The organism is Planococcus sp. TJ-201, from assembly GCF_058268495.1.
This window is the reverse complement of the sequence record NZ_JBZDOG010000002.1, coordinates 285,578-343,248: the sequence shown is the minus strand read 5'-3', so window position 1 is coordinate 343,248 and position 57,671 is coordinate 285,578. Positions and strand designations below refer to the sequence as shown.

Below are 57,671 nucleotides of genomic sequence, written 5' to 3'. Positions count from 1 at the left end.
TTGCTGTTTGGCGCGGATGCCGTTGCCAATGCATTCGGTGTGAAAAAATTTGGTGGTTCGAGAGCGGGTTTGTGGGGCAGTACAATTGGGTTGATCATTGGCCCCTTTGTAATTCCGATTATCGGTATTTTAATTGGGCCTTTTCTTGGCGCGATCATTGCAGAGATTTTAGTGAATAAATCGTCTTTGAAAAAGTCGTTTATGTCCGGGATCGGTTCGGTGGTCGGGTTTATCACTTCTGTCTTCACGAAAGGCATTATTCAAACAGTCATGGTTGCCATATTCTTCTTCACGATTTAGACCTCCTCAATTGCAGAGTTCCACGTGCTGTTAAATCAGGATAAATCAGTCAAAGGTCTGAATAACTGGAATTACCGTGCATTATGTTTGTGTAGGTCTGAAAATTTTGATAGGCTATGAAGGTAGACCAATAGACTCAAGGAGGAATTTAATCATGGCATATGAATTACCAGAATTACCTTACGCGTATGACGCACTTGAACCACACATCGACAAAGAAACGATGAACATTCACCACACTAAACACCACAATACGTATATCACAAACGTAAACGCGGCATTAGAAGGCCACGATGATTTGTCTTCAAAATCAATCGAAGAATTGATTTCTAATTTGGACGCAGTTCCTGAAGCTGCCCGCACTGCAGTACGCAACAACGGCGGCGGACATGCTAACCACTCATTATTCTGGAAGCTTTTATCTCCAAGCGGCGGCGGAAACCCGACAGGCGCTTTAGGTGAAGCAATCAACAGCAAGTTTGGAAGCTATGACGAATTTAAAGAAAAATTCGCGGCTGCCGGCAAAACTCGTTTTGGTTCAGGCTGGGCTTGGCTAGTTCTTTCAAACGGAGAACTGGAAATCACATCAACTCCTAACCAAGACTCTCCATTAATGGAAGGCAAAACACCATTACTTGGACTTGATGTATGGGAGCATGCATACTACTTGAAATACCAAAACAAACGTCCAGATTACATCAATGCTTTCTGGAACGTTGTAAACTGGGAAGAAGTTTCAAGCCGCTACGAAAACGCAAAATAATTGTCAATAATTGAAACTTTACACACACTTTTTCGTCTGAAAAAGTGTGTGTTTTTTATATGTGATGATATACTGATAAGTGGATATTTTTTTGCGAAAGGAGCAAATCCCCCATGAAACCACCTCAAAAAAGACGTGTTTCGCTTGCGCGAGTGAAACTGCAGTCTAACACTGTCTTTCGGATGAATATCCTCTTTTTCACGATTTTCCTCTTATTCTCTGTTCTGATTTTGCGTTTAGGTTTTCTCCAAATTGTTAAAGGTGAAGACTATGCGCGTGCGATAGCGAGAACAGAAGAAGTTCCTGTCAACACTAGCGTGCCCAGAGGGCGCATTTTTGACAGTGAAGGACGGATTCAGGTCGACAACACGCCGGTAAATGCCATTACGTATACCGCAATGCAAACGACCAAAAGAGAAGAAATGTTGAAAGTGGCTACAGAATTGGCCAGTTTGATCGAAAAAGACACTGACAAAGTGACGCTTAGGGACAAACAGGATTTTTATATACAATTAAATGGTGAAAGTGCCAGCGAAAAAGTGACAGATGAAGAAAAAGCTGCAATCGCTGCAGAAGATACAACTGAGACGGAAAAGCAGCGAAAGCTGGATGCATTGGTTCGAGACAAGATTACCGATGAAGAATTGGCCAGTTTAAGTGCGGAAGATCTGGAAATTTTAGCGATCTACCGTGAAATGACATCCGGTTATGCCTTAGCCCCTCAGATGATTAAGAATGATGGCGTGACAGATGAAGAGTTTGCACGTGTTTCAGAGCGGTTAACGGATCCCAATCTGAAAGGCGTTAATACGGTAACCGATTGGAAACGGGTCAAATCGAGCGATTTGACGATACTGGGAAGCACCACAACCCCGGAAACGGGAATCCCGGCGAACAGGCTTGATTACTATTTAGCACGGGATTATTCACGCAATGATCGTGTTGGCACGAGTTTCTTGGAACAGCAATATGAAGAAGTGCTGCAAGGCCAAAAATCAGTCGTCAAAAATATTACAGACGGCAGAGGAAGTGTTATTGAAACGCTTCCTGTAGACGAAGGAGAAGCTGGAAAAGATCTGGTTCTTTCTATTGACAGCGAATTGCAGAGCGAGCTGGAAAAAATTGTTGAAAATAAGTTGCTGGAGTTAAAAGCTGGCCCAAGTTCGAGATTAGTAAAAGATGCTTACCTAGTCATGATGGATCCGCAAACTGGAGAAGTTCTTTCTATGGTAGGAAAACGGCTTGGTGAAGATGAAGACGGCAAGAGAGTGATCAACGATTATGCATTCGGCACATTTACAGCGTCTCACGAAATGGGCTCTACTGTTAAAGGTGCAACCTTGTTGACTGGCTACGCTGAGGATGCCGTCGAGTTGAATGAAGTTCAAATAGACGAGCCCTTAAAATTTGCCGGTACTGCGCAAAAAAATTCAATTTTCAATACGCAATTATTCAACCGAATTCCAATGTCCGATACGATGGCAATTGAGCGATCTTCCAACGTTTATATGTTTAAAATTGCGATGAAAATTGCAGGTGCAGAATATCAGTACAATCGGGGCTTGTATGTAGCGCCAGAAAGCTTTGATGTGATGCGGAATTCATTTGCGCAATTTGGCCTTGGCGTTCAAACGGGCATCGATTTGCCCAATGAGGCGACAGGCTATCTGGGCGGCACCGTTCCGGGTTCCATGCTGCTCGATTTGGCTATCGGCCAGTTTGACACGTATACACCGCTTCAACTAGCGCAGTATATTTCTACGATTGCCAACGATGGATACCGCATGGAGCCGCATGTAGTCAAGGAAATTCGTGCTGCTTCCAGAGACGGAGAATCGCTTGGACCGATTGAAACGATTGTAGAGCCGAAGATTCTGAATCGCATTAACAATACACAAGAAGAAATTGATCAAGTTCAGACTGGGATGCGCAATGTGTATATCGGAAGTTCTGGATCCGCACGTGCGCAATTCAGCGATGCCCCATACACAGCTGCCGGGAAGACCGGTACTGCCGAAGTGTATTTCTTTGAAAAAGACCATGAAATGAATGGCCAATACGCCATTAACATCGCACATGTTGGCTACGCCCCTTATGACAATCCGGAAATCGCATATGCTGTGGTGATTCCGTATGTCACAACGGATCCAGAGAATGTTCCACGAGCCAATAACGAGATTGCCCGTGCAGCAGCTGATAAATACTTTGAATTGAAAAATAAAGAAGCAGACTCAGCTTCCAACTTAATAAAAGAGCCATATAGCGACTCTGTTGTAGTCGAAGGCGAGTAAACCCTGGCCCCAAAACAAAGTTCTCAGCATGAGAACCTTGTTCTGGGGCTTTTTGTATGCAAGAAAAATCCGTTTACAATTTCTTAACATTGCCTTTATATGTCCTCAACAAATACCGTTTATAGTAGGGAATGTAAACAAAACAAACATAAATTCTAGGGGGAAATAACGTAATGAGAAATTGGAAATTTGCAATGGCGTCTACAATTCTTGGTTCGGCTTTAATTCTTGGTGCATGTGGCGGCACAGATGACACCGGTACTGAATCAGAAGAAACAGGTTCAGGCACTGCTGGAGATGAAGCAGCAGCAGTTGAAGGTTCTGTAATTGGTGATGGATCTTCTACCGTAGCACCAATTCTTGAAGGAATCGTTGAAGAATATGCTGGAGCTCAGCCAGATGTTCAAGTTACAGTAGGTGTTTCCGGTACAGGCGGAGGCTTCGAAAAATTTGTAGCTGGTGAAACTGATTTCTCAAATGCTTCTCGTCCTATAGAGGAAGAAGAAATTGCAGCACTTGAAGAAGCAGGAATCGAATATACAGAATTCCTTTTGGCTTATGACGGTTTGTCAGTTGTCGTCAATCAGGAAAATGACTTTGTTGACAACCTGACAGTTGATCAATTGAAGCAGCTTTGGGTAGAAGATGGCACGACGAAAATGTGGTCTGACATCGATCCAGAATGGCCGGAAGAAGAAATTGTCTTCTACGCACCAGGAACAGCTTCAGGTACTTATGATTACTTTAACGAAGTCATTCTAGAAGATGAAGACATTGTCAGCTCAGCTACACTTTCAGAAGATGACAACACGTTAGTTCAAGGACTTCAGGGAGATGCTAACGCAATCGGATTCTTCGGTTATGCTTACTATATTGCTAACCAGGATACGTTGAAATTGGTATCAATCGATGGAATTGAGCCAAATGATGAAACAATCGAGTCTGGCGAGTATGCACCATTATCACGTCCACTGTTCGTTTATGGCAAAAACTCATCAATTGCTGAAAATGAAGCAGTATATGATTTCATGCAATACACAATTGAAAATTCAGGTGAAATGGCAGAAGCAGTGGGCTATGTAGCTTTGAATGAAGAAGATTATGATGCTGGTTTAGCAGATCTTGAAGCGTTAAAAGAATAAAAATAACGAACAGTTTAGTCCAGTCTAAGGGTGAGCAGCCACTGCTCACCTTTTGCGGTTGAAAGGGGATTCTATATGCGGCAATCTGTGCAGGAAATGATCGCGCAGTCGAAGGGCAGGAAGAACAAAAAAATAATCGAAAAAATTATTCCAATTATTTTATTTTTGATTGCTTCTGTTTCGGTTTTGACATCTATCGGGATTGTTTTAACATTAATATTTGAAACTATCACATTCTTTACACGTGTACCGTTCTTTGACTTTATTACAGGAACCACTTGGTTGCCATTCTCTACTAATGAAGCTCAGTTTGGTATTTGGCCATTAATCATTGGTACGCTGAAAATAACGGCAATTGCAGTCGTCGTAGCTGTTCCAATCGGTATTTCAGCTGCAATTTACTTGAGTGAATATGCAAGCGAGAATGTTCGGCGTGTTATAAAGCCAATTCTTGAAATATTGGCAGGTGTACCAACAATTGTTTATGGGTTCTTTGCTTTAACGTTTGTTACGCCGGTTCTTCAAGCAATTTATCCGGATATTAAAATTTTCAATGCAATTTCTCCTGGTATTGTTGTTGGTATCATGATCATTCCGATGATTGCTTCGTTATCTGAAGACGCCATGTCTTCTGTGCCAAAAAGCATTCGTGAAGGTGCTTTGGCAATGGGGTCGACTAAGTTTGAAGTGGCTTGGAAAATTACGATACCTGCTGCACTTTCAGGAATTGTAGCATCAGTCGTTTTGGCGGTATCAAGAGCAATTGGTGAAACTATGATCGTATCACTTGCTGCAGGATCAACGCCAAGGTTCGACGGAGATTTTACCGGTTCAATTCAGACAATGACAGCTTATATTGTTCAGGTATCAAAAGGGGATGCTGGATATGGCACAACAATTTACTACTCCATATACGCGGTAGGATTTACGCTTTTCCTCTTTACCATGGCTATGAACATCCTTGCCGGCTACGTATCCAAACGTTTCAGGGAGGAATACTAATATGAGATATATTGAACAACAAACAGTGGTTAAACGGATGAATGGCAGGTTGATTGCCAACGCCATTTTCAAATACATCTTTCTTGCTGCTACTTTACTGGCTCTATTGGCATTGGTCGTTTTACTTTTCCGGATTGTATCGCAAGGAGCAGGAAATTTATCTTTTGAATTCCTAAATAGCTTTGCTTCACGTTTCCCGGACCAGGCAGGCATTAAAGCGGCCCTAGTTGGTTCGCTTTGGCTGATGATGGTCGTCGCGCCAACATCGATCATCCTGGGTGTCGGATCAGCAATTTATTTGGAAGAATACGCAAAACAAAATCGCATCACTAACTTTATTCGCATGAACATCTCGAACTTAGCGGGCGTTCCATCTGTTGTATTCGGATTGCTTGGATTAACCATTTTCGTTCGTGCGATGGCATTAGGCAACAGTATTTTAGCAGCAGGATTTACAATGAGCTTGTTGATCTTGCCAGTTATTATCGTTGCCGCACAGGAAGCGATTCGTGCAGTTCCAGGTGAACTTCGCGATGCTTCTTACGGGATGGGTGCCACTAAATGGCAAACCATTGTCAACATCATATTGCCGGCAGCGATTCCAGGAATCTTGACGGGAAGCATTTTGGCTCTGTCACGTGCTATCGGGGAAACAGCACCATTGATCGTTATTGGTGTACCCGTCATCATTCAGTTTTTGCCAGCAGGCGTTATGGATACATTCACTGCTTTGCCAATGCAAATCTACGATTGGTCAAGCCGTCCACAGCAAGAGTTCCAAGCTGTGGCCGCAGCCGGAATTATCGTTTTGATGGCAGTTTTGCTGTTCATGAATTCGATTGCCGTTATCATCCGCAACAAGTTCGATAAACGCTACTAAACGCAAATTATGTGGAAGGGGTTCTACAAATGACAACTATTATTACAAATAAATCCGAGTCTGGCACAACGCCAGACCAAACAGCAAAAAAGGCAGTTTATGAGACCAAGCAGCTTAACCTCTGGTATGGCAGCAACCATGCCTTGAAAAATATTGATCTGGAAATTATGGAAAACGAAGTTACGGCAATTATCGGACCTTCAGGATGTGGTAAATCAACGTACATCAAAACATTGAACCGTATGGTTGAGTTGGTAACTTCCGTTAAGACGTCCGGAGAAATCCTTTATCGTGGACGCAATATCTTCGATCAGGATTACGGAGTAGAAGAACTTCGTACGCGTGTCGGCATGGTTTTTCAAAAGCCAAATCCGTTCCCGAAATCCATTTATGACAACGTAGCATATGGCCCGCGTATTCACGGCATCAAAAACAAGAAAATTCTTGATGAAATTGTAGAGAAAAGTTTGCGTGGAGCAGCTATTTGGGATGAAGTAAAAGATCGACTTAACGAAAATGCCTACAGCATTTCCGGCGGACAGCAGCAGCGTATTTGTATCGCGCGCGCACTGGCGATTGAGCCGGACGTCATCTTAATGGATGAACCGACATCGGCATTGGATCCTATTTCAACATTAAAAGTGGAAGAATTGGTCCAGGAACTGAAAAAAGATTACAGCATTATCATCGTTACGCACAACATGCAACAAGCAGCACGGATTTCAGATAAAACCGCGTTCTTCTTGAATGGAGAAGTGGTGGAGTTTGACCATACCGATACCATTTTTTCAAACCCTTCCGACAAACGGACGGAAGATTACATTTCTGGCCGATTCGGTTAAGGGAAAAGGAGGCGGAATTTTTGTCTGTACGCGAGAAATTTGAAATCGAACTAAATTCTGTGCAAGAACAATTAATTGAATTAAGCACAATGGCAGTCACTGCCTTGAATAAATCAATGGAAGCTCTAGTGAATCAGGATGTGGATGAAGCGCTTGAAGTCATTGAAGACGATAAAGACATCAATCAGCTGGAAGAATTCCTTAACGACCGAGTGATTTTATTGATCGCTAAGCAGTCTCCGGTTGCCACGGATTTACGGCGCCTGATTGTCACCATTAAAGTGGCATCGGATATGGAACGTGTAGGCGACTATGCGGTTAATATCGCTAAGGAAACTATCCGCATCGGCAACCAGGAGTTGTTGCCGCAGATCATGCAAATTCAACAGATGCAAAAGCTGGCGGTTGCCATGCTTAGTCAAGTTATTGATGCATTTGTTGAAGAAGATGTAGTTAAAGCCAAAGAAATTGCCGAGCTGGATGACCAAGTGGACGAATTGTATGGCGATGTAATCCGCAAGCTGATGTTTGCAGGCGGAGAAAATCCAGACCGTCTCAGCCAGATTACGCAATTGGCGTTTATTAGCCGCTATATGGAGCGTTCTGCAGATCATGCGACCAATATCGCGGAACAATTGTTTTACTTGGTGCGCGGCCAGCATTACGACTTAAATAAGTAAGCAAGAATCTCTATTTGCAGGATTTGCATTTCTCCCGCTTTTAGAGTGAATGAGAAATGCCGGGAGTGAAAACTCTTGGCATTTTTTTAAATTAAGAAAGGTTCAATTAATTGGATTTTTACAGTAGACTTTATGACAGAATATGCTATAATAATTAAGTCGTATAGATCACGCTTATTTACAAACGATCTTTGAAAGAATTAGGAGGGATACCGATGCGTGTTAACATCACTTTAGCTTGTACAGAATGTAGCGAACGTAACTACAGCACTGTTAAAAATAAGCGCAACAACCCTGAGCGTCTTGAAATGAAAAAATATTGCTCACGTGAAAAGAAAATGACAGTACACCGTGAAACGAAGTAATTCCTTGATTGCCAAAACCTCCTGAGGTTTTGGCTTTTTTCTTTGCAAAGGAGCAGGTGCTAATATGGATAAAATAATGCAGCGTAAGCGAATACTCAGTTTGCTCAACAAGATGACTTTAGAAGAATACAGAACCAAGTCCGACAGAATCGTTGAGTTGCTAATGGAAGATCCAGTTTTTTTGAAAGCGGATACTATTGGGATCACCCTGTCTGCGTTCCCGGAAGTAGATACGTTTGGATTGCTTGAGGCGTGTTGGGCAGCAGGAAAGAAAGTCGCTGTTCCAAAATGTGATCCTTCAACTCGGGGCATGGATTTTCGGTTGATCGACAGCGTGGACCAGTTGGAAGTCGTATATATGAAACTGCAAGAACCGATTGTTTCCGAAACGCTATACATACAACCAAGCGCCATCGATTTATTGATTGTGCCGGGTGTGGTATTTTCTAAGCAAGGCTATCGAATTGGCTTTGGTGGAGGCTATTACGATCGCTTTTTGGCGAACTACAAAGGCATTACAAGATCCTTGGCTTTTGAATGCCAAATTGTAAAAGAAGTTCCAGTAGAAGCACATGACTTGCCTGTCCAAGGCATTTATACAGAATCCGGTTTTATCAAAACAGGGGTGGTGGGCAAATGAAAACATTATACGATGTCATGCAATTGCTGAAGCGCTATGGCACAATTATTTACACGGCAGACTTTAATGCAGACTTGGATTTGATGGAAGACGAAGTAAAAGAACTGTATCGGCTGCAATTTATTTCTCCCAAAGAATACGCAACAGCACTGCTTATTCTCCGCCAAAAAAAATCAGAATATCATAAAAAATAAATTAGGTTAGCGAAACTTATTTTGTTTTTGTTCGTCAAAAATGAGGGTAAACACTTTGTATACGAATAAAATACTTTTATACTAGGTTGTTCTGGCGTGCCTCGGTACAAAAGAATAATAGCACAGGCTTTTTCTTTTAAAACAGGGAAGTAGTGCTTGTAACGAACTTGCTGTTAACATAAAATATTATAGAATAAATTAGATTAGTGAATAAGGAGGGGGCCGGATATGCTGAAAAAAGAATGGCCAACATACACAATCTTAGCAATTGCTATCATCGCCACATGGCTGAAAACATACATTGTTTACAAAACCAGTTTTTCAATCACAATCGACAACTTACTGCAGGAATTTATTTTGTTCATCAACCCGCTGAGCATGTTGTTATTTATCTATGGGATTTCGCTGTTTCTTAAGAGCGAGAAAGCAAAGAATCGCTATTTAATTGGAGTAGCAGTTGTCACATCAATTGTGCTATATGGAAATGTAGCATTTTATCGCTTTTTCAGTGATTTTATTACATTGCCGGTCCTTTTCCAAACCGAAAATTTCGGTGATTTGGGTTCAAGTGCAGCAGCCAGTATTTTCTGGACAGATTTGCTGTATTTTTCAGACGTAGTGATTATTTTAGTGGCGATCAAATTTATCAAGGTAAAATCGGTCGCCGCTGTTTCTTCCTCGGTACAACGCAAGGCTTACTATATTCTGGCACTCGCCGTCTTGTTCTTTAACTTGGGGCTGGCAGAAGCAGAACGGCCGCAGCTTTTGACGCGAAGCTTTGACCGTGAAATGCTGGTGAAAAACTTGGGGATGTACAATTATCATCTTTACGATGTTTATATTCAATCTAAATCACAAGCACAGCGTGCATTGGCTGATGGTTCGGAATTGGTTGAAGCCAATAACTACGTTCGTGCCAATCAGATTGAACCTTCAGAAGATATGAAGGGAATCGCAGAAGGCCGCAACTTGATTGTCGTCACGTTGGAATCGCTGCAAAGTTTTACAATCAATGGCGAAATGAATGGGCAAACGATTACGCCATTCCTGAACTCCTTGACTGAAGACGAAGACACCATCTATTTTGAAAATTTCTATCACCAAACCGGATTAGGCAAAACATCGGATTCAGAGTTCCTCCTTGAAAATTCTCTTTATCCTTTGAGCGGTGGAGCGGTATTCTTTACGCATAGCGGGAATACTTATAATTCGATGGCAGAAAGCCTTGGCAACAGTGGCTACACGACAAACGTTCAGCATGCCAATACAAAGAGCTTCTGGAATCGTGACATCATGTACGAGTCAATGAATATTGACGAATTTTATGATATCGAAAGTTTTGAAATCGGTGAAGGCGAAACAGTCAACTGGGGGATGAAGGATATTCCGTTTCTGGAGCAATCTGTGGACCATATGACGGAAATGGAGCAGCCTTTTTACAGCCGTTTGCTGACGCTGACCAATCATCATCCATTCACACTGGATGAAGAAGACAAATCGATTCCTGAATTCGATTCAACTTCAGGAACCTTGAACCGGTATTTCCAAACATCGCGCTATTTGGATGAATCACTTGAAGTCTTTTTTGACGAGTTAAAAGCAAAAGGACTGTATGAAAATTCAATTATCGTCATGTACGGTGACCATTACGGAATTTCAGAAAACCATAACGAAGCCATGTCACAGTATTTGGGTGAAGAAGTAACTGACTTTACCTCTGCTGAACTGCAGAAAGTTCCGTTCTTTGTCCACATTCCTGGCTATGGCGAAGGGCACGTCAACGATGAAGTCGGTGGACAAATTGATATGCGTCCGACCATTATGAACTTGATGGGCATCGATACGTCAAAAGACATTGGCTTTGGCGGCGATTTATTCTCAGAGGAACATGAGGAATTTGTGGCTTTTCGCGATGGGCGTTTTGTAACTGATGAAGTGGTTTACGCAGGAAATGTTTGCTATGATAAGGAAACCGGCGAACCGACTGAGGAAGAGTTGTGTGTGCCTTATATCGAACAGGCATTTACCGAACTAGAATACTCCGAGTCGATCATCAACGGCGACTTGCTGCGCTTTTACAATGAAGAAGATGGCCAATTGACGACGATTCCTGAAGCCGAATTAGAACAATGAGGAGAGCGCGCACAGAGCGCCCTCTCTTTTTTTATGGCATAAAAAAAGCTGATGCAATTAACTGCATCAGCTTTTTCCGAATTAATGTAAGCCCGGTGGATAACCGTGTGTAATAATAGTTGCAACAGTGAAGGCGCCGAAAATTACAAACGTTCCAAAGTTAAAAAGAAAGCCGAGGACTTCTTTATTCTTTAGCGTTTGAACAGTGCCGATTGCCGCAAGAACTGCAGTAAGTCCAAAAATAACCATTAACATCCAACTCATCGAATGACACTCCCTTCAACTTAAACAGCCAGTGCCGCTTTGTTCTCTTTATATTGTAAAGAAATTCCTCACTTTTGTCGAGGACAAAAAGTGTCAGTCTGTTGACAGTCCTGAAAAGCGCGGCATGATATAATCGTATGGAGGTGAATAGGATGCTGAAAATCGATCAACTGGAGCTGGGACCTGTCCAGACCAACTGTTACATTATTTCGGACGATCAAAAAGAGTGCTTAATTTTCGATCCGGGGGAAGAAAGCAGCAAAATCCATGCGCTGCTGAAAAAGAAAAACTTAAAGCCAATCGCGATTCTTTTAACACATGCTCATTTTGACCACATTGGCGCAGTAGACGATGTCCGGGAACGCTATTCGATTCCCGTTTATCTGCACCACTTGGAGAAAGATTGGCTAAGCAAGCCGAATTTGAACGGCTCAGGAAAGTATGCAGATTTGCCGGATTACCGGGTTAGAGATGCGGACGTGTTGTTAACGGATGAAAAGAGTTTGAAGATCGGCTCTTTCCAGATGGACATTTTGCACACGCCAGGACATTCTCCGGGGAGTATCAGTTTTTCATTTGGCAACGAAGGCTTCGCGATTGTTGGGGATACACTGTTCCGCGGCAGCATTGGCCGTACAGACCTGATTGACGGTTCTGAGAAGAAGCTGTTGCAGTCCATCCACGACTCGCTGCTGACGCTTCCTGAACATATGATTCTTTACCCGGGACATGGTCCAGAAACGACCCCTGAGCAAGAGAAAAACAGCAATCCGTTCCTTAACGGATTTTAAAAATGGGTAGAACCGAAAACAAAAGGCGCACGGGAAAAATCCCATGCACCTTTTGTTTTTTATTTGTATTGATTAGTGTCCCGCACCAGGAACGTGGATAAATGTAGTGTAATAAGTGAAGCCTACGAAGAACACTGTCAGATAGGCGCCAAAAATATACATATACATGCGTTCAGAAACATTTAAGAATCCAAGAAGAACAAAAAATCCGGTGTTAGCGACCATTAATAATGATACTTCAACCATATCGCCTACATAAAAGAGAACTGCAAATATACCAGTCCACCATCCCATTAACTTGAACATATTATTCATGGGTAATCCCTCCTTTGCCACAACACAATAATCTCTTATTTATTATATAGGAAATAGAGTGAATGTGTAAACAGCGAGTTCATCTTTCTTTGTGACAAACAGGTGTACGGTTATTTGTTGATGCAAAAATCCCGAGTCACGGATAAAGTAAAAGCTTATCAAAAATAGAATTTGGCAGCTATAGGCGTTTCAAAATTTTATTTTGGCAAAAAATATTCCTTTCTGAAAAAGAGCCGGTTATACTATGTGTGAACAGAGTTGCAGCCTCTGTTTACAGCAAAACAGGAGGTGGATATGCAATCGATTATTGAGCGCCGCTGTGTTGACCTTCTGCACGACGCGGCAAAAAATGGCACGACAGACATCCACATCAAACCCGAACCATCCTGCTACACCGTTTCGTACCGCTCGTTTCAAAACTTGCGGCAAGTAACCCAACTCCCCTTGGATCTGGGTGATCGCATGATCGCCTACTTCAAATACCTATCCCTTTTAGACATGAGTGAAAAGAGAAAACCCCAAACCGGTTCATTTCAGCTTCCCATTAACGAACGATCCCATTACTTTCGAATTTCGACTCTGCCATCTGTCTTAACAAAGGAAAGCATTGTTATTCGAATTATGCCGGACAATACCGCAGAGTCCTTGCACCAGCTGGCTGCTTTTCGTGACTCAGCCCGGCTGTTAGAGAAACTATCCGAAGCCTCTCAGGGCCTTATTCTTTTAACAGGACCGACAGGCTGCGGCAAATCGACGACACTTTATTCGCTGCTGAAACATTGTGCGGAAAAACTGAACCGCAATATTATCACCCTCGAAGATCCTGTCGAACGGAAAAACCAGTCGATTCTGCAAATCCAGGTTAATGAAAAGGCAGGACTCAGTTACGCCAGTGGTTTAAAAGCGATTCTCCGGCACGATCCGGATATTATTATGATCGGAGAAATCCGAGATTCGGAAACCGCCCAAATTGCTGTGCGGGCAGCCTTGACCGGGCATCTGGTTTTTTCAACGATCCATGCCAGGCATTCTGTCGGCTGCCTGCACCGGCTGCATGATTTAGGCGTTTCCTTTGAAGATATGTCGCAAACACTTATTGCGGTTTCAGCCCAGCGGATCATTCCGATGTTTTCTGATATCAGCCAGTCTGAATCCTGTTATCGTGCGCTCTTTGAAATTCTGGACGGCGAACGACTGGAAAATGCTCTTCAGTCGGCAAGTTTGAAAAAACCTTATACGCTGCCAGAAGAGCTGTCATTTTCCGGACAGGTCCGGGAAGGAGTGAAGATTGGTGCGATTCAAGCTTCCTATGCGCTCAGCCAACATCCATCTTCGTGACCGTGAACAATTTCTGACGCGTCTGGCCGTTTTGATGAAAGAAGGGTATCTGCTGCCGGTTGCCTTAAATTTATTGCTGCCTATGCATACTTCCAGGTTGAAAGAAGCAACGAACGGCATCACGGTCATTTTAAAGAGCGGCGGAAATGCTGCTGAAATTCTGAAGTATTTAGGATTTAAAGACCATGTGCTGTTTCCAGTGGAAATTGCGGAATATCATGGGCGGCTGCCGGAATCGATTGACAGCATTGCTAAAAGTTTTGCACGGACCGAACAAGTTCAGAAAAAGCTGAAAAATATTTTGATCTATCCTGTATCCTTGTTGATTTTCACTTCTATTCTTTTTTTGTTTTTCCGCACCAGCTATGTGCCGAGCTTAACAGAAATGATGGAGACGCTTCAGCCTGGCGAAGAAGGCAGTGGGATTCCGGCTTATTTACTCAGTCTGCCAGACTTCTTTATCGCATTTTTTATCCTTTTTGCGGTATCGGCATATGTTTTCAGGATTTTGCTGAAAAAACAGGCGATTCAGCAGCAAATCAATTGGCTGCTGGCCGTTCCGGTTCTGCGCGGCTTTATGAAGCTGTACTGGTCGCATTTGTTGGCACGTGAACTCGGCACCTTGCTGCATAGTGGAATATCCATGCAGGAGTCGCTCGATCTGTTGCAGCGCCAAAATTATCACAAAGTGATTCAGTTCATGACTCGTCAGTCTCATGAAGAATTGATGCTGGGCCAATCATTTTCTGCATCTCTCGAACGTTTTTCATTTGTTTCGAGGGACATGCCGGCTTTTGTCCATCACGGAGAAGTGACCGGATATCTCGGGAAAGAATTGATTCTTTACAGCGAAGTGCTGATGGAGCGAATTGAACAGCAGACTCAGCAATTGCTGAGGATCATTCAACCTAGTTTTTTTATTATGATCGCCGTTTGCATCGTCGGTGCATATCTCGCCATTTTGCTGCCGATGTATAACTTAGTCCATACCATTTGAGGAGGAAAACGATGCGCTTTTTAAAAAGTCAAAAAGGATTTACATTGATTGAAATGTTGATTGTTATGCTTATCATCACCGTACTGATTGCCATTGCCATTCCGAATGTCACGAAACAGTCATCAGCTGTTGATGAAAAAGGCTGTAAAGCATTTGTGCACATGGTACAAGGCCAAGTTGAATCTTATCGGATGGATTTGAAAGCTGTGCCAACCTTGGCTGATTTAGTGACCGAAGGGTATCTGAAAACTGGAGAAACAGAATGTCCAAATGGCGATGTGGTGAATATTTCGGTTGATGGAGTAGTAACATCCACAAAATCGTCGTAAAAGAGTGGGGGTTTACGCTGCTAGAAATGCTGTTGGTACTCGTTGTGCTGATGACCATCATCGCTATAGCAATCCCGAGTTACCAGACCTTTGCCAGCGCAAAAGAAGAACAGCGTTTTTTCGAACTTCTCAAGCAAGATATCTATTTTGCACAAAGCCAAAGCTATTCTTTACAGAAAACCGCAAAAGTTGTTTTTCGGGAAACCAAAGGTACTTATGAAGTTTTTACTGATTTGCAATCTGTGGTATTGTCACGTGAACTTCCGAAAACGGTGTCACTGAAAAAAACCAGCAACTTAAACGAGGTGTATTTCAATTCAAACGGCTCGGTCGTTGAGTCTGGTACGTTCCGTTTTGCGACCAGCAGTGGAGAAAAAACATTGGTCGTCCATTTAGGGGGAGGGAGGGTGGTGTTTTCTGAATGAGAGAGGAGTGTCTTGGGCGGAAACAATGGTAAGCCTGTTCATGGTCTTCGTCATTTTCGGCAGTCTGCTGCCGGTCATGCTCAGTGTGCAGCAAAGCCTTCATGCAAAGAAAGAGCGCGTCAGTGCTTATGAAACCTTGCACGAAGCCGCACGTCAAATCAGTTCAACAGAAACTGCCAGTGGGCATCGCACAGTTAATGGCACTGTCTACAATTGGCAATTGGCCGATCAATTATGTGTTGAATATGCAGACTACCAAGGAGACCGTGTGCGGGTATGCGCCAATTAGTCCGCGATGAAAAAGGTTTTTCGTTTTTGACAGCCATCTTCGATTTGCTGGTGTTGATGACGCTGTTGCCGCTGATTATATTGTTTTTCGGTTTTGCTGCAAGCTTTACAGAAGACTTGGATCCACAAAAAGCGGAATGGCAACTGTTTACTGTGGACTTGCAAAGCTATTTGACCAATAGCGACTCGCTTGAAATCATAAATGGAGGCACTGGAATCCGCGTTGTTCAGATGGGAGTGGAATACGATATTGAACTGTATACGGATATGATTCGCAAACAAAAAGGCAGTAGAGGCCATGAGGTGATGTTGACTCGGGTAAAGTTATGTAGCTTTTCACTCGTTGGCAATACGCTGAGGGTCCGTACTGAATTCACTACCGGCAGTTTGGAAGAGGCAGAATATGCTTTTACGCAGCCTTAAGAATGAAAAAGGTGCAATTTATCCTGTTGCGATCGTCTTTTTCTTGTCCGCTTTAATGCTGTTCTCTCACATGCTGGCGCATTATGCAATCCAATATAAAACATATGATGGTTTGGAAAATATGCACAGACATGCTACGATACAACTACTGAAGGATATTGAGCAAAAAAAAAATACCTGAGTAGGGGTAAGTATCGGGTGGGTAGGATGAACAGAATATATTTGATTGGATTCATGGGCTGCGGCAAAAGCGCAGTCGGCAGAAGGTTGAGCTTTCTGCTAAAACTACCCTTCTATGACATGGACAAAGAGATTGTCCGGCAGACAGGGAAAACGATTCCTGAAATTTTCGAGCAGCATGGCGAAGCATATTTTCGGGACTTGGAAACACAGTTTTTGCAAAATTTTAAAAACGATCACTGCATTATTTCAACTGGTGGCGGTGTTACCATGCGAAAAGCAAACCAGCGGATTATGAGGAACACGGGACTGGTACTGTTTTTGGATGCACCTTTCCGTGAAATCTGGCGACGGATTCACCGTGATCCGAATCGGCCAATCGTCCGCAAATCCAGTCGTGAGGAAATTGAAGCGCTGCACAAATCCCGCTACCGGGACTATAAACAAACTGCACATATTACCATCCGTACGGAATTTCGGACATTGCGGCAAATTACCCAATATGCAGCTTTTCAAGTGAATCGACTAAAAGGCGAATGAAATGATTTTAATTAATCATTTTGTTCGTCTTTTGTCCTTTTAAAGAAAAAAGATTGCGCTTCCTCTTGAACAATGTTAGGATATATTCAAAGTTATACTATTCTGTATAACGGTTTGGACCAATCATTTTTGATTTGGGCGGATGATTGTACGGGGAGAGAACGCAAATGCGTCGCCGAAGGAGCAAATGACAAAAGTCATGAATCTCTCAGGCAAAAAGACTCGTATAGGACGCATCTCTGGAGAATGCTGCATGGCAGCTACCAAAGAGGAAAGCCATTATGGTAAACTTTCAGGTTCCAGGACAGAGATTTCCCTTTTAAGGGAAGTCTCTGTCCTTTTTTCGTGTCTCAGTACATTGTGCTGGCCGGAAGGAGTTTGATGAATGAGGAGGAAAATCATTGGCACAGTTAAAGCGTACACCTCTTTTTGAAACGTATTCACAGTATGGCGGCAAAACCATCGATTTTGGTGGATGGGAACTGCCGGTTCAATTTTCAAGTATTAAAGAAGAGCATGAAGCAGTCAGAACAAAAGCGGGGCTTTTTGATGTTTCTCATATGGGTGAAATTTTTGTCACAGGAGCGGGCAGTTTAGACTACCTTCAGCATCTCCTAACAAATGATGTGTCCAAAATTCAAGATGGCCAAGCGCAGTATACAGCCATGTGCTACGAAGACGGCGGCACAGTGGATGACCTATTGGTCTATAAACTAGCAGACGAGCATTATTTACTGGTCGTCAACGCTTCCAATATTGAAAAAGACTTTAAATGGATGGAACGCGCCAAAAAAGACGATGTGACATTGGACAACGCTTCTGACCGCTATGGTTTATTGGCATTGCAAGGTCCTTTGTCTGAAACGGTGCTTCAGCGACTGACAGCTGAAGATCTTTCAAGCATCAAGCCTTTCCGTTTTAAGCACGATGTTCAAGTGGCTGGCCAAACCGTTATCCTGTCCCGGACGGGCTATACAGGAGAGAACGGGTTCGAACTATATGCAGCGCCTGAAGCACTAACAATACTTTGGGACAAAATTTTAGCCGAAGGCAAACCGGAAGGTGTCGTGCCTGTAGGTCTCGGCGCGCGTGATACCTTGCGTTTTGAAGCTTGCCTTGCTTTGTACGGCCAGGAGCTGTCAAAAGACATTACACCTTTGGAAGCCGGCATCAATTTTGTCGTTAAACTGAAAAAAGAACAGAGTTTCTTTGGCAAACAAGCCTTAATTGACCAAAAAGAAGCAGGAGTTCCACGGAAACTGGTGGGCATTGAAATGATCGATAAAGGCATTCCGCGCCATGGCTATCCGGTATACGTCGGAGATCAAAAAGTTGGAGAAGTGACAACAGGCACACAATCGCCAACCTTGAAGAAAAATATTGGGCTGGCTTTGGTTTCAAGTGAATTTGCAGAAATGGGTATTGAATTGGAAGTTGAAATTCGCAGCAAACGATTAAAAGCGAAAACAGTAGAAACGCCATTTTACAAGCGATCCAACTAAATTTAACTTGAAAAGGGGACAGCACTCCATGAAGCATCGCTATTTACCAATGACGTCACAAGACGAAAAAGAAATGCTGGAAACGATCGGCATCAACTCAATCGATGAGTTGTTTTCGGATATTCCGGAAAAAGTCCGTTTTAAAGGCGAATACAACATCAAACCTGCCAAATCCGAGTCTTCATTGACAAAAGAATTGGCGCAGCTTGCAGCCCTAAATGCCGACACCAACCGTTATGCATCATTCCTTGGAGCGGGTGTCTACGACCATTACAAGCCAATTATCGTGGATCACGTGATTTCGCGTTCTGAGTTTTATACGGCTTATACCCCATATCAACCGGAAATCTCTCAAGGTGAATTGCAGGCTATTTTTGAATTCCAAACGATGATCAGTGAATTGACGGGCATGGATATTGCCAACTCTTCTATGTATGACGGCGGCACGGCGCTTGCCGAAGCCGGAATGCTTGCAGCTGGCCACACAAAACGCAAAAAAATTCTAGTATCGCGTGCCGTTCACCCGGAATCCCGTGATGTCGTCCGCACGTATGCCCTTGGACAATCTATTGAAGTCATTGAAATCCCATTGAAAGACGGCCATACAGATTTGGACGCTCTAAAAGGCATGATGGATGAAAACGTCGCGACTGTTATGATCCAGTATCCGAACTTCTTTGGACAGGTGGAAAACTTGAAAGAAATCGAGCCGATCGTCCACGAAGCCGGTGCGTTATTGTCTGTTTCTTCCAACCCGTTGGCACTTGGTGCATTGACGTCTCCAGGCCAGCTTGGAGCCGATATCACAGTAGGCGATGCCCAGCCATTCGGTATTCCGGAAGCATACGGCGGACCTCATTGCGGATATTTTGCCGTAACGAAAAAACTGATGCGCAAAGTACCAGGCCGCTTAGTCGGCGAAACGACGGATGAAGAAGGCCGCCGCGGATTTGTATTGACGTTGCAGGCGCGCGAACAGCACATTCGCCGCGACAAAGCGACTTCCAATATTTGCTCGAACCAAGCCTTAAATGCGCTGGCGGCATCAGTTGCCATGACGGCACTCGGCAAAGTCGGCACGCAGGAAATTGCCAAACAAAATATCGTCAAAACACATTATATGAAACAGCAGCTAAAAGGTGCTGGCCTTGAAATTGCATTCGAAGGCGCCCATTTCAATGAAATCGTTGTGAAAACAGAAGAACCGGTCAAGCAATTAAATGATCGTTTGTTTGAACATAACATCATTGGCGGCTATGACCTGGGGTTGAGCTATGACGAGTTCGCTGGCCATATGCTGATCGCGGTCACAGAACAGCGGACCAAAGAAGAAATCGATGCATTTGTGCAGGAAATGGCTGCAACAGTAAAGGAAGCGGGTGCTACTCATGCATAAAGACAACCAAGCGCTAATTTTTGAATTGACGAAAGAAGGCCGCGTTGGCTACAGCCTGCCGACTCTTGACGTGCCGAAAGTTGATTTGAGCGAGCTATTGCCGAATGATTTAATCCGTACAGAAGCAGCTGAACTGCCTGAAGTATCGGAACTTGATATTATGCGCCATTACACGGCCTTATCCAACCGCAACCATGGTGTGGATTCCGGATTCTATCCGCTCGGTTCATGTACGATGAAATACAATCCGAAAATCAATGAAACCGTTGCGCGGTACCCGGGATTTGCAAATATTCATCCGCTGCAGGATGAAAAAACCGTTCAGGGAGCTCTTGCGCTGTTATTTGACCTGCAGGAACACCTGAAAGAAATTACCGGCATGGATGAAGTCACATTGCAGCCTGCTGCAGGTGCACATGGGGAATGGACGGGATTGATGATGATCCGCGCCTACCACGAAGCACGTGGCGATATGAAGCGTACGAAAGTCATTGTTCCAGATTCGGCGCACGGCACCAACCCGGCGTCAGCAACAGTTGCCGGCTTTGAAACCGTAACGGTAAAATCAAGCGATCAGGGACTTGTCGATTTGGAAGACTTGAAGCGAGTTGTGGGAGACGATACTGCAGCGTTGATGCTGACAAATCCAAATACGTTGGGCTTGTTTGAAGAACAGATTCTGGAAATGGCAGCCATCATTCATGAAGTTGGCGGCAAGTTGTATTATGACGGCGCGAACTTGAACGCAGTGATGTCTAAAGCGCGTCCAGGAGACATGGGCTTTGACGTGGTTCACTTGAACTTGCACAAAACTTTCACGGGACCTCACGGCGGCGGCGGACCTGGATCTGGTCCAGTCGGCGTGAAAAATGATCTTCTGCCTTATTTGCCGAAACCGGTATTGGTAAAAAATGAAGACGTTTATACGTTTGACTATGATCGTCCAGAATCAATCGGCCGTGTGAAGCCTTTCTACGGCAACTTTGGCATTAACGTTCGCGCCTATACGTATATCCGTTCCATGGGGCCGGATGGTCTAAAAGCGGTAACCGAATATGCAGTACTAAACGCCAATTACATGATGCGCAGACTGCAGCCGCATTTTGATTTGCCGTATGACCGCCATTGCAAGCATGAGTTTGTTTTGAGCGGCCGCCGTCAGAAAAAATTGGGTGTCCGTACATTGGATATGGCGAAACGCCTGCTCGACTTTGGCTATCACCCGCCAACGATTTACTTCCCGTTGAATGTGGAAGAAGGCATGATGATCGAGCCGACCGAAACAGAATCCAAAGAAACCTTGGATGCGTTCATTGATGCAATGATTCAGATTGCCAAAGAAGTGGAAGAAAATCCAGAAATCGTTCAAAATGCACCACATACCACAGTGATCAGCCGTTTAGATGAAACAAAAGCGGCACGTAAACCGGTACTTCGCTATTACAAAGGCGAATAACCTAAAAGGGCGCGGAAGCCATTCGGCTTCCCCGCCCTCAGAGTGTAGACAAGGCTTACCAAAATGAATAGCCGTGCATAACCCCAACCGGTCCGGCCACTTCGCTTTCCGTGGGCTCAGCTTCAGCCTCATCGTCACTTTCGTTCCTGCGGGGTCTTCAGCTTTCGCTGTCCCACAGGAGTCTGCGTGGCCAGCCCGTTTGGGAGCGTGTGGTTCCAATCAAAGAGAGAAGCCTGTTCCTCACTTCATGCAAGAATTCAGAGCGCAAGGCGGCGACTCCTGCTGGAGCAGTGAAGCGACATGAAGGAGACCCCGCAGGAGCTTGCGACGAGGAGGCTCAGCGCTTCGTCCACGGCAGCCGGCACCGCGACGTCCTGTCGCGCCTGCTGCATGACCCACATCCTGTGGGCCCGAAAGCGTCCGCCTGAAGCGCAGGATTCCGTATAAAACCCGACCAAACGAGATTTTATTCATTTGGTCGGGTAACTATTCTTTTGTCTACAAGCTCAGGGCGCGGAAGCTATTTGGCTTCCACGCCCTTTTTGTCGTTCAGTAAAACCCGATCGACAGTTCTGGATCTTCCCAATCGTTTTTCTCTGCCCGTTTGTTTTGCTTCTGCAATTCCGTGATGCGTTTGGCATAGCCGGAATCTCCTTCATAATGCCAATTCAAGGCCGAAGACATGTACAGTTCGTTCAGCTGTGAAATCGACAGCCCTTTTGTCAGCTTGGCCATGTTGGCAAGTTCTGCATCTGAAAAAATGTGTTTGATATCAAGTTTCCGCAAATACTTCTCGCGCAGCGATTTGGACGGCGCCGGAATTTCATAAGCGCGGTCAAAGCGGCCGGCGCGGTTGATCAAGGCCGGATCGATTTTCTCAGGGTAATTGGTGGTGCCGATGACAAACAGCCCTTCACGTGATTGTGTGCCGTCCAGCGTGTTCAAGAAAACGGAGCGGGTAAAGTCCGGCATCGAGTCAATGTCCTCGATTACCAGAATGGCTGGAGCGAGCCTCGAGACAATGCCGAAGACCTCCTGAATGGTGTAGCTGTTAGTGAACTCAGTGATCTGCCAATAGACGACAGGGGCTTCTGTAGAACCGGTGATGGACTTCACCAATGTGGTCTTGCCATTGCCTGGCGAACCATACAGTAGGATGCCGCGTTTGTAAGGAACGCCGTAATCTCGAAAAAACTGGCCATCCGCTTTGAAAAATTCATCAATCGAGCGGAAGATGTCTTGTTTGACGGAATCTGAGAGCATGACATCCTTCCGGTCGACGATGGCGTGTTCCCCGAAGTTGCGACGATGCACACCGTCTTCTGTGTCGACAAGATACGTAATATTGTTCATCAGCACCTGGCGCAATAATGCATTCATGGCTGTCAGGAAGGCAAAAGCCGAATCGACTGTTTTGGCAAAACAATGAAACTCCGGCCAGCTGTTGTCGGAAGCTGTGTAGAAAGGCACTTGGGCAATAGCAACATCGTGCTCTGGGAAATAAATCAGTTTGTTCTCAAAGCTTTCCTGGATTTTCAAATTGCCGCTGTACAAGTCGTCGGGTGCGTTGGCGATTTTTCCGAACGGACGGGCTTCATAAATAAAAGACAGCACTTCGTAAGAGAGCAATCGCTTTTCCATCATGTCGATCAGATGGCTGTTTAATTGCTCAATGGGTTCTGTTATATCAATGTGCATCCAGGAGCCAGCAGAACGGCCATCAAGCATGTTCAGGATGCTTTGGGAGACAATGGCAAGATCCGAATAATGCGGGAGCGTTTCCCGGATGTTCGCTTGATGTGGAAAAAGTAGGTCAGGTTTCATTGAGCTTCCTCTTTTCAAATGGAATAGGATGAAAAACGCCCTTCCAAAATGTGGAAGGGCGTTTAGTGTTCAGGCTTTCGATTTTATTTTTCCGGTCCATTGCTTGAACCCGCCTTGCAGCTGGAACAATTGATCGTAGCCTTTTTTCTGTAGGAAAATGGCGACGCGTCCACTGCGTGCACCGTTCTGGTCATACAAGTAAACGGGTTTGTCCGAACGAATTTCCTTATAGCGTTGGCGCAATTGTGATTGTGGAATATTGCGTGCTCCTAAAATATGGCCGGCCGCAAAATCTTTTGGCTCGCGTACATCAATCAATTGAGCTCTGCGGTAACCTTCGATAAATTGTTCCTGCGTCAAGTTAGTGACCGCTTTCTTCATGCGGAAATACATAATCACCGCGTAAATGATGATTGCCACAACAATGGCAATCGTGATGTATAAAAATTCCAATGTTCTTGCCCCTTTCTAATCTTCTTTTATTATAAGAGAAGAGATGACGGATATTCAATGCCAATGTTACACTAATTAGCGGAAATAGGAGGCGATCTTGTGAAATATCCAAAATGGAATTTTGTAAATTCAGGTGCGAACAGCCCTTCTTTCAATATGGCCCTCGATGAAGCCTTGCTGACATGGCATAGCGAGGGGCTTATTCCGCCGGTTATCCGTTTTTATAGCTGGCAGCCGGCTGCGCTGTCGATCGGTTATTTTCAAAAAGTGGAAAAAGAAATTGATATGGAAGCCGTCAACCGGCTTGGCCTGGGATTTGTCCGAAGGCCAACAGGAGGCAGAGGCGTTCTCCATGAACATGAACTTACATACAGCATTATTGTTAGTGAAGACCATCCGGATATGCCAGAAAAGGTCACGGCAGCGTACCGGGTATTAAGCGAGGGCTTATTGGAAGGCTTTAAAAACCTCGGACTGGATGCTTATTTTTCTGTTCCAGATACAGATGCCAAGCGTGCTGATTTGAAAAATCCCAAATCAGCCGTTTGTTTTGATGCACCGAGCTGGTATGAAATGGTTGTTGAAGGAAAAAAAGTAGCGGGCAGTGCACAAACGCGCCAAAAAGGCGTGATTTTGCAGCATGGTGCAATTCTACTTGATTTGGATGTTGAGAAGCTGTTGTCTGTTTTCAAATTTTCGAGCGAAGAGGCGAAAGAGCGGATGCGCAGCAAAATTCCCGAAAAAGCGGTCTCGATCAATTCAATTCGCAAGGAGCCGGCCACTATAGAAGAATGCATTCGTGCATTTAAAGAAGGATTTGAACAGGCATTGTCCATCGAGTTGGAACCGTATACGCTGTCAGAACAACAGTTCGCAGATGTCAAGGCTTTAGAAGAAAAAAAATACGCCAATGCCGAATGGAATTTCCGTGTTTGAGTGTCTTTTGGCTCATTTTATTGATTTCCAAAGCCGGAAACCTTGCCATATATAGCTTTTAAAAGTGGCGAAGTTTTGAAGCAGAAAATTGTTATTGAAAAGGCGTTTCAACATATAGTATGATGGGAATTAAATTAGTACTACATATAGTATTTATGTACGTATATAACACAAAGGAGGAATTGTCAATGGTTTCCGCCACACAATCCCAGTACTCATTAAATTCAAAAGCATTAAACGAAGATATTAAAACGTTTCCGCAAGTGCACGCCGTTACTCCGGATATGAACTTGACGCATAAAGGGGTATCTCGCCTTGTTATGATTGACCGGTATTCATTCAAGGATACAGAGAAAAAAACCTTGAAAGCTGGCGATTTTGTTGTATTGACTGTCAAAGAAGATCCGAAATTCCCAGCCCGCGGTCTTGGCTACATTGTTTCCATCGATCAGCAAACCAATAAAGCACAAGTTTGGATCGAGGAAGATTACAGAAGTGCAATCGACAACCCGAAGGAACAGGAAGCAGGCATTGTCAATCGCCCGATCGACGTGATTGAAAAGCCGCTTGAAGTGTTCTACGAGCAGATTGCCAAACGCAATGCAACAGGCCTTGCTTCTGTAGAAAAAACTTCTGAAAAACGCCAGGAATGGTTTGAAAAATTTTATCAGCAATTGGTCGGATTAAAATTCATTCCGGCCGGCCGTGTGCTTTACGGAGCGGGCGCTGACACGGATGTCACGTATTTCAATTGCTACGTAATGCCGTTTGTTGCAGACTCACGCGAAGGCATTTCCGATCACCGCAAGCAGGTCATGGAAATCATGAGCCGCGGAGGCGGAGTTGGCACCAACGGTTCAACTCTTCGTCCGCGCAACACATTGGCTCGTGGAGTCAACGGCAAATCGTCAGGATCGGTATCTTGGCTGGATGACATTGCCAAGTTGACTCATCTTGTCGAACAAGGCGGTTCACGCCGCGGTGCGCAAATGATCATGCTGGCAGACTGGCATCCGGATATTGCCGAATTTATCATCTCCAAAATGCAGAATCCACGCATCCTGCGCTATTTGATTGAAAACACACAAGACGAAACGATCAAGAAATTAGCTCATGACAAATTAAAATTCAAACCGTTAACAGAACAGGAAGATGCCATGTATCAAGGCATCCTAAACTACCGTGCAATTCCTGGAATGGGCGGATTCAACGAAAAAATTATGCGTGACGCTGAAGCAAAACTTCGAGATGGCGGAACTTATTCGGTTCATAACGAAGAATTTTTGACAGGTGCCAACATTTCAGTCACGTTGACGAGCGATTTCATGACGGCGGTTGAAAACGACGAAGATTTCGATTTGCGCTTCCCAGCAGTGGAATCTTATTCGAAAGAAGAAATGGCCATCTACAATGAACAATGGCAGGAAGTCGGCGATGTTCGTGAGTGGGAACGCATGGGTCATGGTGTGCGCGTCTACCGGACAATGAAAGCCCGCGAATTATGGAACTTGGTCAATATTTGTGCGACTTATTCAGCTGAACCCGGCATCTTCTTTATCGATAATGCCAATGAAAAAACAAATGCGGCTGCATATGGCCAAAAAGTTGTTGCGACGAACCCTTGCGGCGAACAGCCATTGGCACCTTACTCCGTCTGCAACTTGGCTGCGGTCAACTTGGCACAGTTCGCAGATCCGAAAACAAAGGCAGTGGACTTTGAAGCATTGAAAGAAACGGTTCGCGTCGGTGTCCGCATGCAGGACAATGTGATTGATGCAACTCCATACTTCCTGGAAGATAACAAAGTGCAAGCACTTGGCGAGCGCCGCGTCGGTCTTGGCGTCATGGGACTTGCTGATTTGTTGATTTACTGCGATAAAGAATACGGTTCACCGGAAGGCAATGAGTTAGTTGATGAGATCTTCAAGACAATCGCTACTGCGGCCTATGAAGTTTCAACTGAGTTGGCTGCAGAGCGCGGCAGCTTCCCGTTCCTAGTTGGCAAAACCGACGATGAAACGGCAGCACTGCGCAAAGCCTTTACGGAAACTGGGTTTATGCAGGACATGCCAGCACATGTCCGCGAAGCGGTCCTTGAAAAAGGCATCCGGAATTCGCACCTGTTGACGGTAGCACCAACAGGATCCACAGGTACAATGGTCGGCGTTTCAACGGGTCTTGAACCTTATTATTCATTCACATACTACCGCAGCGGCCGCCTCGGCAAATTTATCGAGGTTAAAGCGGACATCGTCAGCGAATACTTGAAGAACAATCCGGAAGCGGATGAAGAAAACTTGCCGAAAGCATTTGTGACATCGATGGACTTGGCGCCGGAAGCACACGCGGATGTTCAATGCATCATCCAGCGCTGGATCGATTCATCGATCTCGAAAACAGTCAATGCGCCACGCGGCTATACGGTTGAACAAGTAGAAGGCGTATATGAGCGACTCTACAAAGGCGGGGCAAAAGGCGGTACGGTTTACGTCGATGGCAGCCGCGACTCACAAGTTCTAACTCTGAAAGCTGAAGACAATACGTTTGAAGAAGAGCACCAGCCGGAAGAAACGGGCAAGCGCCCGATCGTTCTAGTTGATACCATACAGGATATCCGTTCTACCAATGTCAGCATCGGTTCAGAAGTGGGCGACACATGCCCAGTCTGCCGCCAAGGGACAGTAGAAGAAATGGGCGGCTGCAACACTTGCACCAACTGCAACGCTCAGCTGAAATGCGGATTATAAAATAACCAGCGCGATGGCCAACCAGCCATCGCGTTTTTCTTTTGGCTGCTTCCGCATTTCTATTTGATCCAGCTTCAGCGCCTAGAATCTCGGGGTCTTAAGTCCGCTTGCCTGTGCGGCAAAGAACGACACTTCGCCGATCTGTCTTATGCCCGTCGAATCTGAACGGCTGCTTCCGCATTTCTAAAAAGTTGCTGGATTGTTCCGATATGTTAAAATAATGAAGAATGTGTTGAGGGAGGGAGAAGGTCGAATGCGCGTGCTGGTTCTGAACGGCCCGAACTTAAATCGCTTGGGCAAGCGGGAGAAAGAAGCATACGGGACGTTTACGCTGGAAGAGTTGGAGAAAGAGCTCGTTGAGTTTTCTTATCATCATGGCATTGAGTTGATTTGCCGACAGTCAAACCATGAAGGGGAATTGATTGACTGGATTCACGGAGCTGGCGATGAAGCGCTTTCTGGCATTGTCTTAAATGCAGGAGCCTATACGCATACGAGCATCGCGATACGTGATGCCATCGCTGCAATCCAAGTTCCCGTAATTGAAGTACATATATCGAATGTTCACAAGCGTGAGGAATTCCGCCACCATTCCTATATTTCCCCAGTTACGATTGGGCAGATTGTCGGATTTGGGCAGGACGTCTATAAATTGGCGCTGCAAGCGCTGATTTTAAAACAGGAGAGAGGATGAACACAGTGAAACTACAAAAACTGCGCACAGAAATGAAGCATCGAAATATCGAGGCCGTACTTGTCACCAGTTCATACAATCTGCGTTATATTACCGAATTTACCGGAACTGCCGGTCTGGCAATCGTGACACAAGACAAAGCGGTATTTATCACAGATTTTCGTTATACGGAACAAGCCAATGAGCAAATAAAAGAATTTGAAGTGGTGCAGGCAGAAAAAAACCTGATGGATCAAGCCGTTCAAACTGTTTCCTCGATGGGCATACAGAAACTGGCTTTTGAGCAGGATTACATGACTTATTCAACAGCTGTGCAATACAAGGAAAAGATGGATGTGGAGCTAGAGCCAATCAGCAACTTGATCGAAAAAATCCGGATGGTCAAGACGCCAGAGGAAGTCTCTGTCTTGAAAGCTGCAGCCAAGATTGCAGACGATGCATTTGAGCACATTTGCGGATTTATTCGCCCGGGGCTGAAAGAAGTGGAAGTTTCCAATGAACTGGAATTTTTCATGAGAAAACAAGGTGCGACTTCATCTAGCTTTGACATCATTGTGGCTTCAGGGCTTCGCTCAGCATTGCCACATGGCGTGGCAACAGACAAAGTCATTGAAAAAGGCGACATGATTACCTTGGATTTCGGAGCTCTCTACAACGGATACATATCCGACATCACCCGTACGGTAGCTGTTGGTGAACCTTCAGCCCAGATGAAAGAAATATATGATATTGTATTGAAGGCGCAGGAATTAGGCGTGGAGAAAATCGGACCGGGCATGAGCGGCATCGAGGCAGATGCACTGGCGCGAGATTTTATTAAGTCTAAAGGGTACGGAGAAGCGTTTGGCCATTCGACTGGCCATGGCATTGGCTTGGAAGTGCATGAGAGCCCAGGTTTGTCATTCAGATCGGAAACGGTTTTGGAGCCAGGCATGGCTGTAACCGTGGAACCGGGAATTTATCTGCCAGGAGTTGGCGGAGTCCGCATTGAAGATGATATACTGATAACCGAGTCAGGAAATGAACGGTTGACTAACTCCACAAAAGAGCTTCGCATTTTATAACAAACGGAGGAACTATAATGATTTCAGTAAACGATTTTAAAACAGGTGTGACAATTGAAGTGGACGGCGGAATTTGGCGCGTCATGGAATTTCAGCACGTAAAACCAGGTAAGGGTGCTGCATTTGTACGGACAAAGCTCCGCAATCTGCGTTCAGGAAGCGTTACAGAAAAAACATTCCGTGCGGGCGAAAAAGTAGCCAAAGCACAAATCGACAACAGCAAAATGCAGTATTTGTATGCTAATGGCGACATGCACGCATTCATGGATACTGAGACGTACGACCAAATCGAATTGCCTGAAAAAAACATTGAGTATGAATTGAAGTTTCTTCAGGAAAACATGGAAGTCCAGGTTATCCAGTTCCAAGGGGAAGTGCTTGGCGTTGAATTGCCGAACACAGTAGTCTTAGAAGTGGTTCAAACAGATCCAGGCATCAAAGGCGACACAGCAAGCGGCGGATCAAAGCCTGCGGTCCTGTCAACGGGCTTGTCAGTTCAAGTGCCGTTCTTCATCAACGAAGGCGATCACCTAATCATCAACACAACGGACTCTTCATACGTGTCACGAGCTCAATAGCAACCAAAAGGCCTCTATATTTAGGGGCCTTTTTTTAAAAAGTCGGCTCAGCTATTTCAAAACATGATGAAAAAGTCTAAAATGAAATAGAAATCAGTTTAATACATATTAGGGGAGTAGGATGAATATGAAAATTCAAGAAATCCGTGAAATTATCAAATTGGTAGATGGATCGTCTATTGAGGAATTCTCTTACGAATTTGAAGGCGTCAAAGTTAAAATGAAGAAAAGCGGATCTGGCAACGTCCAGCAAGCTGCAAACACTGTTCAAACACCACAAGCGCCTAGTGTTGCAGAAACTCCAGCCGCCGCAGCACCAGCAAAAGAACCGAAAGCTGAAGAACTGGTATCGCAGGAAGCACCGGAGATTCCGGTTAACGATGATTCTGAGTACCATAAAATTCTTTCGCCAATGGTTGGCACATTTTACGAGTCTCCATCTCCAGACGAGGCACCTTACGTACAAACGGGAACAAAAGTAACTGCCGATCAGGTGGTCTGCATCGTAGAAGCCATGAAACTATTCAATGAAATCGAAGCAGAAGTAGATGGGGAAATTGCTGAAATTCTTGTAAAAGATGGTCAGCTTGTTGAATATGGCCAGCCTTTGTTCCTCGTGAAAGCAAACTGAGGAAAGGGGAGATGGCGATGAAGAAGGTATTGATTGCAAACCGTGGAGAAATTGCGGTCCGGATTATCCGGGCTTGTAAAGAGATGGGGATCGAAACGGTCGCTGTATATTCAGAAGCCGATAAAGAAGCACTTCATGTCGAGCTCGCAGATGAAGCATACTGCATCGGTCCAAAACTATCAAAAGACAGTTACTTGAACTTTTCCAATATCATGTCGGTAGCCAAGTTGACCAATTGTGATGGCATCCACCCAGGATACGGTTTCCTGGCTGAAAATGCGAGTTTTGCGGAACTTTGCGAAGCATGCGACATCATGTTTATTGGTCCGACAGCAGACGCAATTTCGCGCATGGGCACGAAAGATGTGGCGCGTGAAACTATGCGAAAAGCAGGGGTGCCTGTCGTGCCGGGTTCAACCGGCATCGTAGCTAATGAAGAAGAAGGGCTGCGCATTGCCGATGAACTCGGATTTCCGGTTATCATCAAAGCAACTGCAGGCGGCGGCGGAAAAGGGATCCGGGTGGCACATACGCGCGAAGATTTCATCAAAGGCTTAAACATGACGCAAAAAGAAGCGGCCGCGGCTTTTGGCAACCCAGGAGTTTATATTGAGAAATTCATTGAGGATTTCCGCCATATTGAAATTCAAGTACTGGCGGATTCGCATGGCAACGCCATTCATTTGGGCGAACGAGACTGTTCGATCCAGCGCCGGATGCAAAAGCTGGTTGAAGAAGCGCCATCACCGGCCCTGTCGCCGGAGCTGCGCGCCGAAATGGGAGATGCTGCAGTAAAAGCGGCTTTGGCCGTCAATTACCGCGGGGCTGGAACGGTGGAATTTATCTTTGATGCCGTCAACCAAAAATTCTACTTTATGGAAATGAACACACGCATTCAAGTAGAGCATCCGGTTACGGAAATGATTACGGGAATTGACTTGATCCAACAGCAGTTAAAAGTTGCTTCGGGTCAGACACTTGCATACAAACAGGAAGACGTGACGTTCAAGGGCTGGTCGATTGAATGCCGCATCAATGCAGAAAATCCGGCGAAAAACTTTATGCCTTCAGCTGGCAAAGTTGATATGTACCTGCCACCGGGCGGCATGGGCGTCAGAATTGATTCCGCGATGTATTCAGGGTATACGATCCCGCCTTATTACGATTCCATGGTGGCCAAACTGATTACGTTCGCAGACACACGTGAAGAAGCAGTTGCGAAAATGAAGCGCGCGTTGGATGAATTTGTCATCGAAGGCGTATTTACGACGATTCCGTTCCATTTGAAATTAATGGATCACGACGTATTCAAATCAGGCAATTTCAATACGAAATTCCTTGAAAAATACGATGTACTGGGATCATAAGGAGGAGCTTGGCAAATGGCAGAAAAAACAGCACCTTACGTACGCATGAAATCGCATGGAGCTCAAGATTTAGGCAATATCGAGGTGGCTCCGGAAGTATTGGAGATCATCGCCAGCATTGCAGCAACAGATATTGAAGGCGTCGCCAGCATGCGCGGCAATTTTGCCTCTGGTGTGGTTGAACGGTTGGGGAAAAAAGTTCATGGCAAAGGCATCAAAACCGATCTTTCGGAAGAAGGACTGGCAATTGATGTTTATTGTGTCATCAATTACGGCGTCTCCATTCCAAAGACCGCTTTAAAAATACAAGAACAAGTTCGGCAAACGCTTGAGAATATGACATCGCTTCAAACGCAGGAAGTGAATGTCCATATCACCGGCGTCAATTTCGAGCCCCAAGCAACAGAATAAGCAGCGAGGCTGTCCTGAAAACCAGAAGTGGTTTTGGGGCAGCCTTCTCTTTGTTTTGTTCGGATAATCCCAATATATTCCTGAAAGAAAACAAGTTTCACAGAGGCAACGTCCTATTGACCGAACATTTCAAACATGGAAGTTCAGCCGGAATACCTGTATAATGGGGAAATAATTAGCTGTGAAAAGGAGATCGGATATATTATGAAACGACACGAAGCACGCGAAAAAGCGCTTCAGACCTTATTTCAATTAGAGGGAACTGAATTGACCATCGACGAAGCCATGGACCATGTAATGGCTGGCGAAAATGATAATTTTTATAGTTTATTGGTGCAAGGCACTCATGCTAATATGGCGGAGATCGATGAAAAACTGGTTGGCCACTTGGAAAATTGGTCATTGGAACGTCTTCCCAAAATCGAACGGACAATTCTTCGCATGGCCATCTTTGAACTGGGCTATATGGAAGATGCACCGGCGCGCGTCGTCATGAACGAAGCGATTGAACTGAGCAAAACTTTCGGAGATGATAAATCCAGCCGCTTTGTTAATGGAGTCCTTTCGAAGTTCACAGACGAATCAGCAAGTTAAATTGGAGGAGTTTACATGACTGCAAAATTGATTGATGGAAAAGCGGTAAGCCAGAAAATTAAAGTTCAGGTAAAAGAGCGAGTAGAGAACCTTGTGCAGCAGGGAATTACCCCGGGACTGGCTGTTGTGCTGGTTGGGGAAAATTCCGCCTCCCTTACATATGTAAAAAACAAGAAGAAGACATGCGAAGCACTTGGCATGCGCTCAGACCTGCATCAGTTTCCAGATACGTTGACTGAACAGGAACTGTTGGCGAAAATAGACCAATTAAACCAGGATCCGGAAATTCACGGCATCCTTGTGCAATTGCCGTTGCCAGCTCAAATCGATGAATTCAAAGTCATCTCAGCTATCAGTCCAGAAAAAGATGTGGATGGATTCCATCCGATTTCTGTCGGCAATATGATGATCGGCAAAGAGGCCTTCCTGCCTTGCACGCCGCACGGCATTATGGAGCTCCTGTCCCATTACGGCATTGATCCCGCGGGCAAACATGCCGTCGTCATCGGCCGTAGCAATATAGTCGGCAAGCCAATTGGCCAGCTGCTGCTTCAAAAGGATGCAACGGTGACGTATTGCCATTCCAAAACGAAAGATTTGGCAAGCATCACAGCGCAAGCCGATATTTTGATTGCTGCGATTGGCAGAGCCAAGTTTATTGACCATACGTTTATTAAACCGGGTGCTGTGATCATTGATGTCGGCATGAACCGGGACGAAAATGGCAAACTGTGCGGAGATGTCGATTTTGAGGATGTTCAAGAAACAGCTAGTTTTGTGACTCCAGTTCCAGGCGGTGTTGGGCCCATGACCATTGCAATGCTGATGGGAAATACACTGGAATCGGCAGAAAAAGGATTATCAAAGACAAAATAGGCAGAAGCATGTAAAATAAAGAGCAATAGGGCTGTTTTTCGAAAGAAAGACAGCTTTTTAAATTCACAGACAGGGGTTGAACGTGTGTCAAACGACCCGTATTTAAGTGTCAAAGCCTTAACCAAATACATAAAAAAGAAATTTGATGCCGATCCTCACCTTCGCGACGTTTACGTCAAAGGAGAACTGTCGAATGTCAAAATCCATACGAGCGGACATATTTACTTTACCTTAAAAGACAATGCCGCACGATTGCCGGGCGTCATGTTTTCAGCAAGCGCGAAATCCGTCAAATTCAAGCCGGAAAGCGGGATGACGGTGTTGATCCGCGGAGATGTTTCAGTCTATGAAGCTTCCGGACAATACCAATTATATGCGCAATCTATGCAAGCTGACGGCATTGGCGACTATTACTTGGCATTTGAACAATTAAAAGAAAAATTAGCCAAAGAAGGATTATTCGATGCAAGCCACAAAAAGCCTTTGCCGCGTTTTCCAAAAAGAATTGCCGTAGTCACTGCGCAGACAGGTGCTGCCGTACGCGACATCATCATCACTTTGCACCGGCGCTATCCGTTGGCAAACGTTGTGCTGTATCCGACGCTTGTGCAAGGGGCCGGAGCGACGCAATCGATCGTCCAATCCATCCAAGCAGCAAATAAAGGTGATTTTGATGTGCTGATTGTCGGGCGGGGCGGTGGATCCATTGAAGATTTATGGGCCTTTAATGAAGAAGCAGTGGCACGGGTTATCTTTGATTCGCACATACCGGTCATTTCCGCGATCGGCCATGAAACGGATACCACCATTGCTGACTTTGTTTCGGACCTGCGGGCACCCACGCCGACAGCAGCTGCAGAATTGGCTGTACCAAGCCAGGCCGAACTGCTCGAGCGCGTATCCAGCTCCCGCAGCCGCATGTACCGGACCGTTTCCGGTACTGTCAATCAGCACAGGCAATCGCTGAACCGGTTGACTTCGTCCTTTCCGCTCGCTTATCCAGAGCGTCTGTACCGGCCCTTTATCGAGCGTGTCGAACGCGCGACAGATTCGCTTCAACGCGAGTCTGTCCAGCACTTAAAACGCTCACAGGAACGCTACCGCACACTGGATCAGCAGCTGAAATCCCGCGTGCCGCTGCAGCGGATTCGCCAATCCGAAACGGAAGTAGCAGAACTGGCAAGAAGACTTGATTATCAAGTAAACCAGCTGTTGAAAAATCGCACGCAGCAGCTGTCGTCAGCAATTCGAACGCTTGATGCCCTGAGCCCATTGAAAATTATGGACCGGGGTTATTCGATTCCTTATATAGAAGGAGCTGTCGTTAAAAGTACAGCGCAAGTAAAAGCAGGCGACCGCTTGACCATCGCAATGCAGGATGGCACCGTCCGGTCAACTGTCAATGAAGTAAATCCAGCAAAAAAAGGAGACCAAAACGATGGCTGAAAAGAAAATCATGTTCAATGATGCAATGGAACAACTTGAAGAAATCGTTCGTCAGCTCGAGCAGGGAGATGTGCCGCTCGAACAAGCCTTAACGCTATACCAAAAAGGCATGGAGCTTTCGAAAGTCTGCCACGATAAACTGCAGAATGCGGAAAGCCAACTGGTAACGATGATGAAAGACGGCAAAGAAGTGCCAGCTGACATAGAAATGGACGGGAATGCTAAATGAATTTAACCGAATTCCGCACAAATTACGAACCACTCATCCAACAGCAAATGGCTGAGCAAATTTTGTCCCTGTCGATTCCTAATTCCTTGAAGGAATCCATGCATTACTCGCTGCAGGCTGGAGGAAAACGGATTCGGCCGATCTTGCTGCTTGCTGTCCTTCACGAATTAAGCGGACAAGACCATCCGGATGCACTCAAAGTGGCCGCAGCAATTGAAATGATTCATACTTACTCACTGATTCACGATGACTTGCCAAGCATGGACAACGACGATTTGCGTCGCGGCATGCCCACCAACCACAAAGTGTTTGGGGAAGCTGTTGCCATTTTGGCAGGCGACGCGCTGTTGACTTACAGCTTTGGCATCGTGGCCCGCCTGCAGCATGTATCAAGCGATGATAAAGTGCGCTTGATTGACTTAATGAGCGTTTCTTCAGGCGCTGAAGGCATGGTCGGAGGACAGGTGCTCGATATTGAAGGGGAAGAAAAGAAACTGACGCTGCAGGAATTAGAGCAAGTGCACCGGTTGAAAACAGGCGCATTGTTGACGTACAGCATTTTGGCTGGCGGCATCCTTGCAAAGGCTTCCAATGAGGAAATGATGGCGCTTAGCCGATTCGGGGAGCATTTGGGTCTTGCTTTTCAAATTCAGGATGACATTTTGGATGTTACAGGAACTTCCGAAGAACTTGGAAAAACGGCTGGTAAAGATGAAACCAGTGAAAAAAGTACCTATCCAAGCCTTTTGACCTTGCCAAAAGCTAAAGAAAAGCTGGAATTCCATGCATTAGAAGCCATCAATGCGCTGCACTCGCTGAACGGAGAAAAAGCATTGCTCTTGCAGTTGACAGAGTTGATTGTCCAAAGAAAAAGCTAATTTTTAAGGCTCTGATTTGTACATTCGCTGTAGACTGATATAATATGAACAGAAAGTCCGAAGGAAAATTATATAAAAAGGTGTGTGATGGCAATGGATCTTCATTCGATTACTAGTCCATCTTTCTTAAAAGAGCTGAACACAAAGCAGCTTGAAGTATTAAGTGAAGATATAAGACGGTTTCTAATAGAAAATTTATCAGTAACAGGTGGGCATATCGGCCCCAATCTCGGAGTTGTGGAACTGACAGTTGCACTGCATAAAGTATTCGACAGCCCGGCAGACAAATTTCTTTGGGACGTGGGGCATCAGTCTTACGTACATAAAATTCTGACAGGAAGAGCCAGCCAATTTGACACTTTGCGTCAATTTAAAGGCCTCTGCGGATTTCCGAAACGCAACGAAAGTGATCACGATGTCTGGGAAACCGGCCACAGCTCGACTTCTTTGTCAGCTGCAATGGGAATGGCTGCTGCCCGTGATATTAAAAAAGACAGCAACCACGTTATCCCAATTATTGGTGATGGGGCGCTGACAGGCGGAATGGCTTTTGAGGCGCTGAATCATATCGGCCATGCGCAAACGGACATGGTGGTCATTCTAAACGACAACGAAATGTCGATCGCTCCAAATGTCGGTGCCATGCATAGCATGCTCGGCCGGATGCGGACAGCTGGAAAGTACAACAAAGTAAAAGATGATTTGGAATATTTATTGAAAAAAGTCCCAGCGGTTGGCGGGAAACTCGCGTCAACAGCTGAACGGGTAAAAGATTCCTTAAAATACCTTGTGGTTTCAGGCATGTTCTTTGAAGAAATGGGCTTTACGTATTTAGGACCGATTGACGGTCATGACTTGGATGAGCTGGAAGAAAATCTTCGTTATGCCAAGAAAACTAAAGGTCCCGTTTTGCTGCATGTCGTTACGAAAAAAGGCAAAGGATTTTTGCCGGCAGAACAAGATTTGATTGGAACATGGCACGGCACTGGTCCTTATAAGATGGAAACAGGCGATTTGGTCAAGTCTTCTTCTAAAGCACCTTCTTGGAGCGGTTTGGTAGCGGAAACTGTTCGGAAACTGGCCCGTACGGACGAGCGCATTGTCGCAATTACGCCGGCAATGCCGGTTGGTTCAAAACTGGAAGGCTTTGCTTCGGAATTCCCTGAACGCATGTTTGATGTTGGAATTGCGGAACAGCATGCGACAACAATGGCTGCTGGACTGGCAACGCAAGACATGAAGCCATTTCTTGCGATTTATTCCACATTCCTTCAGCGTGCGTACGATCAGGTCGTTCACGATATTTGCCGCCAAAATTTAAATGTCTTTATTGGGATCGACCGTTCAGGTTTGGTCGGAGCAGACGGTGAAACGCATCAAGGCGTTTTCGATATCGCGTTCCTGCGCCACTTGCCTAATATGGTCATTATGATGCCAAAAGACGAAAACGAAGGACAACATATGGTCAAAACGGCCATTGATTACAACGGCGGCCCAATCGCCTTGCGCTACCCAAGAGGCAACGGCCTTGGCGTCGCAATGGACGAAGAGCTTAAAGCATTGCCAATCGGTTCATGGGAAGTTCTTCAAAAAGGAACCGACGCTGTGATTCTGACTTTTGGTACAACGATTCCGATGGCGATGCATGCAGCGGAGCAATTGCTTGAGCAAGGCATTTCAGCTGAAGTCGTGAATGCCCGTTTCATTAAGCCAATGGATCAAGCCATGCTGCACAGTATTTTTGAACGCAAAATTCCAGTCATAACGATTGAGGAAGCTGTACTTCAAGGCGGATTTGGCAGCGCTGTTCTGGAATTTGCACAGGAAAATGATTACCGCGAAACTGCTATTGACCGTTTGGGGATTCCAGATCAATTTATCGAACACGGCGATGTTTCTGAGCTGATGGATGAAATTCATTTGAACAGCGATGAAGTTGTCCGTGTCGTTAAAAAATGGACACAAGTCCAAAAACAGGCAGGTTCGACCATTCTATGAACAAACCTAAAAAAGAACGTGTAGATGTCCTGTTGGTAGAACGGGGCATCTGTGAAACACGGGAAAAAGCAAAACGGGCGATTATGGCCGGAATTATTTATTCGGGTTCTGAGCGCATGAACAAGCCTGGCGAGAAAATCATGGAAGACGCTCCGCTTCAAATGAAAGGCAATGATTTGAAATACGTCAGCCGCGGTGGCCTGAAACTTGAAAAAGCACTTCAGGAGTTCGATCTTTCGGTCGATGGCAAACTGATGCTGGATATTGGCTCATCGACTGGCGGCTTTACGGATTGTGCACTTCAAAACGGTGCCAAACATTGCTACGCGTTGGATGTTGGGTATAACCAATTGGCTTGGAAAATCCGGCAAGACGAACGTGTGACAGTGATGGAACGGGTAAATTTCCGCCATTCCAAACCTGAAGATTTTATACAGGGCCTGCCGGAATTTGCCACAATCGATGTATCGTTTATATCGTTGCGCATTATTTTTCCAGTCTTGAAACAGGTTCTGGTTCCAGGCGGAGATGTCATTGCGCTGGTGAAGCCGCAATTTGAGGCAGGCAGGGAAAACGTTGGGAAAAAGGGCATTATTCGTGATCCTAAAATTCATCGTGATGTCCTGCTAAAAGTCGGCATGTTTGCAGTTGACTCCGGTTTTCACGTGAAAAATATGTCGTTCTCTCCTATTACTGGTGGGGAAGGCAATATTGAATTTTTATTTCATCTTCAATCCGCTGCTGAAGGCAGTGACATAGCCGGAATCTCTGTTTCGTTGATCAACGAAACAGTTGAGTCTGCACATACATCTTTGTAAACACATTCCAATTGGAATGTGTTTTCTTTTGGAACGTGTTTTTGTATTGCGATCAACTGTTCTGGGTTTCTTATGATTTCACATGCTTTTCTTGTCTTATGAATGAAATAACTGTAGGATATTAAGTATATGGAATAAATATTCACTCAAGGGGGAACACCATGAACAAGGGACAGCGCCACATTAAAATACGCGATCTCATTTCAAATCGTGAAATTGAAACGCAGGATGAGCTGGTGGATTTATTGAAGTCAGCCGGATACGAAGTTACACAAGCCACTGTATCTCGTGATATAAAAGAATTGCATTTGGTCAAAGTCCCACTTCAGGACGGGCGTTATAAGTACAGTTTGCCGGCAGACCAGCGCTTTAATCCAATGCAGAAATTGCACCGCGCATTGACGGATGCTTTTGTCAGCATTGATGGGGCCAGCCACTTTTTGGTCATGAAAACATTGCCAGGGAATGCCCATGCAATTGGGTCATTGATTGACCATTTGGACTGGGAAGAAATTTTGGGAACTATTTGCGGAGATGACACATGCTTAATTATTTGCAGAGACACCGAACATCGTGAAATTCTAAAACAGCGTTTAATCGAAATGCTTTAAGAAGAGGTGAACGGAAATGCTTCGGGAATTAGACATACGCAATTTTGCTATAATCGATGCTTTGACTGTCAGTTTCTCGGAAGGGCTGACAGTATTAACGGGGGAAACCGGAGCTGGGAAATCCATCATTATCGATGCAGTCCACTTGTTGGCTGGCGGCCGCGGCAGCCAGGAGTTTATTCGCCACGGTGCTAAAAAAGCGGAAATTGAAGGACTGTTTTCGCTGGAAGATGAACAGCATCCGGTATTCCGTAAATTAGAAGAGTTCGGCATCACATGGAGTGATGGCGACATTTTGCTGCGCCGTGAATTGAATGACAAAGGAAAAAATGTCTGCCGCATCAACGGCAAACTAGTGACCATCTCTATTTTGCGTGAAGTTGGCGCTGCGCTGATTGATATTCATGGCCAACATGAAACACAGGAATTGATGGACGAAAAACAACATCTCTACTTGCTGGATCAGTTTGCAGGAAAAAGCCTGGCCAAGTCAAAAGAAAGCTACAGCCACACTTTCGATAAATACACAAAATTAAAACGTGAGTTTTCTTCCTATACCGAAAATGAACAGCAGATTGCACAACGCATCGATTTGTTGACCTTTCAGCTGCAGGAAATTGAAGCAGCGGAACTGGTTCTCGGCGAAGAAGAAGAAATGGTTTTGGAACGAAAAAAACTGCAAAACTTCAACAAAATCTATGAATCCATTTCAGCAGCCCATGAAGCGATACAAGGCGAAAGCAAAGGTCTGGATTGGATCGGTTCGGCTATGTCGGAACTGGAGCATGCTGCAGCCGTAGATGACACCTTTACAGGATCCTCGGAAACCCTTTCTGGTGCTTTTTACTTGATTCAAGACACAGGAACGGAAATCAAGCGAATTTTGGATGACATGGAGTTTGATCCCGCCCGTTTAAATGACATCGAGCAGCGTTTAGCTGTTATTCAATCCTTAAAAAGAAAATATGGTGCATCCGTTGAAGACATTTTGCTGTATCATGAGAAGCAGACAGACGAATTGGATAAATTGGTGAATCGTGATCAGCGCTATCAACTGGATCAGGAAAAGTTAAAGGAATTGACCGAGGATTTGCGTGTGGAAGCAGAAGAATTGACGATTCTTCGCCGAAAAGCTGCAAAAAGCTTGGGCAAGGCCATTATGGAGCAGTTAAAGGAATTACATATGGCAAAAGCCTCGTTTGAGGTGAATTTTTCGGTATTGCCAAATGGCCGATTTGACCGAAATGGCCATGACTCAATTTCCTTCTATATTTCGACAAATCTTGGTGAACCGCTAAAACCATTAACCAAGGTGGCATCTGGCGGCGAGTTGTCCCGAATGATGCTCGCGTTGAAAACCATTTTTTCTAAGCATCAAGGCATTACTTCCATTATTTTCGATGAAGTGGATACTGGTGTCAGTGGACGCGTGGCGCAAGCCATAGCGGAAAAGATCGCAGCCATATCGGTTCATTCACAAGTGTTGTGCATCTCGCATTTGCCGCAAGTTGCGGCTATGGCTGATCAGCACCTATTTATTGAAAAGAAAGTTGATAAGCAGCGGACCACCACTGCTGTTACAGAACTGGATGGACGTGAACGAACTGAAGAAATGAGCCGAATGTTGTCGGGCGCAGAGATCACGGACCTGACCCTTCAGCATGCGAAAGAATTGCTGTCGCTCGCAGCGGACCGGAAACTACTGATGAAATAAGTTGAGAGCAGTTTGGTAAGGTCGATCTGCTGGCTGTATCGGTATCTACCAGAGTCAGTCACCAAGGAGAGAGTCGAATGGACAAAATAAAGATCGCAATTGCAGATGATAATCGTGAGTTGGTCGGACTGATGAGAGATTATTTAAATGCACAACCAAATATGGAAGTGGTGGATGTAGCCTATAATGGCAAGACCTGCATCGAAATGCTGAACAACCTGCCTGTCGATATTTTGCTGCTGGATATCATCATGCCTTATCTGGACGGTATTGCTGTGCTCGATGCCATTAAGGAAAATGGTGACTTGCAGGGAATTGATGTTATTATGCTATCTGCATTTGGGCAGGAATCAATTATGAGCCAGGCTGCCGAATACGGAGCTTCTTATTTTATTATGAAGCCTTTTGAAGCGGATCGATTGGCCGTGCAGATCAATCACATCATGAATACTCGTACCGGCATGTCTGGACAGTCGAGCAATCGGCCAACCAAAGAGGATCGAATCACCAATATGGTGAAAGATATTGGAATTCCTCCACATTTGAAAGGCTATAATTATTTAAAAGAAGCTGTCTCACTCGTACTTGAGGAACCAGAAATTTTGAATAAGGTTACCAAAGTACTATATCCTGGTATTGCGGCTAAGTTTGATACAACCTCGACTCGGGTCGAAAGATCGATTCGTCATGCGATTGAACAAGTCTGGAATCGCCATGAAACCGTTGACCACATCTCTGAAATCTTTGGATACAGTGTAGCCCATCTTGAATCAAAACCGACCAATTCCGAGTTTATTGCAATGGTTGCAGATAGCCTGCGGCTGGAAATGCGAAATGAAACTCACCAATAAATTTGCTAAAACTTTCTTTTCGCTAAAATTGCGAAAAGAAAGTTTTTTTTGTTATCCATTAGAAACTGGAATCTCAAAAAACCATGTGTTTCAAGCCTTTCAACGCATTACAGAAAAACCGCTGCAAAGAATACGGAAACTTTCATTTTTATAATGAAGGAATCGGGTTTACGAGTGGCGAATTAAAGGAAAAGATTAAGACATTGCTTTTGCAGACGAGTTAAGAATAAAGAAATAGAGTGATGCAAAATAGCAAATTCAGCAGAGTGAAAAGAGGCGAGCGCAATTGCAATTGATTAGGCAAATTGATGATTATTTTCTAGGGAGTGGCGAAGGAACTGTCGTTGATCGGCTGTATTTTTACGGTGTGTATTGCGTTGCTATTCTGATTGCGATGTTTACTATGCTGTCTTTGTAGCTAAACTAAAAGATAATGATAGACGATTGAAACCAATGAAAAAATCCTTCATTGGTTTTTTTGTGCAACAAAAGCAGACGATATAGAAGAAAAGCGAAGACTGGTAGACAAGTCATTTTTTTGCTATAGTGGTACTTAATACCTTATTCAGAAAATGAAAACTAAGAATATTGAACTGAAGGAGTTTATAGATGAAAAAAACAACAATTTATGTGTCGATTGCATGTCTAGTTTTAATCCTTATTGGAATTGGGTCTCTCCAGGTTATAGAAAACCTGGAGAACGGAGCAGAAAAAGAATCAACGCAAGCGGACGATAAAGAAACAATTGCTGAAAATACACAGAAAATGGAAGGGCTGGAATTTGCCCAGACAGTACCAGACGATGCATCAGAACAAGCTTTATTGTCTATGATGCACAAGATGACGCATCAAAAAGTGATAGCATCTGAAAAATGGGGCTTAATACGAATGAATGATGCATCGATTGCTAAAACGAAGCAAATTTTACTGGACTCTAACTTTGATTCCAAAAAAGGGTTATTGGAAATTGTTACGAAGTGGGAAAATGGGCAGTTCGACCAAGTAGATGATGATCATAATTATATTTGGAATCTGCAAGGTGGCAGCATTGGACGTGCGACAGGAGTTTTAAGCGAACAGCAGGAACAAGAATTTATCCGCAACAACTTCTCCGAGTAGATCCAGAATCCGGCTGTCGCCGGATTGGCACGTTATAAGCAATAAATGTAGTTTCTTACATAAGGTTATATCTGCAAAATCAAAACCCGAAACAAACAAAGTAAGCTGAACAGCAATCCTTTCACTTAAAAGCTCAAAATGTTAAAATGGAGCACACGTGAAAATCCAATGGGCAAGAAAAGTAGTGGAAAATGGCATTGTCCAATTGGTGTATTTCAGAAACGGAAGAGGATGATTTTATTGTCTGAAGTCAAAGTGTATGCACACCGAGGCGCTTCAGGATATGCGTTGGAGAATACATGGAATGCATTTTTCAAGGCGTGCGAATTGGGTGTTGGCATCGAGCTCGACGTACAGATTACAAAAGACGGAGTTGTCGTTGTTTATCACGACGATAATCTGCGGCGTTTGACTGGCGTGAATGCAGCTATCGAAACGCTCGCTTACGAAGAGATAAAAGATTTGCGCATCGGGAGAAAGTGGCTGCGCAATTTTCAGCGCCATCAAATGCCATTGGCTTACGAAGTATTTCAATGGGCGAAAAAAAAGAAAATTCCTTTGAATGTTGAATTAAAAGAATCGTTTGCAAAGAATTCAAAAGGACCTCAGATTCTTGCAGCGATGTTGGAAGGAATAGACGATATTCATTTGTCTTCTTTCAACCCACAGTTGCTGCATGAAATGAAAAAACTGATGCCGTCCACAGAGATGGCCTGGATCGTCAAAAAGAATGTGCAACTGTCAGCTATAAACGAAATGCATTGGGTCGATAGCCTTCATCTCCACAAAAAGCTTCTGGCAAAGTCTTTTTGGACAGATATACTGAAACTGGATAAAAAAGTTAGGCTTTACGGAGTTCTTGGTTCCGAATCCCTCATTGATCGGCTTCATCCGATGACTGTTGGCATCATTACCAATTACCCGGATCGCGTCAAAAGAAAAATTGCGTCTACCTATACTGGGTAGACGCAATTTTTTATTTCTGGAATCTTTTCGATACGTTTCCTTTTTTACGGTCTCGGTTCAACAGAAATCCAGCAAAAAAACCGATTCCTAGAACAACAAAAATGGTGCCGAGTGTAAATTGGAGCCAAAGAGCCGGATAAGGCTCAAGCAATTTATTGAACAAGGTATCACGCATTAGTTTAATGCCATACGCCGCCATGATTCCTGGAATCAGCAAAATGATAAACGCTACTAGACGACCCATAATTCCACATCCTTCACCTTCTATTGTTTCTAATTCCATTAAAGTTGTCAAGAAAACCTTCCTGATGTACGCTTAAAACATTCTTGCAATTATTTGCATAAATCTATGCGAAAGGGTGAATTTTTTTGCAGAACGTCTTGATTATCGGGTGCGGAGTCGGCGGCTCAGCCATTTTAAATCTGCTTTTGGAATCTGACTATTTGCATGTGTCGGGTGTAGTCGATTTAAACTCTGACGCCAAAGCAATAGCAGTTGCAAATTCACACGGTATCCCAGTTGGGAACGACTACCAGTCATTTAAACATACGGATATCGATATTGTCTTTAATGTCACAGGAAGCGATCTCCTGCATCAACAGCTGCAAGCGCATTTTTTGAAAAAAACAGTGATCATCCCAGGGAGCCTGGCAAATGTTTTTGTCCGTCTGCTACAGGAAAAAGAGCATTTCATCAATCAGCTCAGCAAAGAAAGCCACCGGGAAAAAATCATTTTTAATTCAATAGAAGAAGGCATGATTGGCATCGATAGGACTAGCCACATCACCTTTATGAACAAAAGTGCAGCGAGGATGCTGGAAGTGGCTGTGGAGCACACCATCGGCCGGCACATTCATGAATTTATTTCGTTGAGCGAGTTGCCGAGAATATATGAAACCGGACGTATTGAACTGAACAAGGAACTCGAACTGAAAAACGGTTCGAAAATTGTTACTTCCCGTTTTCCGATGATTGATGATAATGGCGAAACGATTGGTGCATTTGCGGTGTTCAAAGACATTACGGAAGTCGTGTCACTGGCTGAAGAAATCACCGACTTAAAAGAAATTCAGACCATGCTCGAAGCCATCATCCAATCGAGTGACGATGCGATTTCGGTGGTTGATGAAAAGGGCAATGGCCTGCTTGTAAACCCTGCCTACACGCGCATTACGGGATTACAGATGGAGGACGTTATCGGGCAGCCGGCGTCTGCAGATATTTCCGAAGGGGAAAGTATGCACTTGAAAGCGCTGCAGACGCGCAAGCCTGTGCGCGGTGTCAATTTGAAAGTGGGTCCATCCAACCGGGAAGTGATTGTCAACGTAGCGCCGATCATTGTTGACAACAAACTAAAGGGCAGTGTCGGGGTCATCCATGATACGACTGAAATTCGTACCTTAATGAAAGAACTCGACCGGGCCCGCAGCATCATCCGGACGCTCGAGTCTAAATACACTTTTGATGACATCATCGGTTTGTCATCTGAAATGCAATTGTCTCTCCAACAGGCTAAATTAGCCGCACAAACCTTGGTGACGGTGCTGTTGCGCGGTGAGTCCGGCACCGGCAAAGAACTTTTTGCCCACGCCATCCACAGTGCCAGTGAGCGGAAATACAACAAGTTTGTGCGTGTCAGCTGCGCGGCACTTTCAGAGGAACTGCTGGAAAATGAATTGTTTGGCTACGAGGAAGGGGCGATTCCAGGCATCAAAACTGGAGAAAAACGCGGTCTCTTCGAAGAAGCGAATAATGGCAGTATATTTTTGGATGAAATCGGTGAGTTGTCTTCTTCGCTGCAAAGTAAATTGCTGCGTGTGCTGCAAGAACATGAAACCTTGCGTATTGGGGGCAGTAAACCCATTCCTGTAAATGTACGGGTCATTGCTTCGACCAATACCAATATGGAAAAAGCCTTGCTGGACGGAACATTTCGCGAGGATTTGTATTACCGTTTAAACCGCATGCCAATCCTCATACCGCCGTTGCGCAACCGTAAGCAGGACATACCGCGGATTGCTGAGCGGCTGCTGATAAAACTTAACCAGGAATATGGACGGAGCGTCGAATCCATCTCTGACAAAGCACTGCAATATTTGCGTGTCTACGATTGGCCGGGCAATGTCCGTGAACTTGAGAACGTTTTGAGCCGTTCCATGATTTTTATGCAGATGAACGACCGGACTTTAACAGAAGAGCATATTCCACTCAATATGCTGCGCGTTGCCGAAACGAAAAATGAAGTGTTGATTCCTTCTTCCGGTTCATTGCAAGAACAACTGGATACAGTTGAACGCGGCATTTTACATCATGCTTTAAAGCAATCAAATGGCAATAAGTCTAAAACAGCCAAACAGTTGGAAATCTCATTGCGCACCCTTTATTATAAATTAGAAAAATATGGGCTGATGTAGTCTTTGTGCAAATAATTGCAGGGTTTTGCAACTATTTGCAAAGTATTGGAGGGTTAATTGAAAATAAAACGCTTTCATCTCTTATATCTGGCCATCTGTTCTGCTTTAATTAAGAAGAATGAGGTGAGCAGTTATGGCCACATTAAACCATTTAATCGAAAATGTACCAACTACTTCCGATCATACGGTAGCAGTAGTTGCTGCAGCTGATTTGGCTGTCCTGGAAGCTGTCAGCATGGCTGTCAGCCGTAAAATGGCCAGATTTCGCCTGTATGATGATCTATCGGCAACAACAGAAATGATAAGGGAATATTTCCCGCAGCTTCTGAACCATCGGGATGTTCAGCTTTATCACACCAGCAGTGTAGAAATGGCCGCAGAAAAAGCAGTAAAGTCTGTGTCTATGAAAGAGTCCGACATTCTAATGAAAGGCCAAATAGCGACGGCAGTGCTGCTGAAAGCAGTATTGAATCCCGAATACGGCTTAAGAGCTGGATCTGTCATGTCGCATATTGCTGCTTTTGAAGTCCCGGGCTTTGACAGGCTGATTTTTGTGACAGATGCGGGAATGAACATTCGACCGGATTTGCCTCAAAAAGTACAAATTATACAAAACGCTGTTCAAATTGCACGTTCGGTTGGTGTTGAACTGCCGATTGTTGCGCCTTTAGCGGGAGTAGAAGTTATTAATCCCAATATGCAAGCAACTCTTGACGCTGCGGCGTTGACGGCAATGAACCAGCGCGGCCAAATCAAAGATTGCATTGTGGATGGGCCCTATGCTCTCGATAATGCCATATCTGTCGATGCGGCTAAACATAAACGGATAGCGGGCGACAATGCCGGCAAAGCCGATATCCTGCTCGTTCCAACTATTGAATCCGGCAATATCCTGTATAAATCACTGGTCTTTTTTTCAAATGCAAAAGTCGGCAGCATCATCGCGGGTGCAAAGGCGCCTATTGTCTTATCATCACGTGCCGATAGCGCCGAAAGCAAGCTGTATTCATTGGCTTTGGCGATTTGCTCATCGTAACGTTAGGAACATATATTAGGGGGAATTGACAATGGAAATTTTCAAGAGAATGGAACAATACGATTACGAACAATTAATTTTTTGCCAAGATAAAAACTCAGGGCTAAAAGCCATTATTTGCATCCACGATACGACGCTTGGACCGGCACTTGGCGGCACGCGCATGTGGAATTATGCGACAGAAGAAGAAGCCATCGAAGACGCAATTCGCCTTGGCCGTGGTATGACTTATAAAAATGCGGCAGCTGGATTAAATCTTGGCGGCGGGAAAACCGTTATTATCGGTGACCCATTGAAAGACAAAAACGAAGAAATGTTCCGCGCGTTCGGACGTTTTATCCAAGGCTTGAACGGACGCTACATAACTGCTGAAGATGTTGGAACTACTGTGGCAGACATGGACATGATCCACGAAGAAACAGATTTCGTCACAGGCATTTCGCCAGCCTTCGGTTCTTCAGGCAATCCATCACCAGTGACTGCTTATGGTGCATACATCGGCATGAAAGCTGCTGCTATGGAAGCATTCGGTGACGACTCATTAGAAGGCAAGACAGTAGCTGTTCAAGGTGTCGGCAACGTGGCTTACCCGCTTTGCGAATATCTTCATAAAGAAGGTGCAAAACTCATTGTCACGGATATTAACGAGCAGGCTGTGCAGCGCGCTGTAGAAGCATTTGGCGCAACAGCAGTTGCACCGAATGACATCTATTCACAGGAAGCGGATATTTTTGCTCCATGTGCAATGGGCGCAATTATCAACGATGACACGATTCCACAATTAAAAGTGAAAGTGGTTGCGGGTTCTGCCAACAACCAGTTGAAAGAAGAACGCCACGGCGACGAGCTTGAAGCACGCGGCATTGTTTATGCACCGGATTTTGTTATTAATTCTGGCGGCGTGATTAACGTGGCAGACGAATTATACGGATACAACAACGAGCGTGCAATGAAGCGCGTTGAAACCATCTACGACAGCATCACAAAAATCTTTGAAATCTCAAAACGCGATAACGTACCAAGCTATATTGCAGCTGACCGCATGGCTGAAGAGCGCATCGAACGCGTACGCAAATCAAGATCTCAGTTTTTAAGAAACGAGCACAATATTTTAAGCAGAAGATAATACGATTCAGCAGGTGAGTCCTTCCTTTTCACCTGCTGTTTTTATCTGAAATCAGATGAGTATTTATCGTTTTCATAAACAAAACTTAACTTTTAACTGAAGAAACGGGGGATCGATGTGCAAAAACAGCCCAATCGCATTCTAGTCATTAACCCTGCTTCTGTATCGACTAAAATCGGCGTTTTTGACAACGATATCCTGATCATGGAAAAGACCATACATCATTCACCAGACGAGTTGAGCGTATTTCCTAGCATTGCTGATCAAAAGATTTTCAGAAGGAACAGCATTTTGGAAGCGTTGGACGAAGAAGGCATGAATGTTTCCAATCTGGCAGCGGTATGTGGCAGAGGCGGATTGCTTCGGCCCATTGAAGGTGGAACCTATACAGTCAACGACGACATGATAACAGACTTGCGACAAGGGTATTCAGGGCAGCATGCTTCTAATTTAGGCGGCATCATTGCTTTCGAGATTGCAGGTGGGTTGAACATCCCATCCTTTATAGTCGATCCGGTTGTTGTTGACGAAATGGAACCCATTGCCCGCATATCCGGCTGTTCTTTGATCGAACGAAAGTCGATCTTCCATGCGCTAAATCAAAAAGCAGTAGCGCGGCGATATGCCAGTAAAATTGGACGGGCTTATGAAGACGTCAGGCTGATCGTTGCACATATGGGCAGCGGCATCACTGTAGGCGTTCACCAGTCAGGCCGCGTGATTGATGTCAACAATGGCCTGCACGGCGACGGACCATTCAGTCCGGAACGTGCCGGAACTTTACCCGCCGGAGACTTGGTGGAATTATGCTTTTCCGGACGGTACAGCCGACATGATATGATGAAGAAGCTGGTTAGGCATGGCGGATTGATGGCATATCTGGAAACCAATGATGTGGTAAAAGTGGAGCGGCGCATTTCAAAGGGCGATAAACGAGCAGAATTGATCTATCAGGCAATGGCTTATCAAGTTGCCCGCGAAATTGGTGCTGCCAGTGCTGTGCTGAAAGGACAGGTAGATGCCATCATCCTGACAGGTGGGCTTGCCCACGGCAAAGGATTTGTGGAAACGATTACCGAACGGGTCAGCTGGATTGCAGATGTTGAAATTCAACCAGGTGAAAATGAACTTCAGGCATTGGCTGAAGGAGCTGCACGGGTATTGAATGGAGACGAACTACCAAAAACGTATACCATTTAGTTTGTATAAAAACGCCTGCTGACAGGGAATATTCTTTTACCTCGAGGCGATTGAAACAGAATAAAGGAGGACAAATCCATGGCTCAAAATTATGATGTTGTCATTTTAGGCGGCGGAACAGGCGGATATGTAGCAGCCATCCGCTCTGCACAACTTGGCCTGAAAACAGCAATTGTGGAAAAAGGTGAACTTGGCGGCACATGCTTGCATAGAGGCTGCATTCCAAGCAAAGCATTGCTGCGCAGTGCAGAAGTCTTTGCGACGACTAAAAATCACGCCGCTGATTTTGGTGTGCAAACAGGTGAAGTTTCCCTCGATTTTGCACGTGTCCAACAACGCAAACAAGGAATCGTCGACCAATTGCACGCTGGTGTTCAAGGTTTGATGAAAAAAGGCAAAATCGATGTTTATGAAGGCATTGGCCGAATTCTTGGACCTTCGATATTCTCGCCTAACGCTGGAACCATTTCAGTGGAAATGAAAAACGGTGAAGAAAACGAAATGCTGATTCCAAACAATGTCATCATTGCTACTGGTTCGCGCCCGCGCACTTTGCCTGGCCTAGCCATTGATGGCGAATTTGTCATGAGTTCAGACGAGGCATTAAAAATGGAAAGCCTGCCAAAATCAATCTTGATCGTTGGCGGTGGTGTTATCGGAATCGAATGGGCATCCATGCTGAATGATTTCGGGGTCGAAGTGACCGTTATCGAATACGCAGACCGTATCATTCCAACTGAAGACAAAGAAATATCCAAAGAAATGTTAAAATTGATGAAGAAAAAAGGCATCACTTTTGCGACTAGCGCGAAGGTAATGGCAGATACGTTGGAAACGGGCGAGAACGGTGTCACAATCCAAGCGGAAATCAACGGCAAAAACGAAAGCTTTTCTGCTGAGAAAATGCTGGTTTCGGTCGGACGCCAAGCAAATGTCGAAAACATCGGCATCGAAAACACGGATATCATCGTTGAAAAAGGCTTTGTGCAAGTGAAAAAGACATTCCAAACAAAAGAGTCCCATATCTACGCAATTGGTGATGTGATTGGCGGAATGCAATTGGCGCATGTCGCTTCTCACGAAGGCATTACAGCCATCGAACACATTAAAGGCAACAACCCGCACGCCATCAACTATGATTTGGTATCGCGCTGCATTTATTCCAATCCGGAAGCGGCAAGTGTGGGCATTACAGAAGATCAGGCAAAAGAAAAAGGGCACGATGTCAAAGTTGGCAAGTTTTCCTTTAAAGCCATTGGCAAAGCGTTGGTCTACGGCGAATCTGATGGGTTTGTCAAAATTATTGCAGATAAAGAAACAAACGATATTCTCGGCGTCCATATGATTGGTCCGCATGTGACGGATATGATTTCTGAAGCAGGCTTGGCAATGGTATTGGATGCAACACCGTGGGAAATTGCCGAAACGATCCATCCGCACCCGACGCTTTCAGAGGTTATGGGCGAAGCGGCGTTAGCCGTTGACGGCAAAGCAATTCATAGCTAAGGGAGGAAACAATTAATGGCTTCTAAACATGAAGAAATTGGATTGACGAGTGATGATTTACTAAAAATGTACGAAACGATGTTGATGGCCCGCCGTGTCGATGAACGCATGTGGCTATTAAACCGTGCAGGGAAGATTCCATTTGTGATTTCGTGTCAAGGACAAGAAGCCGCACAAGTTGGCGCTGCTTTTGCTCTCGACAACACGCAGGATTATATCGCGCCTTACTACCGTGATATCGGCGTGGTGCTTCACTTTGGCATGACGCCAAAAGACTTGATGCTGTCGGCGTTTGCAAAAGCGGAAGACCCGAACTCGGGCGGCCGCCAAATGCCTGGTCATTTCGGGCAAAAAAGCAACCGCATCCTGACTGGCTCTTCACCTGTAACGACACAATTGCCTCACGCAGTCGGTGTTGCGTTAGCCGGAAAAATGAAGAAAAAAGATTTTATCACATTTACGACTCTTGGTGAAGGTTCTTCCAACCAAGGCGATTTCCATGAAGGCATGAACTTTGCCGGCGTCCATAAACTGCCGGTTGTTATCATGGTCGAAAACAATAAGTACGCAATATCGGTGCCAGTCGAACGCCAATTGGCCAGTAAAAACGTTTCGGACCGCGCGATTGGCTACGGCATGCCAGGTGTAACAATTGACGGCAACGATCCCATTGAAGTTTATAAGCATGTTAAAGAAGCGGCTGACCGTGCACGCCGCGGCGAAGGACCGAGTTTGGTCGAAACCGTTTCTGAACGGATGACTGCCCACTCTTCAGATGATGACCATCGCCAATACCGCTCAGCGGATGAACTGGCTGCACAAAAATCGACGGATCCGATTCTGACTTTTGGTGCATATTTGAAAGAAAATGGCATCTTAAACGATGAACTTGAAAAAGATATTAACGACCGCATCATGGTCATTGTCAACGAAGCAACTGACTATGCGGAAAACGCACCGTATGCAGAGCCGGAACACGCAATGAAATATGTCTATGCCGAAGAAGGAGGAGACGAATAATGGCTATTATGTCTTATATTGATGCCATCACGCTTGCCATGAAAGAAGAAATGGAACGTGACGAAAACGTCTTTGTTCTCGGAGAAGATGTTGGTAAAAAAGGCGGCGTTTTTAAAGCAACTCAAGGTCTTTACGATCAATTTGGTGAAGATCGCGTATTGGATACGCCTTTAGCGGAATCCGCAATTGCCGGAGTTGGAATCGGTGCAGCGATGTATGGATTGCGCCCAATTGCAGAAATGCAGTTTGCCGACTTTATCATGCCAGCGGTCAACCAAATCATTTCAGAAGCTTCCCGTATTCGATACCGTTCAAATAACGATTGGACATGTCCTATTGTTTTTCGCGCTCCTTTTGGCGGCGGTGTTCACGGCGCTCTTTATCACTCACAGTCTGTAGAAGCGATCTTTGCCAACCAGCCTGGCTTGAAAATTGTCATCCCTTCAACGCCTTATGATGCAAAGGGCCTCTTGAAGGCCGCAATTCGCGACGAAGATCCAGTGATGTTCTTTGAACACAAACGTGCATACCGCTTGATCAAAGGCGAAGTGCCGGAAGAAGATTACACAATCGAAATCGGCAAAGCGGACGTTAAACGTGAAGGCGAAGACATCACGGTCATTACTTACGGCTTGGCTGTCCACTTTGCATTGCAGGCGGCAGAACGCCTGGCAGAAGATGGAATCTCTGCGCATATCCTGGATTTGCGCACAATTTATCCATTGGACAAAGAAGGCATCATTGAAGCGGCTAAGAAAACCGGCAAAGTGCTGCTGGTCACAGAAGACAATAAAGAAGGAAGCATCATCGGAGAAGTAGCAGCCATCATCGCTGAAAACTGCCTGTTCGATTTGGATGCACCAATCAAACGTCTTGCGGGACCCGATATCCCAGCAATGGCCTACGCACCGACCATGGAGAAATTCTTCATGATCAACCCGGACAAAGTAGAAAAAGCCATGAGAGAACTGGCTGAGTTTTAAGAAGAAAAGCGGAAGCGCCCGTGTAGATTCGACGGGCATAAGACAGACCAGCAGGGTGGCGCACTTTGTCACACAGCTGGGTTGGCTTATGACCCTAGAATCTGGGCGCTAGAGCTAGACAATAGAGAAAAGCAGAAACGGCCGTTCAGCTCCGACAGGCATAAGACGCACTGGCGAAGCGGCATGTTTTCAGCCGCACAGTCAGAGTGGCTTATGACCCTAGAATCTGGGCGCTGGAGCTAGGTAATACAGAAAACAGTAGACCATCAAGTAAAGGAGGAACTCCCTTGGCTATAGAAAATATTAAAATGCCTCAGCTGGGTGAAAGTGTAACCGAAGGAACCATTGAAAAATGGCTCGTCCAGCCAGGCGATCATGTAAATAAATACGATCCGCTTGCAGAAGTCAATACAGACAAAGTGACTGCGGAAGTCCCTTCATCGTTCACAGGAACAGTTAAAGAACTGATTGCTTCTGAAGGTGAAACCTTGGCGGTCGGAGAAATTGTCTGCACCATTGAAACAGAAGGCGGCGATTCCGCACCTGTAGAAGAAGCCAAACCTGCCAGTGGAGACAAAGCAACCGAAATGCCAGCAGCAGGCGCTAAGCCAACCGGCAAACTGGAAGGAACGGAAGGATCTTCCCAACCTGTCAAGCCGTCCGGATCAAAAGGCCGCTACTCGCCTGCAGTACTTCGCTTAGCTCAGGATAACGACATCGACCTGGCTCAAGTGGAAGGTTCTGGAAACGAAGGGCGCATCACCCGCAAGGATTTAATGAAGCTGATAGAAGGCGGCACTATTCCGAAAGCAGGAGATGCCAAAGCCGCTCCCGCTCCACAGCAGGAACAGCCGGCAGCGCAACCAGCACCTGCACAACCAGCTCCTAAAGCGGCTGCGGCACCGATTGAAAGTGCACCTGGCGATATTGAAATTCCAGTCACAGGTGTCCGCAAAGCGATTGCTGCGAATATGCTGAAGAGCAAACACGAAGCACCGCACGCATGGATGATGATCGAAGTGGATGTGACCAATCTTGTTCACTATCGGGATTCCATTAAAGGGGAATTCAAGAAAAAAGAAGGCTTCAACATCACGTATTTCGCTTTCTTCGTCAAGGCCGTTTCACAGGCGTTAAAAGAATTCCCAATGATGAACTCAATGTGGGCTGGAGACAAAATCATTCAGAAAAAAGACATTAACATTTCCATCGCAGTTGCTTCGGACAGCGCTTTGTTTGTGCCGGTCATTAAAAATTCTGATGAAAAATCAGTTAAAGGCATCGGCAAAGAAGTAAATGAACTGGCACTTAAAGCCCGTTCAGGCAAGTTGAAATCTGCTGATATGCAAGGCGGAACGTTTACAGTCAACAACACCGGATCGTTTGGGTCTATTCAGTCGATGGGAATCATCAATCACCCACAGGCAGCAATTATGCAGGTAGAGTCAATCGTCAAACGTCCCGTGATCATGGACAACGGCATGATTGCTGCACGTGACATGGTCAACCTTTGCCTATCGCTTGATCACCGTGTGCTTGACGGTCTTGTCTGTGGACAATTCCTGGCTCGCGTAAAAGAAATTTTAGAGAATATGTCAAAAGAAAATACATCGGTTTATTAAGAAAAGCTGGAGTCTCTGGACTCCAAGCTTTTTTTTCTTTAATGTCAGCGTCCAGTCGGGTAAAATGAAGACAGATAGCCTTTGAGGAGGGAATAGTTTGACAATCGATTCGATGAAAAAAACAAAATTTCCAACGCGTACATACAGTGAGTGGCAGCAAGCAGCTGAAAAAGCAATTAAAGGCAAACCCTTCGACGAAACTTTGAAAACGCCTACAATAGAAGATGTGAAACTTGAACCTTTATATATTAAAAGCATGCTCGATCAATTGGGCAACTACGTACCGGCGCAAATAGCCGCAATCCAACACGGCAAGCATCAGCCAAGCTGGCTTGTTTCTCAAGAAGTAATGGCCAATTCTGCCGAAGAATACTTGGCATTGATGCAGGACGACCTTCTCCGAGGAAATGAAACCGTTGTTTATACAGGTTTTCGAAAATTCGAGTGGACAGATGCGCAATTGAAAGAACTGGCGGAACTGATTGTCCAATACCCGCTTTATTTTAAATTGGTTGGTGAAGACCAGGACATTCTACGGGTATTCGAATTTGTGGCTCCAGAGCAGCTGGACCAAGTGCAAGGCGTTATTTTTTCAGAAGAAACAGTCATTGCGCCGAAACGGGTTCGTACCCAACTAGTTGATACGATTCCGATTCACCATGCGGGCGGAACAGCGGTACATGAACTGGGGGTTGCTCTCAGCATCCTCTCAGAGCGCATGGGGGAAGAAGATTTTCTGGAAACCGCTGCTGACACATGGATCCGATTTGCGGTAGATACTCAGTTTTTTCAGGAAATCGCGAAGCTGCGTGCATTCCGTGTGTTATGGCAAGCTTTTAGTTCAGCCTATGGAGAAAAAGCGCCGACGATCCCGCTTTTTACAGAGACATCCGTCCGCTCCTATTCTAAACTGGATCCTTACGTGAACCTGTTGCGTGCAGGGAATTCCACATTTGCGGCTGTCCTTGGTGGCACCGATGCACACACTGTGCACCCACACGACTTTTTGACAGAACCTGACCTGTCGAGCCGGCGCATCGCCCGCAACGTTCAGCTGGTTATTAAAGAAGAGGCACACGTATCGCATGTAGTAGATCCGTCGGCAGGCTCCTATTTTATTGAAACCTTAACAAAAGAATATGTGGACGCTGCATGGAGTTATTTCTTGGAAATCGAAGAGGCAGGAGGTTATTCTGAAGTAATCAAATCAGGATGGCTGACAGACGATATTCAAGCAAAATGGATTGACAGAGAAAAAAATGTAGCAACACGCAAACAATCACTGATTGGCACCAATATCTATGCTAACCCTCAAGAAGCGGTCAAAGATGCGAAAATCGATGACGGCCATTTAGAATATATGACAGCTAAGCGCCTTGCGACCCCTTTTGAAAAAATTCGGGCGCAAAGCAGAGTGACCGAGTTGAAAACCGCCATCATTTTGGCAGAACCTTTGAAAAACTGCAAAGGGCAAGTCGATTTTGTTTCTGGATTTTTGGCCGTAGGTGGAATTGAGCCGTTAATTAGCCCATATACAGCAACTGCCGGAGAAATTAATCAATTTCTAGCTCATGAAAGTATTGATTATGCGGTTCTTTGTGGCTCAAAAGAAGCGATTGCTGCTGTGGTTCAAGGTTTGGATACACGTGCAAGCATCGATCTGGCAGGCAGGTATTCAAAAGAACAGCTGGCTGATTGGGCAAGTTACGGCATAAACGACACGCTGTATTCCGGAAAGCATCTTACTACAAAATTGAAGAAAATTCTTGAACTCGGAAAGGCGGCACTTTAAATGGCCAAACCTGATTTTTCCAAAGTAAAGCTCGATCAATTATCTGTTGCTTCCCAGGAGGTTCAGCAGCAAAGCCCCTTTACCACGAATGAAGGCATTGATATCAAACCCGTCTACACACAGCAGGACATTGAATTTCTGGAAGAAAGTATGCCTGGATTTGCACCAAATGTCCGCGGGCCATATCCAACCATGTATGTTTCGCGTCCTTGGACTGTTCGCCAATATGCCGGATTCTCGACAGCCGAAGAAAGCAATGCTTTTTACCGCCGCAATTTAGCAATGGGCCAAAAAGGCTTATCCGTTGCCTTTGACCTGGCGACGCACCGCGGCTATGACTCCGACCATGAACGTGTAGTCGGGGATGTAGGTAAAGCAGGGGTAGCTATTGATAGCGTAGAGGACATGAAAATCCTGTTCGATGGGATTCCCCTGGACCAAATGTCCGTGTCGATGACGATGAACGGTGCTGTCGTGCCAATCATGGCGTTCTTTATTGTAGCGGCCGAAGAACAAGGCGTTTCTCCCGAACAATTGTCGGGAACGATCCAAAATGACATTTTAAAAGAATACATGGTCCGCAATACGTACATCTATCCACCGGCTATGTCCATGCAAATAATTGCCGATATTTTCAAATACACATCGAATCATATGCCAAAGTTCAATTCCATTTCCATTTCCGGCTAT

Annotated in this window: 60 protein-coding genes and 1 riboswitch (2 of these 61 running past the window's edge); of the genes, 55 read left to right on the top strand and 5 right to left on the bottom strand. The window is 45.1% G+C overall.

Annotation, left to right across the window (positions count from 1 at the left end):
* The 12 genes from AC4EG4_RS07425 to AC4EG4_RS07370 form a co-directional block, all read left to right on the top strand.
* Positions 1-300, top strand: partial view of a DUF456 domain-containing protein gene (locus tag AC4EG4_RS07425; RefSeq protein WP_490978638.1) — the 3' portion only. 180 nt of this gene lie to the left of the window's left edge; only the last 300 of its 480 coding nucleotides appear in the window; its start codon lies beyond the left edge, outside the window; its stop codon occupies positions 298-300.
* A gap of 154 nt (positions 301-454) precedes the next feature.
* Positions 455-1,063 (top strand): superoxide dismutase, encoded by a 609-nt coding sequence (locus AC4EG4_RS07420; protein ID WP_490978637.1) that lies wholly within the window; start codon positions 455-457, stop codon positions 1,061-1,063.
* A gap of 113 nt (positions 1,064-1,176) precedes the next feature.
* The gene (locus tag AC4EG4_RS07415; protein WP_490987425.1) at positions 1,177-3,354 is read left to right on the top strand and encodes a peptidoglycan D,D-transpeptidase FtsI family protein; all 2,178 of its coding nucleotides are present in this window, start codon (positions 1,177-1,179) and stop codon (positions 3,352-3,354) included.
* Positions 3,355-3,527: 173 nt separating this feature from the next.
* Positions 3,528-4,496 carry a PstS family phosphate ABC transporter substrate-binding protein gene (locus AC4EG4_RS07410; RefSeq protein ID WP_490978635.1) on the top strand — a complete coding sequence of 323 codons (969 nt, stop codon included), beginning with the start codon at positions 3,528-3,530 and terminating at the stop codon, positions 4,494-4,496.
* A gap of 75 nt (positions 4,497-4,571) precedes the next feature.
* Positions 4,572-5,498, top strand: coding sequence for a phosphate ABC transporter permease subunit PstC (gene pstC, locus AC4EG4_RS07405; protein WP_490987424.1), 927 nt, complete (start codon positions 4,572-4,574; stop codon positions 5,496-5,498).
* Position 5,499: 1 nt separating this feature from the next.
* The gene (gene pstA / locus AC4EG4_RS07400) at positions 5,500-6,378 is read left to right on the top strand and encodes a phosphate ABC transporter permease PstA (protein WP_490978633.1); all 879 of its coding nucleotides are present in this window, start codon (positions 5,500-5,502) and stop codon (positions 6,376-6,378) included.
* A gap of 29 nt (positions 6,379-6,407) precedes the next feature.
* Positions 6,408-7,220, top strand: coding sequence for a phosphate ABC transporter ATP-binding protein PstB (gene pstB, locus AC4EG4_RS07395; protein WP_490978632.1), 813 nt, complete (start codon positions 6,408-6,410; stop codon positions 7,218-7,220).
* A 20-nt stretch (positions 7,221-7,240) separates the two neighbouring features.
* On the top strand, positions 7,241-7,900 hold the full coding sequence (gene phoU, locus AC4EG4_RS07390) for a phosphate signaling complex protein PhoU (RefSeq protein WP_490978631.1): 660 nt from the start codon (positions 7,241-7,243) through the stop codon (positions 7,898-7,900).
* Positions 7,901-8,115: 215 nt separating this feature from the next.
* Positions 8,116-8,265 (top strand): 50S ribosomal protein L33, encoded by a 150-nt coding sequence (gene rpmG / locus AC4EG4_RS07385; RefSeq protein WP_006830468.1) that lies wholly within the window; start codon positions 8,116-8,118, stop codon positions 8,263-8,265.
* 64 nt (positions 8,266-8,329) lie between these two features.
* Entirely contained in the window at positions 8,330-8,905 is a 576-nt protein-coding gene (locus AC4EG4_RS07380) for a 5-formyltetrahydrofolate cyclo-ligase (protein WP_490987423.1), read from the top strand.
* The gene (locus tag AC4EG4_RS07375) at positions 8,902-9,099 is read left to right on the top strand and encodes a YqgQ family protein (RefSeq protein WP_490987422.1); all 198 of its coding nucleotides are present in this window, start codon (positions 8,902-8,904) and stop codon (positions 9,097-9,099) included. The genes AC4EG4_RS07380 and AC4EG4_RS07375 overlap by 4 nt, the downstream gene beginning before the upstream one ends.
* Positions 9,100-9,327: 228 nt before the next feature.
* Complete coding sequence (locus tag AC4EG4_RS07370; RefSeq protein WP_490987421.1) at positions 9,328-11,232, top strand: LTA synthase family protein; 1,905 nt, start codon at positions 9,328-9,330, stop codon at positions 11,230-11,232.
* Between the two features lie 81 nt (positions 11,233-11,313).
* Here AC4EG4_RS07370 and AC4EG4_RS07365 read toward each other — a convergent pair whose 3' ends face one another.
* Complete coding sequence (locus AC4EG4_RS07365) at positions 11,314-11,496, bottom strand: DUF2759 domain-containing protein (protein ID WP_490978627.1); 183 nt, start codon at positions 11,494-11,496, stop codon at positions 11,314-11,316.
* A 152-nt stretch (positions 11,497-11,648) separates the two neighbouring features.
* On the opposite strand from AC4EG4_RS07365, the gene AC4EG4_RS07360 reads away from it, so the two are divergent.
* Positions 11,649-12,287, top strand: coding sequence for an MBL fold metallo-hydrolase (locus tag AC4EG4_RS07360; RefSeq protein WP_490978626.1), 639 nt, complete (start codon positions 11,649-11,651; stop codon positions 12,285-12,287).
* Positions 12,288-12,359: 72 nt separating this feature from the next.
* Here AC4EG4_RS07360 and AC4EG4_RS07355 read toward each other — a convergent pair whose 3' ends face one another.
* Positions 12,360-12,602 (bottom strand): DUF2626 domain-containing protein, encoded by a 243-nt coding sequence (locus AC4EG4_RS07355; RefSeq protein ID WP_490978625.1) that lies wholly within the window; start codon positions 12,600-12,602, stop codon positions 12,360-12,362.
* 294 nt (positions 12,603-12,896) lie between these two features.
* Between AC4EG4_RS07355 and comGA the strand changes: the two genes are divergently transcribed.
* The 11 genes from comGA to gcvPB all read left to right on the top strand — a co-directional run bounded on the left by comGA (position 12,897) and on the right by gcvPB (position 21,476).
* Positions 12,897-13,940, top strand: coding sequence for a competence type IV pilus ATPase ComGA (comGA, locus tag AC4EG4_RS07350; RefSeq protein ID WP_490987420.1), 1,044 nt, complete (start codon positions 12,897-12,899; stop codon positions 13,938-13,940).
* Entirely contained in the window at positions 13,894-14,937 is a 1,044-nt protein-coding gene (gene comGB, locus AC4EG4_RS07345; RefSeq protein ID WP_490987419.1) for a competence type IV pilus assembly protein ComGB, read from the top strand. The genes comGA and comGB overlap by 47 nt, the downstream gene beginning before the upstream one ends.
* A gap of 11 nt (positions 14,938-14,948) precedes the next feature.
* Positions 14,949-15,266 carry a competence type IV pilus major pilin ComGC gene (comGC, locus tag AC4EG4_RS07340; RefSeq protein WP_490978622.1) on the top strand — a complete coding sequence of 106 codons (318 nt, stop codon included), beginning with the start codon at positions 14,949-14,951 and terminating at the stop codon, positions 15,264-15,266.
* The gene (gene comGD, locus AC4EG4_RS07335; RefSeq protein ID WP_490978956.1) at positions 15,248-15,691 is read left to right on the top strand and encodes a competence type IV pilus minor pilin ComGD; all 444 of its coding nucleotides are present in this window, start codon (positions 15,248-15,250) and stop codon (positions 15,689-15,691) included. The genes comGC and comGD overlap by 19 nt, the downstream gene beginning before the upstream one ends.
* A 7-nt stretch (positions 15,692-15,698) precedes the next feature.
* Complete coding sequence (locus AC4EG4_RS07330) at positions 15,699-15,980, top strand: hypothetical protein (protein ID WP_490978621.1); 282 nt, start codon at positions 15,699-15,701, stop codon at positions 15,978-15,980.
* Positions 15,968-16,402: a competence type IV pilus minor pilin ComGF gene (gene comGF, locus AC4EG4_RS07325; RefSeq protein WP_490978620.1), complete on the top strand. Its 435-nt coding sequence runs from the start codon at positions 15,968-15,970 to the stop codon at positions 16,400-16,402. The genes AC4EG4_RS07330 and comGF overlap by 13 nt, the downstream gene beginning before the upstream one ends.
* The gene (locus tag AC4EG4_RS07320) at positions 16,383-16,583 is read left to right on the top strand and encodes a hypothetical protein (protein WP_490978619.1); all 201 of its coding nucleotides are present in this window, start codon (positions 16,383-16,385) and stop codon (positions 16,581-16,583) included. Before comGF ends, AC4EG4_RS07320 begins: the two co-directional genes overlap by 20 nt.
* A 26-nt stretch (positions 16,584-16,609) precedes the next feature.
* Positions 16,610-17,122, top strand: coding sequence for a shikimate kinase (locus AC4EG4_RS07315; RefSeq protein WP_490978618.1), 513 nt, complete (start codon positions 16,610-16,612; stop codon positions 17,120-17,122).
* A 142-nt stretch (positions 17,123-17,264) separates the two neighbouring features.
* Positions 17,265-17,356, top strand: a riboswitch (glycine riboswitch).
* A 167-nt stretch (positions 17,357-17,523) separates the two neighbouring features.
* Complete coding sequence (gene gcvT / locus AC4EG4_RS07310; protein WP_490987418.1) at positions 17,524-18,624, top strand: glycine cleavage system aminomethyltransferase GcvT; 1,101 nt, start codon at positions 17,524-17,526, stop codon at positions 18,622-18,624.
* Between the two features lie 28 nt (positions 18,625-18,652).
* Positions 18,653-20,020, top strand: coding sequence for an aminomethyl-transferring glycine dehydrogenase subunit GcvPA (gcvPA, locus tag AC4EG4_RS07305; RefSeq protein ID WP_490987417.1), 1,368 nt, complete (start codon positions 18,653-18,655; stop codon positions 20,018-20,020).
* Entirely contained in the window at positions 20,013-21,476 is a 1,464-nt protein-coding gene (gene gcvPB, locus AC4EG4_RS07300) for an aminomethyl-transferring glycine dehydrogenase subunit GcvPB (protein WP_490987416.1), read from the top strand. The genes gcvPA and gcvPB overlap by 8 nt, the downstream gene beginning before the upstream one ends.
* Positions 21,477-22,025: 549 nt before the next feature.
* Here gcvPB and AC4EG4_RS07295 read toward each other — a convergent pair.
* Positions 22,026-23,300, bottom strand: coding sequence for an AAA family ATPase (locus tag AC4EG4_RS07295; RefSeq protein ID WP_490987415.1), 1,275 nt, complete (start codon positions 23,298-23,300; stop codon positions 22,026-22,028).
* Positions 23,301-23,369: 69 nt separating this feature from the next.
* Positions 23,370-23,753 carry a rhodanese-like domain-containing protein gene (locus AC4EG4_RS07290; protein ID WP_490978612.1) on the bottom strand — a complete coding sequence of 128 codons (384 nt, stop codon included), beginning with the start codon at positions 23,751-23,753 and terminating at the stop codon, positions 23,370-23,372.
* Positions 23,754-23,852: 99 nt separating this feature from the next.
* On the opposite strand from AC4EG4_RS07290, the gene AC4EG4_RS07285 reads away from it, so the two are divergent.
* The 21 genes from AC4EG4_RS07285 to AC4EG4_RS07185 all read left to right on the top strand — a co-directional run bounded on the left by AC4EG4_RS07285 (position 23,853) and on the right by AC4EG4_RS07185 (position 44,281).
* Positions 23,853-24,689: a lipoate--protein ligase family protein gene (locus AC4EG4_RS07285; RefSeq protein WP_490987414.1), complete on the top strand. Its 837-nt coding sequence runs from the start codon at positions 23,853-23,855 to the stop codon at positions 24,687-24,689.
* 188 nt (positions 24,690-24,877) lie between these two features.
* A complete protein-coding gene (locus tag AC4EG4_RS07280) occupies positions 24,878-27,436 on the top strand; it encodes a vitamin B12-dependent ribonucleotide reductase (RefSeq protein WP_490978610.1) in 2,559 nt (852 codons plus the stop codon).
* 253 nt (positions 27,437-27,689) lie between these two features.
* Positions 27,690-28,130 carry a type II 3-dehydroquinate dehydratase gene (aroQ, locus tag AC4EG4_RS07275; RefSeq protein WP_490987413.1) on the top strand — a complete coding sequence of 147 codons (441 nt, stop codon included), beginning with the start codon at positions 27,690-27,692 and terminating at the stop codon, positions 28,128-28,130.
* Positions 28,127-29,194, top strand: a complete 1,068-nt coding sequence (locus AC4EG4_RS07270; RefSeq protein WP_490987412.1) for a M24 family metallopeptidase — start codon at positions 28,127-28,129, stop codon at positions 29,192-29,194. Before aroQ ends, AC4EG4_RS07270 begins: the two co-directional genes overlap by 4 nt.
* A gap of 17 nt (positions 29,195-29,211) precedes the next feature.
* Entirely contained in the window at positions 29,212-29,772 is a 561-nt protein-coding gene (efp, locus tag AC4EG4_RS07265; protein ID WP_308788076.1) for an elongation factor P, read from the top strand.
* Positions 29,773-29,899: 127 nt separating this feature from the next.
* Complete coding sequence (gene accB, locus AC4EG4_RS07260) at positions 29,900-30,403, top strand: acetyl-CoA carboxylase biotin carboxyl carrier protein (RefSeq protein ID WP_490987411.1); 504 nt, start codon at positions 29,900-29,902, stop codon at positions 30,401-30,403.
* Positions 30,404-30,420: 17 nt separating this feature from the next.
* Positions 30,421-31,770: an acetyl-CoA carboxylase biotin carboxylase subunit gene (accC, locus tag AC4EG4_RS07255; protein WP_490987410.1), complete on the top strand. Its 1,350-nt coding sequence runs from the start codon at positions 30,421-30,423 to the stop codon at positions 31,768-31,770.
* A gap of 15 nt (positions 31,771-31,785) precedes the next feature.
* The gene (locus AC4EG4_RS07250) at positions 31,786-32,181 is read left to right on the top strand and encodes an Asp23/Gls24 family envelope stress response protein (protein WP_490978605.1); all 396 of its coding nucleotides are present in this window, start codon (positions 31,786-31,788) and stop codon (positions 32,179-32,181) included.
* 204 nt (positions 32,182-32,385) lie between these two features.
* The gene (gene nusB, locus AC4EG4_RS07245; RefSeq protein WP_490978604.1) at positions 32,386-32,775 is read left to right on the top strand and encodes a transcription antitermination factor NusB; all 390 of its coding nucleotides are present in this window, start codon (positions 32,386-32,388) and stop codon (positions 32,773-32,775) included.
* Positions 32,776-32,790: 15 nt separating this feature from the next.
* Positions 32,791-33,651: a bifunctional methylenetetrahydrofolate dehydrogenase/methenyltetrahydrofolate cyclohydrolase FolD gene (gene folD, locus AC4EG4_RS07240; protein ID WP_490978603.1), complete on the top strand. Its 861-nt coding sequence runs from the start codon at positions 32,791-32,793 to the stop codon at positions 33,649-33,651.
* A gap of 84 nt (positions 33,652-33,735) precedes the next feature.
* Positions 33,736-35,097, top strand: coding sequence for an exodeoxyribonuclease VII large subunit (xseA, locus tag AC4EG4_RS07235; protein WP_490987409.1), 1,362 nt, complete (start codon positions 33,736-33,738; stop codon positions 35,095-35,097).
* A complete protein-coding gene (xseB, locus tag AC4EG4_RS07230) occupies positions 35,090-35,326 on the top strand; it encodes an exodeoxyribonuclease VII small subunit (protein ID WP_142827851.1) in 237 nt (78 codons plus the stop codon). The genes xseA and xseB overlap by 8 nt, the downstream gene beginning before the upstream one ends.
* Positions 35,323-36,204, top strand: coding sequence for a polyprenyl synthetase family protein (locus AC4EG4_RS07225; protein ID WP_490987408.1), 882 nt, complete (start codon positions 35,323-35,325; stop codon positions 36,202-36,204). Before xseB ends, AC4EG4_RS07225 begins: the two co-directional genes overlap by 4 nt.
* A 93-nt stretch (positions 36,205-36,297) precedes the next feature.
* Positions 36,298-38,202 (top strand): 1-deoxy-D-xylulose-5-phosphate synthase, encoded by a 1,905-nt coding sequence (gene dxs / locus AC4EG4_RS07220; RefSeq protein ID WP_490987514.1) that lies wholly within the window; start codon positions 36,298-36,300, stop codon positions 38,200-38,202.
* Positions 38,199-39,020 (top strand): TlyA family RNA methyltransferase, encoded by an 822-nt coding sequence (locus tag AC4EG4_RS07215; protein WP_490978600.1) that lies wholly within the window; start codon positions 38,199-38,201, stop codon positions 39,018-39,020. Before dxs ends, AC4EG4_RS07215 begins: the two co-directional genes overlap by 4 nt.
* A gap of 161 nt (positions 39,021-39,181) precedes the next feature.
* The gene (ahrC, locus tag AC4EG4_RS07210; RefSeq protein WP_142827854.1) at positions 39,182-39,631 is read left to right on the top strand and encodes a transcriptional regulator AhrC/ArgR; all 450 of its coding nucleotides are present in this window, start codon (positions 39,182-39,184) and stop codon (positions 39,629-39,631) included.
* A 16-nt stretch (positions 39,632-39,647) separates the two neighbouring features.
* Positions 39,648-41,345 (top strand): DNA repair protein RecN, encoded by a 1,698-nt coding sequence (gene recN, locus AC4EG4_RS07205; protein WP_490987407.1) that lies wholly within the window; start codon positions 39,648-39,650, stop codon positions 41,343-41,345.
* Positions 41,346-41,422: 77 nt separating this feature from the next.
* Positions 41,423-42,196, top strand: a complete 774-nt coding sequence (gene spo0A / locus AC4EG4_RS07200) for a sporulation transcription factor Spo0A (protein ID WP_490987406.1) — start codon at positions 41,423-41,425, stop codon at positions 42,194-42,196.
* Positions 42,197-42,482: 286 nt separating this feature from the next.
* Positions 42,483-42,614: a hypothetical protein gene (locus tag AC4EG4_RS07195; protein WP_490987405.1), complete on the top strand. Its 132-nt coding sequence runs from the start codon at positions 42,483-42,485 to the stop codon at positions 42,612-42,614.
* Between the two features lie 191 nt (positions 42,615-42,805).
* Entirely contained in the window at positions 42,806-43,315 is a 510-nt protein-coding gene (locus tag AC4EG4_RS07190; RefSeq protein WP_490987404.1) for a DUF6241 domain-containing protein, read from the top strand.
* Positions 43,316-43,555: 240 nt separating this feature from the next.
* Complete coding sequence (locus tag AC4EG4_RS07185; protein WP_490987403.1) at positions 43,556-44,281, top strand: glycerophosphodiester phosphodiesterase; 726 nt, start codon at positions 43,556-43,558, stop codon at positions 44,279-44,281.
* Positions 44,282-44,291: 10 nt separating this feature from the next.
* Here the strand turns inward: AC4EG4_RS07185 and AC4EG4_RS07180 are convergent, their stop codons facing one another.
* A complete protein-coding gene (locus tag AC4EG4_RS07180) occupies positions 44,292-44,525 on the bottom strand; it encodes a DUF2627 domain-containing protein (protein WP_008499061.1) in 234 nt (77 codons plus the stop codon).
* A gap of 125 nt (positions 44,526-44,650) precedes the next feature.
* On the opposite strand from AC4EG4_RS07180, the gene AC4EG4_RS07175 reads away from it, so the two are divergent.
* From AC4EG4_RS07175 to scpA, 10 genes are all read left to right on the top strand, one after another.
* Positions 44,651-46,696, top strand: a complete 2,046-nt coding sequence (locus tag AC4EG4_RS07175; RefSeq protein WP_490987402.1) for a sigma-54 interaction domain-containing protein — start codon at positions 44,651-44,653, stop codon at positions 46,694-46,696.
* 133 nt (positions 46,697-46,829) lie between these two features.
* The gene (yqiS, locus tag AC4EG4_RS07170; RefSeq protein WP_490987401.1) at positions 46,830-47,732 is read left to right on the top strand and encodes a phosphate butyryltransferase; all 903 of its coding nucleotides are present in this window, start codon (positions 46,830-46,832) and stop codon (positions 47,730-47,732) included.
* A 31-nt stretch (positions 47,733-47,763) separates the two neighbouring features.
* Entirely contained in the window at positions 47,764-48,858 is a 1,095-nt protein-coding gene (locus AC4EG4_RS07165; RefSeq protein ID WP_490978591.1) for a Leu/Phe/Val dehydrogenase, read from the top strand.
* Positions 48,859-48,975: 117 nt separating this feature from the next.
* Positions 48,976-50,058: a butyrate kinase gene (buk, locus tag AC4EG4_RS07160; protein WP_490978590.1), complete on the top strand. Its 1,083-nt coding sequence runs from the start codon at positions 48,976-48,978 to the stop codon at positions 50,056-50,058.
* Between the two features lie 78 nt (positions 50,059-50,136).
* Positions 50,137-51,564: a dihydrolipoyl dehydrogenase gene (gene lpdA, locus AC4EG4_RS07155; protein WP_490978589.1), complete on the top strand. Its 1,428-nt coding sequence runs from the start codon at positions 50,137-50,139 to the stop codon at positions 51,562-51,564.
* Positions 51,565-51,579: 15 nt separating this feature from the next.
* Positions 51,580-52,584: a thiamine pyrophosphate-dependent dehydrogenase E1 component subunit alpha gene (locus AC4EG4_RS07150; RefSeq protein ID WP_490987400.1), complete on the top strand. Its 1,005-nt coding sequence runs from the start codon at positions 51,580-51,582 to the stop codon at positions 52,582-52,584.
* Positions 52,584-53,567 carry an alpha-ketoacid dehydrogenase subunit beta gene (locus tag AC4EG4_RS07145; protein WP_490978587.1) on the top strand — a complete coding sequence of 328 codons (984 nt, stop codon included), beginning with the start codon at positions 52,584-52,586 and terminating at the stop codon, positions 53,565-53,567. Before AC4EG4_RS07150 ends, AC4EG4_RS07145 begins: the two co-directional genes overlap by 1 nt.
* A 287-nt stretch (positions 53,568-53,854) precedes the next feature.
* Positions 53,855-55,189 (top strand): dihydrolipoamide acetyltransferase family protein, encoded by a 1,335-nt coding sequence (locus tag AC4EG4_RS07140; protein WP_490987399.1) that lies wholly within the window; start codon positions 53,855-53,857, stop codon positions 55,187-55,189.
* Between the two features lie 97 nt (positions 55,190-55,286).
* Positions 55,287-56,981 (top strand): methylmalonyl-CoA mutase family protein, encoded by a 1,695-nt coding sequence (locus AC4EG4_RS07135; RefSeq protein ID WP_490987398.1) that lies wholly within the window; start codon positions 55,287-55,289, stop codon positions 56,979-56,981.
* Positions 56,982-57,671, top strand: partial view of a methylmalonyl-CoA mutase gene (gene scpA / locus AC4EG4_RS07130; protein WP_490987397.1) — the start only. Its footprint extends 1,458 nt past the window's final position; 690 of the gene's 2,148 nt are visible here — the first part of the coding sequence; it begins with the start codon at positions 56,982-56,984; the stop codon falls past the right edge of the window.

Coding starts and splice junctions, on each gene's coding strand:
- AC4EG4_RS07420 (WP_490978637.1), top strand. CDS start 455: ATGGCATATGAATTACCAGAATTACCTTACGCGTATGACGCACTTGAA.
- AC4EG4_RS07415 (WP_490987425.1), top strand. CDS start 1,177: ATGAAACCACCTCAAAAAAGACGTGTTTCGCTTGCGCGAGTGAAACTG.
- AC4EG4_RS07410 (WP_490978635.1), top strand. CDS start 3,528: ATGAGAAATTGGAAATTTGCAATGGCGTCTACAATTCTTGGTTCGGCT.
- pstC (WP_490987424.1), top strand. CDS start 4,572: ATGCGGCAATCTGTGCAGGAAATGATCGCGCAGTCGAAGGGCAGGAAG.
- pstA (WP_490978633.1), top strand. CDS start 5,500: ATGAGATATATTGAACAACAAACAGTGGTTAAACGGATGAATGGCAGG.
- pstB (WP_490978632.1), top strand. CDS start 6,408: ATGACAACTATTATTACAAATAAATCCGAGTCTGGCACAACGCCAGAC.
- rpmG (WP_006830468.1), top strand. CDS start 8,116: ATGCGTGTTAACATCACTTTAGCTTGTACAGAATGTAGCGAACGTAAC.
- AC4EG4_RS07380 (WP_490987423.1), top strand. CDS start 8,330: ATGGATAAAATAATGCAGCGTAAGCGAATACTCAGTTTGCTCAACAAG.
- AC4EG4_RS07375 (WP_490987422.1), top strand. CDS start 8,902: ATGAAAACATTATACGATGTCATGCAATTGCTGAAGCGCTATGGCACA.
- AC4EG4_RS07370 (WP_490987421.1), top strand. CDS start 9,328: ATGCTGAAAAAAGAATGGCCAACATACACAATCTTAGCAATTGCTATC.
- AC4EG4_RS07365 (WP_490978627.1), bottom strand. CDS start 11,496: ATGAGTTGGATGTTAATGGTTATTTTTGGACTTACTGCAGTTCTTGCG.
- AC4EG4_RS07360 (WP_490978626.1), top strand. CDS start 11,649: ATGCTGAAAATCGATCAACTGGAGCTGGGACCTGTCCAGACCAACTGT.
- AC4EG4_RS07355 (WP_490978625.1), bottom strand. CDS start 12,602: ATGAATAATATGTTCAAGTTAATGGGATGGTGGACTGGTATATTTGCA.
- comGA (WP_490987420.1), top strand. CDS start 12,897: ATGCAATCGATTATTGAGCGCCGCTGTGTTGACCTTCTGCACGACGCG.
- comGC (WP_490978622.1), top strand. CDS start 14,949: ATGCGCTTTTTAAAAAGTCAAAAAGGATTTACATTGATTGAAATGTTG.
- comGF (WP_490978620.1), top strand. CDS start 15,968: ATGCGCCAATTAGTCCGCGATGAAAAAGGTTTTTCGTTTTTGACAGCC.
- AC4EG4_RS07320 (WP_490978619.1), top strand. CDS start 16,383: ATGCTTTTACGCAGCCTTAAGAATGAAAAAGGTGCAATTTATCCTGTT.
- AC4EG4_RS07315 (WP_490978618.1), top strand. CDS start 16,610: ATGAACAGAATATATTTGATTGGATTCATGGGCTGCGGCAAAAGCGCA.
- gcvPA (WP_490987417.1), top strand. CDS start 18,653: ATGAAGCATCGCTATTTACCAATGACGTCACAAGACGAAAAAGAAATG.
- gcvPB (WP_490987416.1), top strand. CDS start 20,013: ATGCATAAAGACAACCAAGCGCTAATTTTTGAATTGACGAAAGAAGGC.
- AC4EG4_RS07295 (WP_490987415.1), bottom strand. CDS start 23,300: ATGAAACCTGACCTACTTTTTCCACATCAAGCGAACATCCGGGAAACG.
- AC4EG4_RS07280 (WP_490978610.1), top strand. CDS start 24,878: ATGGTTTCCGCCACACAATCCCAGTACTCATTAAATTCAAAAGCATTA.
- aroQ (WP_490987413.1), top strand. CDS start 27,690: ATGCGCGTGCTGGTTCTGAACGGCCCGAACTTAAATCGCTTGGGCAAG.
- AC4EG4_RS07270 (WP_490987412.1), top strand. CDS start 28,127: ATGAACACAGTGAAACTACAAAAACTGCGCACAGAAATGAAGCATCGA.
- efp (WP_308788076.1), top strand. CDS start 29,212: ATGATTTCAGTAAACGATTTTAAAACAGGTGTGACAATTGAAGTGGAC.
- accB (WP_490987411.1), top strand. CDS start 29,900: ATGAAAATTCAAGAAATCCGTGAAATTATCAAATTGGTAGATGGATCG.
- accC (WP_490987410.1), top strand. CDS start 30,421: ATGAAGAAGGTATTGATTGCAAACCGTGGAGAAATTGCGGTCCGGATT.
- AC4EG4_RS07250 (WP_490978605.1), top strand. CDS start 31,786: ATGGCAGAAAAAACAGCACCTTACGTACGCATGAAATCGCATGGAGCT.
- nusB (WP_490978604.1), top strand. CDS start 32,386: ATGAAACGACACGAAGCACGCGAAAAAGCGCTTCAGACCTTATTTCAA.
- folD (WP_490978603.1), top strand. CDS start 32,791: ATGACTGCAAAATTGATTGATGGAAAAGCGGTAAGCCAGAAAATTAAA.
- xseB (WP_142827851.1), top strand. CDS start 35,090: ATGGCTGAAAAGAAAATCATGTTCAATGATGCAATGGAACAACTTGAA.
- AC4EG4_RS07225 (WP_490987408.1), top strand. CDS start 35,323: ATGAATTTAACCGAATTCCGCACAAATTACGAACCACTCATCCAACAG.
- dxs (WP_490987514.1), top strand. CDS start 36,298: ATGGATCTTCATTCGATTACTAGTCCATCTTTCTTAAAAGAGCTGAAC.
- AC4EG4_RS07215 (WP_490978600.1), top strand. CDS start 38,199: ATGAACAAACCTAAAAAAGAACGTGTAGATGTCCTGTTGGTAGAACGG.
- ahrC (WP_142827854.1), top strand. CDS start 39,182: ATGAACAAGGGACAGCGCCACATTAAAATACGCGATCTCATTTCAAAT.
- recN (WP_490987407.1), top strand. CDS start 39,648: ATGCTTCGGGAATTAGACATACGCAATTTTGCTATAATCGATGCTTTG.
- spo0A (WP_490987406.1), top strand. CDS start 41,423: ATGGACAAAATAAAGATCGCAATTGCAGATGATAATCGTGAGTTGGTC.
- AC4EG4_RS07190 (WP_490987404.1), top strand. CDS start 42,806: ATGAAAAAAACAACAATTTATGTGTCGATTGCATGTCTAGTTTTAATC.
- AC4EG4_RS07180 (WP_008499061.1), bottom strand. CDS start 44,525: ATGGGTCGTCTAGTAGCGTTTATCATTTTGCTGATTCCAGGAATCATG.
- yqiS (WP_490987401.1), top strand. CDS start 46,830: ATGGCCACATTAAACCATTTAATCGAAAATGTACCAACTACTTCCGAT.
- AC4EG4_RS07165 (WP_490978591.1), top strand. CDS start 47,764: ATGGAAATTTTCAAGAGAATGGAACAATACGATTACGAACAATTAATT.
- lpdA (WP_490978589.1), top strand. CDS start 50,137: ATGGCTCAAAATTATGATGTTGTCATTTTAGGCGGCGGAACAGGCGGA.
- AC4EG4_RS07150 (WP_490987400.1), top strand. CDS start 51,580: ATGGCTTCTAAACATGAAGAAATTGGATTGACGAGTGATGATTTACTA.
- AC4EG4_RS07145 (WP_490978587.1), top strand. CDS start 52,584: ATGGCTATTATGTCTTATATTGATGCCATCACGCTTGCCATGAAAGAA.